The sequence below is a fragment of the Nocardia sp. NPDC051990 genome, assembly GCF_040680755.1.
Lineage (GTDB): Bacteria > Actinomycetota > Actinomycetes > Mycobacteriales > Mycobacteriaceae > Nocardia.
Genome location: NZ_JBFAXH010000031.1, coordinates 1 through 44,689, shown reverse-complemented (window position 1 = coordinate 44,689; position 44,689 = coordinate 1). Strand labels below are relative to the sequence as shown.

29 protein-coding genes and 1 pseudogene are annotated in these 44,689 nt (G+C 65.3%); 15 read left to right on the top strand and 15 right to left on the bottom strand.

The genetic code is table 11. The features are described from left to right. The coding region (locus AB0L63_RS32005) for a cbb3-type cytochrome c oxidase subunit I (protein WP_364508667.1) at positions 1-1,072 on the bottom strand (1,072 nt) is incomplete at its 3' end. Between the two features lie 283 nt (positions 1,073-1,355). On the opposite strand from AB0L63_RS32005, the gene AB0L63_RS32000 reads away from it, so the two are divergent. From AB0L63_RS32000 to AB0L63_RS31965, 8 genes are all read left to right on the top strand, one after another. Further along, the gene (locus AB0L63_RS32000; protein WP_364508665.1) at positions 1,356-2,153 is read left to right on the top strand and encodes a VOC family protein; all 798 of its coding nucleotides are present in this window, start codon (positions 1,356-1,358) and stop codon (positions 2,151-2,153) included. A 135-nt stretch (positions 2,154-2,288) separates the two neighbouring features. After that, positions 2,289-3,419, top strand: coding sequence for an ABC transporter substrate-binding protein (locus AB0L63_RS31995; RefSeq protein WP_364508663.1), 1,131 nt, complete (start codon positions 2,289-2,291; stop codon positions 3,417-3,419). 488 nt (positions 3,420-3,907) lie between these two features. Continuing rightward, entirely contained in the window at positions 3,908-4,366 is a 459-nt protein-coding gene (locus AB0L63_RS31990; protein ID WP_364508661.1) for a hypothetical protein, read from the top strand. Positions 4,367-4,599: 233 nt separating this feature from the next. Then, positions 4,600-17,982, top strand: coding sequence for an amino acid adenylation domain-containing protein (locus AB0L63_RS31985; RefSeq protein ID WP_364508658.1), 13,383 nt, complete (start codon positions 4,600-4,602; stop codon positions 17,980-17,982). Between the two features lie 234 nt (positions 17,983-18,216). Then, positions 18,217-18,408, top strand: coding sequence for a hypothetical protein (locus tag AB0L63_RS31980; RefSeq protein WP_364508656.1), 192 nt, complete (start codon positions 18,217-18,219; stop codon positions 18,406-18,408). Between the two features lie 270 nt (positions 18,409-18,678). Next, positions 18,679-19,080, top strand: a complete 402-nt coding sequence (locus tag AB0L63_RS31975) for a nuclear transport factor 2 family protein (protein WP_364508654.1) — start codon at positions 18,679-18,681, stop codon at positions 19,078-19,080. 201 nt (positions 19,081-19,281) lie between these two features. Next, on the top strand, positions 19,282-19,605 hold the full coding sequence (locus tag AB0L63_RS31970; protein ID WP_364508651.1) for a hypothetical protein: 324 nt from the start codon (positions 19,282-19,284) through the stop codon (positions 19,603-19,605). Next, positions 19,602-20,846 (top strand): M14 family metallopeptidase, encoded by a 1,245-nt coding sequence (locus tag AB0L63_RS31965; protein ID WP_364508649.1) that lies wholly within the window; start codon positions 19,602-19,604, stop codon positions 20,844-20,846. The genes AB0L63_RS31970 and AB0L63_RS31965 overlap by 4 nt, the downstream gene beginning before the upstream one ends. A 102-nt stretch (positions 20,847-20,948) precedes the next feature. Here the strand turns inward: AB0L63_RS31965 and AB0L63_RS31960 are convergent, their stop codons facing one another. From AB0L63_RS31960 to AB0L63_RS31950, 3 genes are all read right to left on the bottom strand, one after another. After that, positions 20,949-21,104: a hypothetical protein gene (locus tag AB0L63_RS31960; RefSeq protein ID WP_364508646.1), complete on the bottom strand. Its 156-nt coding sequence runs from the start codon at positions 21,102-21,104 to the stop codon at positions 20,949-20,951. A 189-nt stretch (positions 21,105-21,293) separates the two neighbouring features. After that, positions 21,294-21,707: a hypothetical protein gene (locus tag AB0L63_RS31955; RefSeq protein ID WP_364508644.1), complete on the bottom strand. Its 414-nt coding sequence runs from the start codon at positions 21,705-21,707 to the stop codon at positions 21,294-21,296. Between the two features lie 87 nt (positions 21,708-21,794). After that, positions 21,795-23,915 carry an MMPL family transporter gene (locus tag AB0L63_RS31950; RefSeq protein WP_364508641.1) on the bottom strand — a complete coding sequence of 707 codons (2,121 nt, stop codon included), beginning with the start codon at positions 23,913-23,915 and terminating at the stop codon, positions 21,795-21,797. A gap of 425 nt (positions 23,916-24,340) precedes the next feature. On the opposite strand from AB0L63_RS31950, the gene nrdF reads away from it, so the two are divergent. Beyond that, positions 24,341-25,303 carry a class 1b ribonucleoside-diphosphate reductase subunit beta gene (nrdF, locus tag AB0L63_RS31945; RefSeq protein ID WP_364508639.1) on the top strand — a complete coding sequence of 321 codons (963 nt, stop codon included), beginning with the start codon at positions 24,341-24,343 and terminating at the stop codon, positions 25,301-25,303. A gap of 64 nt (positions 25,304-25,367) precedes the next feature. Here the strand turns inward: nrdF and mgtE are convergent, their stop codons facing one another. Next, positions 25,368-26,732, bottom strand: coding sequence for a magnesium transporter (mgtE, locus tag AB0L63_RS31940; protein ID WP_364508636.1), 1,365 nt, complete (start codon positions 26,730-26,732; stop codon positions 25,368-25,370). 462 nt (positions 26,733-27,194) lie between these two features. On the opposite strand from mgtE, the gene AB0L63_RS31935 reads away from it, so the two are divergent. Then, the gene (locus AB0L63_RS31935; RefSeq protein ID WP_364508673.1) at positions 27,195-28,187 is read left to right on the top strand and encodes an LLM class F420-dependent oxidoreductase; all 993 of its coding nucleotides are present in this window, start codon (positions 27,195-27,197) and stop codon (positions 28,185-28,187) included. Positions 28,188-28,389: 202 nt separating this feature from the next. Here the strand turns inward: AB0L63_RS31935 and eccCb are convergent, their stop codons facing one another. From eccCb to AB0L63_RS31905, 6 genes and pseudogenes are all read right to left on the bottom strand, one after another. Next, positions 28,390-32,730 (bottom strand): type VII secretion protein EccCb, encoded by a 4,341-nt coding sequence (gene eccCb / locus AB0L63_RS31930; protein WP_364508633.1) that lies wholly within the window; start codon positions 32,728-32,730, stop codon positions 28,390-28,392. After that, positions 32,723-33,094 carry a hypothetical protein gene (locus AB0L63_RS31925; protein WP_364508630.1) on the bottom strand — a complete coding sequence of 124 codons (372 nt, stop codon included), beginning with the start codon at positions 33,092-33,094 and terminating at the stop codon, positions 32,723-32,725. Before AB0L63_RS31925 ends, eccCb begins: the two co-directional genes overlap by 8 nt. A 119-nt stretch (positions 33,095-33,213) precedes the next feature. Continuing rightward, positions 33,214-35,319 (bottom strand): annotated as a pseudogene (nrdE, locus tag AB0L63_RS31920) (class 1b ribonucleoside-diphosphate reductase subunit alpha); the annotation flags it as partial. 38 nt (positions 35,320-35,357) lie between these two features. After that, positions 35,358-35,819, bottom strand: coding sequence for a class Ib ribonucleoside-diphosphate reductase assembly flavoprotein NrdI (gene nrdI, locus AB0L63_RS31915; RefSeq protein ID WP_364508627.1), 462 nt, complete (start codon positions 35,817-35,819; stop codon positions 35,358-35,360). Between the two features lie 48 nt (positions 35,820-35,867). Further along, positions 35,868-36,101 (bottom strand): redoxin NrdH, encoded by a 234-nt coding sequence (locus tag AB0L63_RS31910; RefSeq protein WP_040693941.1) that lies wholly within the window; start codon positions 36,099-36,101, stop codon positions 35,868-35,870. 425 nt (positions 36,102-36,526) lie between these two features. Next, on the bottom strand, positions 36,527-37,093 hold the full coding sequence (locus AB0L63_RS31905; protein WP_364508623.1) for an NAD(P)H-dependent oxidoreductase: 567 nt from the start codon (positions 37,091-37,093) through the stop codon (positions 36,527-36,529). A 129-nt stretch (positions 37,094-37,222) separates the two neighbouring features. Between AB0L63_RS31905 and AB0L63_RS31900 the strand changes: the two genes are divergently transcribed. Both AB0L63_RS31900 and nadE read left to right on the top strand, forming a co-directional pair. Then, positions 37,223-37,849, top strand: coding sequence for a helix-turn-helix domain-containing protein (locus AB0L63_RS31900; RefSeq protein WP_364508670.1), 627 nt, complete (start codon positions 37,223-37,225; stop codon positions 37,847-37,849). A 6-nt stretch (positions 37,850-37,855) separates the two neighbouring features. Next, positions 37,856-38,722 (top strand): ammonia-dependent NAD(+) synthetase, encoded by an 867-nt coding sequence (gene nadE / locus AB0L63_RS31895; protein ID WP_364508620.1) that lies wholly within the window; start codon positions 37,856-37,858, stop codon positions 38,720-38,722. Between the two features lie 99 nt (positions 38,723-38,821). On the opposite strand, the gene AB0L63_RS31890 is transcribed toward nadE, so the two are convergent. Together AB0L63_RS31890 and moaA are read right to left on the bottom strand one after the other, a co-directional pair. Further along, entirely contained in the window at positions 38,822-39,064 is a 243-nt protein-coding gene (locus tag AB0L63_RS31890; protein WP_364508617.1) for a MoaD/ThiS family protein, read from the bottom strand. Next, complete coding sequence (moaA, locus tag AB0L63_RS31885; RefSeq protein ID WP_364508614.1) at positions 39,057-40,115, bottom strand: GTP 3',8-cyclase MoaA; 1,059 nt, start codon at positions 40,113-40,115, stop codon at positions 39,057-39,059. The genes AB0L63_RS31890 and moaA overlap by 8 nt, the downstream gene beginning before the upstream one ends. 141 nt (positions 40,116-40,256) lie before the next feature. Here moaA and glp point away from each other — a divergent pair, with 141 nt between their 5' ends. Genes glp through AB0L63_RS31870 form a run of 3 tightly spaced genes read left to right on the top strand, consistent with a single transcriptional unit; the run spans position 40,257 to position 42,989 of the window. Continuing rightward, entirely contained in the window at positions 40,257-41,525 is a 1,269-nt protein-coding gene (glp, locus tag AB0L63_RS31880; protein ID WP_364508611.1) for a gephyrin-like molybdotransferase Glp, read from the top strand. Further along, positions 41,522-42,565: a bifunctional molybdenum cofactor biosynthesis protein MoaC/MoaB gene (moaCB, locus tag AB0L63_RS31875; protein ID WP_364508608.1), complete on the top strand. Its 1,044-nt coding sequence runs from the start codon at positions 41,522-41,524 to the stop codon at positions 42,563-42,565. Before glp ends, moaCB begins: the two co-directional genes overlap by 4 nt. Further along, on the top strand, positions 42,552-42,989 hold the full coding sequence (locus AB0L63_RS31870) for a molybdenum cofactor biosynthesis protein MoaE (protein WP_364508605.1): 438 nt from the start codon (positions 42,552-42,554) through the stop codon (positions 42,987-42,989). The genes moaCB and AB0L63_RS31870 overlap by 14 nt, the downstream gene beginning before the upstream one ends. A 117-nt stretch (positions 42,990-43,106) precedes the next feature. On the opposite strand, the gene AB0L63_RS31865 is transcribed toward AB0L63_RS31870, so the two are convergent. Beyond that, positions 43,107-43,298, bottom strand: coding sequence for a hypothetical protein (locus tag AB0L63_RS31865; RefSeq protein WP_364508603.1), 192 nt, complete (start codon positions 43,296-43,298; stop codon positions 43,107-43,109). A 202-nt stretch (positions 43,299-43,500) separates the two neighbouring features. Next, a complete protein-coding gene (locus AB0L63_RS31860; protein WP_364508601.1) occupies positions 43,501-44,535 on the bottom strand; it encodes a CobW family GTP-binding protein in 1,035 nt (344 codons plus the stop codon). Between the last annotated feature and the right edge of the window lie 154 nt (positions 44,536-44,689).

The following is a 44,689-nucleotide window of genomic DNA, read 5'->3' as shown; positions in this document are numbered from 1 at the left end:
ATTCGAAGGTCAGCTGACCGCGCCACATGGTGCCGATCCAGTTGAAGAACTTCACACCCGTCGGCACCGCGATCAGGAAGGTCATGAACGAGAAGTACGGCAGCAACACGGCACCGGTGGCGTACATGTGGTGCGCCCACACCGCGATCGACAGCGCCGCGATGCCGAGGGTCGCGTAGACCAGCGTGGTGTAACCGAAGATCGGCTTGCGCGAGAAGACCGGGAAGATCTCCGAGACGATGCCGAAGAACGGCAACGCGATGATGTACACCTCAGGGTGGCCGAAGAACCAGAACAGGTGCTGGTAGAGCAGGATGCCACCGGTGGCCGGATCGTAGATGTGGCCGCCGAGGTGGCGGTCGTAGGCCAGGCCGAACAGCGCGGCGGTCAACAGCGGGAAGGCGAGCAGAATCAGAACGCTGGTGACGGCGATGTTCCAGGTGAAGATCGGCATCCGGAACATGGTCATGCCCGGTGCGCGCAGGCACACGACGGTGGTCAGCATGTTGACGCCACCGAGGATGGTGCCGAGGCCGGAGACGGCCAGGCCCAGGATCCACAGGTCGGTGCCGACGCCAGGCGAGTGCAGGATATCGGTCAGCGGCACATATGCCGTCCAGCCGAAGTCCGCCGCGCCGCCTGGGGTGATGAAACCGGCGGTCGCCATGGTGGCGCCGAACAGGTACAGCCAGTAGCTGAACGCGTTCAGTCGCGGGAAGGCGACGTCGGGTGCGCCGATCTGCAGCGGCAGGATGATATTGGCGAAGCCGAACACGATCGCGGTCGCGTAGAACAGCAGCATGATCGTGCCGTGCATGGTGAACAGCTGGTTGAACTGCTCCGGGGACAGGAACTGCAGACCCGGACGGGCCAGCTCACCACGCATCAGCAGAGCCATCAGACCACCGATGAGGAAGAACGCGATCGCGGTGGTCAGGTACATGACACCGAGGACCTTGGGGTCGGTGGTGGTGACCATCTTGTAGATGAACGAGCCCTTCGGCCCGGTCCGAGCCGGATACGGCCGAGTCGCTTCCAACTGAGGGACTGGCTTTGGCTCTACGGCAGTCACTGATCCTCCTGAAAGGTGCCTTTAGGTCGATCCGCAGGCTCCGCTGCTCGCATCCGCCCGACTACCGGGAACAGACGAGGAGTTCGCTTGCGCTCCTGAGATCGTAAACCGTGCGGCCGCAGCCATCCGCGCGGGTCCTACTCTGCGTCGTATTTCGTCGTTCGGGCCGCTGCGCCCGCACGCCCGGCGATCATGAAATCGGCCGCGTACTCGCGATGACTTTCCCAGGCAGCCGCCGTCTCTATCGGTGACAGTGATCCACTTCTCGGTTAGGAGACCGCTCATGACCGCACCCAAGACCGGCGATCCGTGCTGGGTCGACATCTACACCTCTGATCCGGAAGGTGCCATTGCCTTCTACGGCCAGTTGTTCGGCTGGACCGCCGACCACGCGGACGAGGAGTTCGGCGGCTACATCACCTTCCGCAAGGACGGTAAGGCCGTCGCGGGTGGCATCGGCAAGACGGCGGAGGGGGGCGATGGACCCGATCAATGGACGGTCTACCTCGCCGCACCCGACGCAAAGGCCACCGCCCACGCGGCCGTCGCACTCGGCGGCGCGGTCGTCGTGCCGCCCATGGATGTGGGCGATCTCGGCGCGATGGCCGTGCTCGGCGATGTCGGCGGTGCGGGTGTCGGCATCTGGCAGACCGGCACCTTCGGCGGTTTCGAGGCCATCGGCATCGCCTCGGGCGGCACCTGGAGCGACCACGTCGGCATCCCGTCCTGGTTCGAACTGCACACCCGCGACTACGCGCGCTCGCTCGACTTCTACCGCGACGTCTTCGGCTGGAGCGATACCTTGGCCATTTCCGACACCCCGGAGTTCCGCTACACGACCATCCACGCCACCACCCCGATGCTCGGCGGTGTCATGGATGACTCGGCCTTCCTGCCCGAGGGCGTACCGGCGGGCTGGAAGGTCTACTTCGGTGCCGAGGACGTCGACGCGGCTGTCGCGAAGGTCGTCGAACTGGGCGGCACTGTGCTGGCCCCGCCCGAGGACACCCCCTATGGCCGGCTCACGCAGGTCGCCGATCCGACCGGGGCACGCTTCAGCATCGGCGGCAACACCAAGTAGCCCATTCGTCGACCGCGCGGAATCCGCTGTGCGACAGTGGGATTCCGCGCGGTCACGGCTGTGCGCCGGAGGCGGCGTGCGCGCGGTGGTGGCCTTCGCGTCCCGACACCCACACCACCCGGTACCCTCACCCGCATGCCGGTGAGCGCCCTTGTTCGGACCCGAAACCGCACCGATAGCGATCGCACCCAGGTCGCTCGGGCTACGGACTCCCCCCGATACGGCACCGCCTGGAATCGCGCGGTCCGGCACGGGGGCAGCGCGGTCGCGCTGCTCTGCACCGCACTGCTCGTCGCGGGCTGCGGTCAGCAGGACGACGCCAGCTCGATCGTTCGCACCACGACGAATATCGCGGGCGCGGGTGTAGTCGGCCTGGAGCGCGACACCTCGCAGGCCTGTCCCCTGCCGAGCGCACCCGATCCGTCGAATGGCAAGACCCGCACCGTCACCCATGCCGCGGGTACCTCGGAGGTGCCCGCCGACCCGCAGCGGGTCGTAGTGCTGTCCACCTCCGCATTGGACGCCGCCTGTGCGGTCGGCCTGTGGGAGCGGGTTGTCGGCGCGGTTCCGATCGACGGACCCCGCTCGCAGCCCATGTATCTGGGTTACGGCGTACTGAAGATTCCCACGGTCGGTTCGGCGGCACAGCCCGATCTCGAGCAGATCGCCGCCCTACACCCCGATCTGATCATCGGCGATATTCCGGGCGGCCCAGGCGGTTTCGCCGCATTGCAGGCGATCGCGCCGACCGTGCTCGCCGATCCCGAGAGCGGTTGGCAGGCCGAATTCGGCACGCTCGCAGCGGGTCTCAGCCGCAGCAATGCCGCAGCGACAGCATTGGAGAATTACCACACCGAGGCTCGCGAGACCGGTAATGCGCTGGCAGCCAGCCAGACCCAGGCCTCGGTGATCCGCTTCACCGCCGAGCAGGACCAGGTCCAGGGCAGCAACAGCTTTGCGGGACAGATCCTCGCCGATGTGGGCGTGCAGCGGCCGACCGCACAGCGCGGCACCTCCTTCGACGTGACCGAGCAGGATCTGATCAAGGTCGAGGGCGACATCATCTACGTCATCTTCGCGGGCGAATCCGGCGAGGAGCACGGTAAGAAGGTGCTGCGCGGCGACGCGTGGAAGGATCTCGGCGGCGCCAGCGATAAGCGCGTCTTCGCGGTCGAGGACACCGTCTGGCACGGTGACGGGCTCACCGCTGCCCGGGCCCTACTCGCCGATCTGCACAGCAGCCTGAACGGTTTCGTCACCGACTGACCGTGTTTTTGGCCGCGCGGGCGCTGCGTGTTCGCGGCCCCCTGCTGTCTCGCGACTGCCCCTTTCGAGCGACCTGCAAGCAGTCGCCAGCGGCGCCGCCGAGACTCGCGACTTCGTCGTATGCGCTTCGACGACTCGGACCCGAGACGGGCCGCGAACTCCTCGCTCGTAAAACTCGCTCCGTTGTAGTCGCTGATTGAGAAGCGTTCGGCGCCTGATGTGCACGTACCAGGCCGTCGAGTTCCGTGCCTGCGCCGTATGCGCTTCCACGACTCGGACCCGAGACGGGCCGCGAACTCCTCGCTCGCAAAACTCGCTCCGTCGTCGTTGCGAGTGGCTTGATCGGTCCTGCCGAGCGCACACCTTGGGTGCGGATTCGCTCACCCTTGGAGTGCTCTCACCAGCATTTGGGTAGCTGTCGCCAACCCCTCCCGGCAGTGAGATTGGAAGGGCACCGAGAACCAAACGAAACCTGTGAGGGGATCACAATGAGCACACCGGCCGAATCGCCCGCCGACAACATCGTCCAGCTGCTGCCGCGCCTGCTGAATGCGGCCGCACTCGACAAGCGTGCGGTCCCCAGCAACTCCGGGACGCTCGCCAACGTCGAGCTGGATCGTTGGGCGAACCGGCTGGCCCGAGTGCTGATCGCCCGTGGCGCCGCCGTGAACGCGCGGATCGCGCTGGCGATCGACCCGCAGATCGAAGCAACAGTTGCCGCATCCGCCGTCGTCAAGCTCGGCGCGACTCCGGCATCGGTTTCCGAGGATGCGACCACCGTCCCCGGTGTCTACCTCGGCATCACCACCAAGGCTCGCCGTCCCGAACTCAGCGACACCATCGACTGGCTGCTTCTGGACGACCGCTCGACGCTGCAGCGCTACCTGGTCAGCTCCGACGCCCCGATCACCGATGCCGATCGGCTGACCGAGCGGAAGTCCGCCTGACCTGCTATTCAGCCTGCGCGCCCGAACCCGCGGAGTTCGGGCGCGCTGCGGCGCCGGATGCCGGGCCTGAAGGCGGCAGCGCCGCGAAACCACAAGGATGCCGCCCGATCGAACACGGTGTTGTCAATACGCCTTCGGTCGGCTCGGCGCCGATCCAAAATGAACTTGCTACTACGCGACGGTCGGGATCAGCGGTGCACAACCGCGCCAGACGTCAGAACACAGGTGTGCTTATGCAACAGCCATCGTCCTCGAACGGAAAAGTAGGCACCGCAGCGCCCGACAGCGCGTTCCCGCTGTCGGCAGCCCAGCGCGGCATCTGGTTCGCCCAGCACATCGCTGGCGATACGCCTATCTCGATCGCACAGTACGTCGAACTGATCGGCGAACTCGATCTCGACGCGCTCGCCGCGGCCGCCCGGCAGAGCGGGCGCGAATTCGGGACCGGATACGTCCGGCTACTCGATGTCGATGGTCAGCCGTACCAGCTCGTCGACACCACCTTTGTCGACCAGCTCGCCCGCATCGACCTGCGCGATAAGCCCGATCCCGAGGCGGCGGCACATGCCTGGATGCGCGCGGAGTACTCCGCGCCGCTGGATCTGATGCACGACCGATTGGTCGCGGTGGCCATGCTGCGGCTGGCCGATGACCGCTGGTTCTGGTACTCGCGCATGCACCACATCGTGCTGGACGGTATGGGTGCGCTCGCACTGGTACAACGCACCGGCGAGATCTACAACGCCGCCATCGAGAGCCGCGAGGCGCCGCCCGCCAAGGCCGAACCACTGCAGAAGATCGTCGACGCCGATCTGGCCTACCGCGGCTCGGACCGATTCGACGCCGACCGCGAGTACTGGCGCGAGCATCTGGCCGGGATGGCCGACCCGGTCAATCTCGCGGGTCGCGAGGCCGATGTCGACGCGCCTCCGAGCCGGGTCTCGGGCGCACTGCCCGCCGCGACGGCCGAATTGCTCGATACCGTCGCGAAGGCGGCGGGCTCGAACGCCGCGCCGACCATCGTCGCCGCCTTCGGCGCCTATCTCGCCGCGATGACCGGTGCGCCCGAAGTGGTGCTGAGCCTTCCGGTTTCGGGACGCACCACGGCGGCGCTGCGCCGCTCGGGCGGCATGGTCGCCAATGTCGTTCCGATGCGGGTGAAGTTGTCACCGGCCACCACGGTCGGTGACGTGATCCGCGCCGCGCAGAGCGAGCTGACCGGGGCGCTGCGTCGACAGCGTTACCGGCAGGAGGACATCGTCCGTGATCTCGGCTGGACTATGGACGAGGCGTCGTCGTTCGGTCCGGCGGTCAATTTGATGATGGTGGACACCAGGATTCAGCTCGGCTCGGTCACCGGACGACTGCACGTGCTGACATCCGGGTTGATCGATGACGTGTTTTTCAACCTGTATCCGGGCGTGGGCGGCGAGAGCACCCACATCGATCTGCAGGGCAACGGGAACCTGTACAGCACAGATGAATTGGCGGCACACCATGCCCGCTTCTCGAGGTTCCTGCACGCGTTCCTGGCCGCCGGACCGGATGCGCCGCTGTCAACCGTCCAGGTCGTCTCCCCGGAGGAGCAGGATCGGCTGGTGCCCGCGCGCGGACCCGATGCTGTCGCACCGCGCACCCTTCCCGAAATCATCGCGGCCGGCGCTGCACTCGACCCGGAGGCGGTGGCGCTGCGCAGCGGCGACACCAGCATGACCTACCGTCAGGTCGACGAGTACACCAACCGCCTGGCCCGCGTGCTTATCGCGGCGGGCGCCGGACCGGAACGCACCGTGGCGATTTCGATTCCGCGGTCGGCCGAATCCGTCCTCGCCACGCTCGCGGTGGCGAAATCCGGTGCGGCGTTCGTCCCCATCGACCCGACCTATCCCGCCGACCGGATCGAACATATGGTCGGCGACAGCGGTGTCGTCGCGGGCCTGACGGTGCACCCGTCGCGAAAGTCCTTGCCGGACCGGGTGAATTGGCTGCTGCTCGACGATGGCGCGACGGCCGAAACGGTGGACGCGCAGGATTCGGCGGCGATCACCAATGCACAACGCCGCGGGCCGGTGCACCTGGATCAGATCGCTTACATCATCTACACCTCCGGATCCACCGGACTGCCCAAGGGTGTGCTTGTGTCGCATCGCGGCCTGGCGAATTTGGTCACCGGTTCCGGTGCCGGATTCGATGTCACCGCCGATTCAGTAGTGGCACATGCGGTTTCGCCGAGCTTCGATATTTCCGTCGAGGAGATCCTGGTCACCCTGGCGGCGGGCGCGACGCTCGCCGTAGTGCCGCCGTCGGCGTATGCGGGCGAGGAGATGGCCGAAGTTCTGCGCGCGCACCGGGTCACCCATCTCAATGTCACCCCGACAGTGGTGGGTTCACTGGACCCGGCGACGCTGCCGGATCTGCACACGATCGTCGTCGGTGGTGACGCGTGTCCGCCGGAGCTGGTGACCACCTGGTCCGGGCGAACGCTGTTGAACGGTTACGGGCCCACCGAAACCACCGTCACGGTGACCTTGAGCGGGCCACTGCGCCCCGGCGGGCCAGTAACCATCGGCAGCATCGTGCTCGGAGTCACCGCTGTCGTGCTCGACCCGTGCTTGCGGCCGGTGGCCCGCGGCGCGGTCGGTGAGCTGTATCTGGCCGGCGCGGGCGTCGCGCGCGGCTATCACCAGCGCAACGGGCTGACCGCCAGCCGTTTCGTCGCCAACCCATACGCGCCGGGTGAGCGGATGTACCGCACCGGCGATCTCGTGCGGTGGACCACAGAGGACGAACTGGAGTACCAGGGCCGCAGCGACTTCCAGGTCAAGGTGCGCGGGTTCCGCATCGAACTCGGCGAGATCGATGCCGCGCTGCAACGGCATCCGGACGTCGACTTCGCACTCACCATCGGCACCGAGACCCCCACCGGAGCGACCGCGCTGGTGGCATACGTTCTCGGCAAGCCCGGCACCGAGATTCACCCTGCAGCGCTGAAAGCCGCTGCCGGTGAGACGCTTCCGGCCTATATGGTCCCCTCGGTTATCATGGTGCTCGACAGCATTCCGCTGACACCGCTCGGCAAGGTGGACCGCAGGGCCCTGCCCGCACCGGATTTCAGTGTCCGGGCCGTTGCGAGCCGGGCACCGTCGACGCCGCGCGAAGCGACACTGGCCGACTTGTTCGCCGATGTCCTCGGACTCGACACAGTCGGTGTCGACGACAGTTTCTTCGCACTCGGCGGTGACAGTATCGTCTCCATCCAGCTGGTATCGCGCGCGAAGGCCGCCGGGATCGGCTTCAGCGCACGAGATGTGTTCGAGCGCAAGACCGTTGCCGCGCTGGCCGCGATCGCGACGGACATGCGCGCGCAGACAGTTACCGAACTGCCCGGCGGCGGGGTCGGCACCGTGGAGCTCACGCCGATCGTGCACGCAATGGTGGAGCAGGGACCGACCTGGAACCGCTTCGGTCAGGCCGTCTTGATCGGTCTCCCGGAGGGTTTCGACCGCGACCAGCTCAGCGCCGCAGTCCAAGCGCTCATCGACCATCACGATGTGCTTCGCTCCACACTGCGGCACACCGAGCAAGGCTGGGAGTGGATTGTCGCCGAGCGTGATTCGGTAACTGCCGATGACCTGATCCAGGTAGTCGCGGCGGACGCGGACCCCGACGACGGCTACGAGCGCGAATTACGAGAGGCGGCGGATCTGCTCGATCCCGAAGCGGGTGTCGTCGCGCGCTTCGTGCTGATCGAGCGGCCGGGGGCAGATCCACTGTGCTGGCTGGCACTGCACCATCTGGTGACCGACGGTGTCTCCTGGCGAATCCTGCTGCCGGACCTGGCGATCGCGGCCGCGGGCGGCGCACTCGTGCCCATCGGCACCTCCTTCCGTCGGTGGGCATACGGTCAAACGGAGCAGGCCCCCGAACGGGTGGCCGAACTGCCACTGTGGCAACAGATGCTGGCCGCCCCGGATCCGGTCATCGGCTCGGCGGCACTGGATCCCGCGGTCGATGTCGTGGCCACCATGGGCCGGTGCCGGACCACCGTCGAACCGGATATCGCCAACACGGTACTGACCACTCTGACCGACCAATTCCATTGCGGCCCAGACGATGTGCTGCTCACCGGACTCGCCGTCGCGGTGAGCCGCTGGCGCGATCGCACTACCGCGCTGCTCACGATGGAAGGCCACGGCCGCTCGGAGACGCTCGTGCCCGGCGCGGATGTCGCCCGCACGGTCGGCTGGTTCACCAGCATCTATCCGGTGGCCATCGATGTGACCGGTATCGATCTCGACGACGCGTTCGCCGGTGGCGGCGCGGCGGGCACCGCGATCAAGACGGTCAAGGAACAGCTGCGTGTGGTGCCGGATAAGGGCATCGGCTACGGCATGCTGCGCTATCAGCATCCGGAGTCCGCCGCCGCCCTCGCGGACGCGCCGATCCCGCAGCTCAGCTTCAACTATCTCGGCCGTGCGCTCACCGGCGGGCACGCGGGAGCATGGCTGCCACAGCGTTTCGCGGCGACGCACAACGAGTCTGCGCCGCTGGCCGCGGTCGTCGATATCAATGCCGTGCTCACCGATGTCGGTCTGGAGGTCACCTGGGCCTACGCCTCGCGGCTGCTCGACGAGGCGGAAATCGGTCAACTCGCCGAGCTGTGGTCGCAGGCGCTGCGGGCGCTCGCGGCGCATGCCGGCGTGCCGGGCGTGGGCGGGCGCACCCCGTCCGACTTCGAACTGGTCCCGGTGCGGCAACAGCAGATCGAGAGCTGGGAACGCGCCTACCCCAGTCTTGTCGACGTCTGGCCGCTTTCGCCGCTGCAGTACGGTCTGCTCTTCCACGCGCGCTACGACACCGATACCGCCGACGGCTACACCGTCCAATCACTGCTCACCCTGGCGGGCACCGTCGATGCCGCCCGCTTGCGCAATGCGGCGCGGGTCTTGCTGGAGCGGCACGAGAACCTGCGCGTCGCCTTCGCCGAGACCGACGACGGTCCGTGCCAGCTCGTCCTCGCCGATGCCGAAATCCGCTGGCACGATATCGATCTCACCGATATCGCCGACGCCGACGAACGTGACCGCGAACTCGACCGCCTCATCGCCCTCGATGCCCGTACCCGATTCGAACTCGACCGCCCCCCGCTGATCCGCTTCACCCTCATCCGCACCGGGACCGATATCTATCGGCTGGTCATGACCAATCACCACTTGGTGCTGGACGGCTGGTCGACGCCGCTGCTGGTCCGCGAGCTGCTGACGCTCTACGTCACGAGGGGCGACACCTCCGCACTGCCGCCCGCGCACTCGTACCGGGAGTTCCTGGCGTGGCTCGATGAGCAGGACAACGAGGCCTCGCTCGCGGCCTGGACGCAAGCGCTTGCCGGCGTGGATACGCCAACGCGCGTGGTCCCGTCGCTGGCCGGGATCGAATCGACCGAGGCCGGAATGATCACGCACGACCTGACCCGTGCGACGGTCGAGCGGCTGGAGACCACCGCCCGCGAATCCGGCGCGACGGTCAATACGATGGTGCAGGCCGCATGGGCGATGCTGCTCGCCATGTCGACCGGGCGCACGGATGTGGTGTTCGGCGGCACCGTATCCGGTAGGCCACCGGAGCTGCCCGGTGTCGAAGAGATGGTCGGGCTGTTCATCAATACACTCCCGGTACGGGTCCAGCTCGATCCCGCGGAGAAGGTCGCCGACCTGCTGACCCGCATCCAGGCCGAGCAGGCGCGCCTGCTGGACCATCAGCACGTTGGGCTGGCCGCCATTCACCGGGCCGTCGGCCTCGCCGAACTCTTCGACACGCTCACCGTATTCGAGTCGTATCCGATCGACCGGGAGGCGCTGTCGCAGGCACTCGATATCGCGGGTATGCGGGTGCTCGATGTCGAGGGCACCGACGCGACGCCGTACCCGTTGGGCCTCATGGTGATTCCGCTGCGCGGCGAAGACGGGCACGACACGCTCCGCATCAACCTGAAATTCATGGCCGACCAGCTCGATCTCACGGTGGCACAACCACTGCTCGATCGCTTCGTCCGGCTACTGACCCAACTCGCCGACAACCCGAATGCCCTGGTCTCCCAATTGCAATACTGCGACGACGCCGAACTGACCACCCTGCTGCCGGTGCGCGGCGCAGAATCGGTTCCGCCGCAGACACTTCCGGACATCCTGTCGGCAGCCGCCCGCATCGATCCCGATGCCATCGCGATCACCGCAGGCGATCTCACCATGAGCTATGGCGAACTCGACGCCTGGTCCAACCGCTTCGCCCGGGTACTGCTCGGCCGCGGTGTCGGTCGGGAGATCTTCGTCATACTCGCACTCACCCGATCACTGGAATCCGTGGTGGCCGTCTGGGCGCTCGCCAAAACCGGTGCGGCCTTCCTACCGCTGGATCCGAGCTATCCGGTGGAGCGGATCGAACACATGCTCACCGATTCGAAGGCACCGATCGGAGTGACTGTCACGGCGACCGGTGAGACACTGCCCGGCACCATCGACTGGCTGCTGCTCGACGACCTGAACACGATTCGACGGGTCATGCTCGTCTCCGACGCACCTATCACCGACGAAGAGCGTGGCGGCCCCATCAATATCGACCAGACCGCCTACCTGATCTACACCTCGGGCTCCACCGGTAAGCCCAAGGCGGTTCTGGTGAGCCATCGCGGCATCGCGAATGTGGCCACCGCACAACGAGAGGCCCTCGAACTCGACCCCGCTATCAGTTCGCTACAGGTCGCTTCGCCGAGTTTCGACGCATCGGTCTACGAGCTGCTGATAGCGCATTCGACGGGTGGCCGCCTGGTGGTTTCACCACCGGATGTCTACGGCGGCAGCGATCTCGAACATCTGCTGCGTGCCGAGCGGATCACCCACGCCATGATCACGCCGTCGGCGCTGGCCACGATGAAACCGACCGACCTGGCCGACCTGCGGGTACTCGGGGTCGGGGGCGAGGCCGTCTCACCCGAACTGATCGACCGCTGGGCGGTCGGGCGGCGGATGGTGAATCTGTACGGCCCCACCGAATTCAGCATCTGCGCGACCAGCCCCGCCGAACTGCTGCCGGGACGACCGGCCAGCATCGGCGGGCCGATCCGCGGCGCGTCGAATCTGGTGCTCGATACCTGGCTGCGCCCGGTACCGGTGGGCAGCGCGGGTGAGCTGTACCTGGCCGGTCCGGCGCTGGCACGTGGCTACTTCAATCGGTTCGGGATGACCGCGGCGCGCTTCATCGCGAATCCTTATGGCGCGACCGGGGAAAGGATGTATCGAACCGGCGATATGGTCCGATGGGTCATCGGAGCCGACGACGCACTCGAACTGGAGTACTTGGGCCGCAGCGACTTCCAGGTCAAGATCCGCGGGTTGCGCATCGAACTCGGCGAGATCGATGCCGTGCTCTCCCGTGATGCGCAGGTCGAATACGCGGTGACCATCGGCCAGCCGGGACCGGCTGGCGCGACCGTGCTCGTCTCCTATGTGCTACCCACCGCGGGCACCGAATTGGACGCCGAGCGGCTACGTGACCGGGTGGCGGCCGAACTGCCGGGTTATATGGTGCCCAGCCATCTCGTCGTCCTCGATGAGATCCCGATCACCCCGGTCGGCAAGCTCGATCGCAAAGCCCTTCCGGTGCCAGACTTCTCGGTCACGCAACGGCCGTATCTCGCTCCGCGCACACCCGTCGAACAGGCCGTCGCCGAGGTGTTCGGCGATGTACTCGGCAGTGAACAGGTCAGCGTCGACCAGTCGTTCTTCGAACTCGGCGGCAACTCGCTCAGCGCCACCAAGGTTGTCGCACGGATCAATTCGACCCTCGGCTCGACCATCGCGCTGCGCGATCTGTTCGATGCGCCCACCGTCGCGCAACTGTCGGCGCGGGTGATCCCGGCCACCGACGGCAAACCGGGCCGGTTCGCCCTCGCACCACGAATCAGACCGGACCGAATTCCCTTGTCCCCGGCTCAGCAACGCATGTGGGTGCTCAATCGGCTGGATCCGACCTCATCGGCGTACAACATCGCGGTCGCGTTGCGGCTCACCGGCCACCTGGATATCGACGCGATGCGCCGGGCGATGGCCGATGTGCTCGGCAGGCACGAGAGTTTGCGCACGCTGTATCCCGTCGACGCCGAGGGACCACGTCAGGTGGTCGTCGGTGCGGAGGTGGCCGCGCCGCCCATGCCCGTGCTCGATACCGAAGACGGCGCACCGCTGCGCGCTCGGATCAATGAGCTTGCCGATACCGGATTCGATCTCGCCAGCGAGCCGCCGCTGCGGGCCGGGCTGTTCCGGATCGTGGATCCGAGTTATTTCGCCAGCAATGTGCCGGGGGCGGAGGAGGGCTCCTCCGGCATCGCACCGGTCAGCTCGAGCCCGTCCGCTGGCGTCCCACCGGTGTCATCGGGTCCCTCCTCGGGCCTGGCTCCGGTGTCCTCGAACTACACCGCGACGGATGCCGCGGTCTCGGATTCCACCGGTGCCGTGCCGGCCGACGTACACGTCGTCGTGCTCGTCGTACACCACATCAGCGCCGATGGCGCATCGATGGCACCGCTGGCGGCCGATCTGGTCGCCGCTTACTCCGAGCGGGCCAGCGGGATCGAGACCGCCAGAATGCCGCTCACGGTGCAATACGCCGACTTCGCCCTCTGGCATCGGGAATTGCTCGGCAGTGAGTCGGATCCGGAATCGCTGGCGGCACGACAGATCCGGTATTGGACCGACACCCTCGCCGGAGCGCCGGATCTGCTGGACCTGCCTGCCGACCGCCCGCGCCCCGCCGTGCAATCGATGCGCAGCGCCGACCTCGATTTCGCCCTCGACGCCCCATTGCACCGCGCCATTGTCGAATTCGCGGCCGCGAACAATGTCAGCGTCTTCATGGTCGTACACGCCGCGCTCGCGGTACTGCTCGCGCGGCTCGGCGGCACCGACGACGTAGTGATCGGAACGCCGGTCGCCGGTCGCGGTGCAGCGGCACTCGACGAACTCGTCGGCATGTTCGTCAATACGCTCGCGCTGCGCACCCCGGTCGATCCGGGGATCGGGTTCCGCCAGTTCCTGGCCACCGTGCGGGCCGCGGATCTGGATGCGTTCGGCAATACCGATGTGCCCTTCGAGCGACTCGTCCAGGTACTCAACCCCACCCGATCGACCGCACACCACCCGATATTCCAGGTGTCGCTGTCACTGCAGAACTTCGTCGAACCGGTTCTGGAACTGCCCGGTTTGCGATTCGAGGTAGAGGATTTCGATCGCGCTGCTTCACAGTTCGACCTGACGCTCGATTTGCGCGAGCGCTTCGGCGCCGATGGCCCGGACGGTGTCGAGGGCGTAGTGACCTACGCGACAGATCTCTACGATGCGAGCACGATGGCGACCTTCGCCGCGCGGTGGCGCTGCGTACTCGCCGCAGTCGTCTCGGATATCGATGTGCGTCTCACCGATATCGATATCCTCGACGAATCCGAAGGCACACAGCTGGTTCCGGTACGTGGCCCGCAGACCGCGGGGACGACGACACTGGCCGAGGCACTCGCCACGTCCGCCACGTCGTACCCGGACCGCCCAGCAGTAGTCGCCGACGGCCGAACGACGACCTACCGGGAGCTCGATGCCCAGTCGAATCAGCTGGCCCGGCTTCTCCTCGAATCGGACATCGGACCAGAAACCGTAGTGGCGCTCGGTCTTCCGCGCTCCGCCGAACTGCTCACCGGCATGTGGGCCGCCGCGAAGGTCGGCGCGGCCTTCCTGCCGGTCGATCCGAAACATCCGGTGGACCGCATCGAGCACATGCTCACCGACTCCGGTGCGCGGGTCGGGCTCACCCGCACCGCCTATCGGCCACTGCTGCCCGACAGCACCGAATGGCTCGTCCTCGACGACACCGCGTTCAGCGCACGCCAGCAGGCGGCGAGCGATGCTGCCCTTGCACCGAACTCGATCCATCCCGACCATCCGGCCTGGATGATCTACACCTCAGGGTCGACCGGAACACCGAAGGGAGTCTCTGTCTCACATCGCGGTATCGCCGATCTCATTGCCGCACAACGGCAATCGCTCGGCGTCGACGCGAACTCCCGGGTATTGCAGGTGGCCTCGCCGAGTTTCGACGCATCGGTGTTCGAGGCAGTGATGGCATTCGGGTCCGGTGGCGCGGCGGTGGTCACACCGCCCGAAGTCTTCGGCGGCAGCGCACTCGCCGAACTGATCGCCGCCGAACAGGTCACGCATATGGTGATCACTCCATTGGCCTTGGCCACGATCGATCCCACCGAGGTTTCGAGTGTACGGATGCTCGCGGTGGCGGGCGAGGCGATCGGTGCCGAACTCGTCGAGCGCTGGTGCACCGACCGGACCATGGTGAACCTGTACGGTCCGACCGAATTCACCATCTGGGCAACGGGTTCCGCACCACTGGTCGCGGACGCACCGATCACCATCGGTGCGCCCATTCGGGGTGCCGCCGTGTTGGTCCTCGACGATCGGCTGCGCCCGGTGCCCATCGGCGTCGCGGGCGAGTTGTACCTCGCCGGACCCGCTCTGGCCCGCTGCTATCACGCCCGGCCGAGCCTGACCGCGTCGCGGTTCACCGCCAACCCCTTCGGCGAGGCCGGCGAACTCATGTACCGCACCGGCGACCTGGTGCGCTGGACCCGCGCCACAGGGGAGGCCCTGGAGCTGGAGTACATCGGCCGCACCGACTTCCAGGTCAAGGTGCGCGGCCAGCGCATCGAACTGGGTGAGATCGACGCGGTACTCGGCCGCGCGGATGGAGTCGATTTCGCCGTGACGCTCGGCGTTCCCGGCCCCACCGGATCGACCGCGCTGGCGGCCTATCTCGTTCGCAAGCCCGGTGTCGAACTCGATATCGCGCAGGTGCGCGCGGTCGCCGCCGCTGCCCTGCCCGCGTATATGGTGCCCGCCGCCTTCGTCATCCTGGATGCCATCCCGCGCAACGCCGTCGGCAAACTCGACCGAAAGGCCCTGCCGGAACCCGAGTTCGTTGTCGAGGAGACCGAATACCGGGCCCCCTCGACCGCGACCGAGCAGATCCTGGCACAGATCTACGCCGAACTTCTCCACCGCGACAGGGTCGGCGTCGATGATTCGTTCTTCGCGCTCGGCGGCGACAGCCTTCTCGCGATCCAGCTGGTATCCCGTGCGAAATTGCGCGGCCTCCAATGCACGCCGCTGCAACTATTCGAACATCGCACCGTGGCCGCGCTGGCTGCCGCAGTCGACGCCGGCGGAGCGGTCGTCCGGCTCGACGAACTGCCCGGTGGTGGTATCGGTGAACTGCCGCTCACCCCGAATATGCGCTCCCTGGTCGAGCGCGGCGGTAACTTCGATCGCTGCGCGCAGGCCGCGGTGCTGGAACTTCCGGTCGGCATCGAACGCGGCCAGCTGGTCGCCACCCTCACCGCCGTAGTCGACCGGCACGACATGCTGCGCTCGCGGCTGTGGCGGGCCGAGGACGGCTGGCAACTACGGGTCGATGAGCCCGGATCGGTCGATGTCGACGTGCTGGTGCACCGCATCGAATTCGATGCCGCCGCCGACTCGCTCGATCTGCGTGAATACGCCGTAACCGAACTGAATACCGCGGCGGATCGACTCTCTCCAGCGAATGGCATTGTGCTGCAATGCGTCTGGCTTGATCCAGTCGGCGACGCCGGAGCCAGGACGCGATCGGGCCGATTGCTGGTTGTAGTGCACACCATCGCCGTCGACACCCCGTCGTTGCGAATTCTGGTGCAGGACTTGATCGCCGCTTGGGCACAGGTATCGGTCGGGAATACACCGGTGCTGGCCGAGACCGGTACGTCGATGCGCCGGTGGTCGTATGCCCTCATCGAGGATGCGCACACCGACCGCCGTATCGCCGAACTCGACCATTGGCGCGACGTGCTCACCGGTCCCGATCCGCTGGTCGGCTCCCGCGAGCTCGATCCGGCGATCGATCAGGCGCACACAGTGCGCACGGTGGAACTCGAGGTCTCCGAGGAAGTAACCGACACGCTGGTCACCACTCTGCCTCGGCTGCTGCACAGCACCGGCACCGAAACCTTGGTCGCCACACTGGCCCTGGCGTTGAATCGCTGGCGCGCACGCCACGATGTCGACGGACCAACGGCCCTGCTGCGCCTGACATCCGATGGTCGACCGGGGCATGCGATTCCGGGCGCTGACCTGAGTCGGACTCTGGGCTGGATCACCCCTACCTATCCGGTCCGGTTCGATCTGACCGAGATCGATATCGATGACGCTTGTGCAGGTGGCGACGCCATGGGTGCGGCACTGCGAGCGATCAAACATCAGCTGCTGGCCGTGCCGGACCAGGGCATCGGATTCGGTGCGCTGCGCTACCTCAACAACGTTGCGGCAGAACAGCTTCCGTCCAGGTTACCGGGCCGGATCGGGTTCGAATACCTGGGTCGGCGCTCGGCCGACGACATTCCGGCCGGACTCGAAGGGCTCGGCTGGTCGCCCACCGACGAATTCGGTGAGCTGCGCGCCGACAAGTACCCCGATGTCCCGGTCACATCCGCGATCGACGTGACCGCGGTCGTCATCGACGATCGGTTGCACGCGAATCTCCGCTTCCCCGAAACACTCCTGGACCGTGCCGAGGTCGCCGAGCTGGCAACCATATGGTCCGATGTGCTCACCGCGGCTATGGATTTCGCGCAGACCCCCGCGGCGCGGCAGGCCGCCGCGGACGAAACGGCCGCCTCGGCCGCGCAGCCAGCGGCACGCGAAACCACCTCCGCGCCAGCCGGACTCGGCCTCGGCGTACTCCTGCCGATCCGGCTCGGCGGCACCGAACCCGCGCTGTTCTGCATCCACTCCTCGTCCGGAATGTCGTGGAGCTACCTGGGATTCGCGGAGCGGCTGCGACCAGGTCGCCCGATCTACGGTCTGCAAGCACCGGATCTCGGTGGCGAACCGTCGGCGCGTTCCATCGAGGAGGCCGCCGACCGGTACATTCGCGAAATCCGCGCCGTTCAGCCGAGCGGGCCGTACCACCTGCTCGGCTGGTCCTTCGGCGGTCTCATCGCGCACGCGATTGCGACGAAACTGCAGGCGGCGGGCGAAGCTGTCGGCGTTGTCGCGCTCTTGGACAGCGATCACGCCGATATCGATGGCGACACCATCGAACGGCTCTCCGCGGGCGCGTTCGTCAATACCTTCGGCTCGATCTTCGGCATCGACGACGTTCCCACCGAGGCCACCGCCCACGAAGCGGCCGACCTCATCAAGGCGCGGCTGGGCATGGAAGTCATCGATGCCGAGATCATCGAGCGAATGGCCAACTCCTACAACGCATCCGCACGCACCCGCACCGGCTACCGCCGCCCGGTCTACCACGGCGACCTGCTCTATTTCAGCGCCACCGTGGACAGCTCCGATATCGTCGGGCCGGACGGCTGGCGGGCCTACGCCTCCGGCCGGGTCGTCAACCACGATATCGATGTCGCCCACAACGATCTGACCTCATCGCACGCGCTCTCGATCATCGCGCCGGTGCTCGATAAGCATCTCGCGGCGACGTACACGAGCACGATCTCGGACTCGCCCACGATATGAAGCTGATGTCGCGCCGCCGCGTCCTGGTCTTCTTCGGCGTCGCCGGGGCGGCAGGAGGAAGGAACGCGAGGCCACCGGCGTGTCCACACCTCCCGAGAATGGCCGGAAGCTCAACAGCGAAAGACGCGCCTACCGGCGCAAAACCGGATAAACGGCGTCGAGCGTGCCCCCATGGTTGACGGGTGCACGCTCGAAATCAGATTTCTGTTGGTCGGTCGTGCGAAAATCCGCGGTATGCCTCTTCAGCGCACTCCCATCCAGGAAGCGTGGCTGACCCTGGACATCGTGGCATCGCGACTGGACCGCACCGCCTACCGCCGAACCCACATGCCGTGGGCCGAAATGAACCTCCTGGCAACGAAGGTGCGCGAAGCCCGCGAGACCTTCATGGAAGCACTGACCGGCGACTGCAAGCCTCCTACTTAGCGGGGCGGCAACGGCCTACACTGACCGTGCCCGATCCGGTCCCCTTCCAGATTGGGCTCTCGCATGCTCGTGCCCGCCCTTCCTGGTGGGGTTCTCTCATGTCCAAGCACTGCGCCACGCCCGCGTAGCTTCCGCGCTGATGGCGCTGATCTGGCGAAGGGCGACAACTACCGGCTCGAGGGCCGCGACCTCGGCCGTGTTCCCGCCGGCAAAACCAACGACTGACCCATCCAATATGGTTGCGCCACAGCATGTTATGCTCCGATAGCCATGACAATCGATCATGACGACTCGACCGACCCAACGCGCGCCGAACTTTCCGATTTTGTGACGCGCTGGGCTCAGCTGTTCAACGACGGCGATCTGGCCGCGCTGGACCAACTCTACGAACCCGGCGCAATCTCCGTGCCGACTGCGGGACAACCAATGCAGGGGCTCGCCCGCTCCGCGGCCACCGCCCACCTTCGCAGTTACGGGCTGCCGCTCCAGGTCGATCTCCGACACTGCTACGCCGTCGGCGATATCGCCCTGCTCATCCTCGACTGGTCCATGACCGGAACGACCGCGCAAGGCTACCCGCTAGACCTGCACGGATCGGCAACCGACATCGTCCGCCGCAACGAGCAAAACCGATGGCGATACGTCATCGACAATCCCTTCGGCACCGCCTAATACTGCAACACTGCACTCGCGTGGCTCGTCGCCCCCGCCCGGTCGCGAGCGCTCACAGTGCGCGGCTAGTTCTCTCGGGCGATGCCTGCGGGTGTGCGGTTTCGCGGCGTTGTGGTGGGTTCTGGGCGATTCTTTCTCCGCGTGGGGTGTGGGGGCGGATAATAATCGCGTCGGATCTACTGGGTGGGCAGGAGGTCAGATATGGCTTCATCGCAGGTACGGACGGGCGCGCGGATTACCGTGCGGGATGAGGGGCTGCTCCGGGAATTATTGACCAGGCCATTGGATTTCGGTTGTATGCCGGGACCGTCGCGGACGGAGTCGGGGGGGTTTCTGGTCATGGCGATCGGAGACGAGGCCGAGTTGCGGGCGCTGGCGGGCGACGGGGTCGAGGTCGTCGTGGACGCGGTCGGCGAAGTGGCGGCCGAGGTCGGTGTCGGTGATCGGTTTGACGGGGGGCGCGTCGTGCCGCGCGGGTTCGGGGTGAAGGCTCCCGCGTCCGGGGACGGCGGGGCGGGCCGATGAGCTACCTGAACATCGAGGAGGTCGAGTCGGCGCTGGTCGGGCTGTCCACGGCGTATCCGGAGATCACCGAGTTGATCGAACTCCCGTACCGAACCTACGAGGGCCGGGTCACGCACGCGCTGCGCATTGGGCCGGACTCGGTTCACGACGGCGTGTTATTCACCGCGTGCGCGCACGCGCGGGAATGGGGTGGTGCGGAGATATGTGTCTACCTCGCGGCGGATCTGCTCGAGGCGTATACGACACGGACCGGGCTGACCTACGGGGGTACCAGCTTCTCGCCGACCACCGTTCGAATGATCGTCGCGAACCTGAGTGTATTCGTCCTGCCATGTGTCAACCCGGACGGGCGCAAATACGACCAGGAGAACGACGCGCTGTGGCGGAAGAATCGCAATCCGGCCGACAGCGGGGGAAACCCGAAGCGGATCGGGGTCGATCTGAATCGAAACCAGCGGTGGCTGTGGGACTTTCGGCGGGCATTCGCGCCAGCAGCGCTGAACAGCGGGACGTTGGCGTCCGACGATCCGGGCAACGACCTCTACCACGGTTCCGCACCCGGGTCGGAGCCGGAGGGCCACAACATCCGGTGGATGCTGGACACCTACCGATTCATCGGCCACTACATCGATATTCACAGCTACACTGGAGACCTGCTGTATCCCTGGGGCGATGACCGAGACCAATCCGACGACCCGGGAATGAATTTCACCAATCCAGCCTATGACGGCCAGCGTGGTGTGGGCGTCTACGGCGAGTACATTCCGCAGGCCGACCTCACCGAGTTTCAGGGTCTCGCGGCCCGGGTGGTCGGCGCGATGAACGGTGTGCGCGGGCAGCAGTACGTCGCGAAGCAGTCGGCGTACTTGTGGGGCGGGAGCGGGAACTCGGTGAGTTACCCGACCTCCGGCGCTGTCGACGACTACGCCTACGGCAGGCATTTCGTCAGCCGCGTCGACCGCAAGGTACTGGCGTTTACGCTGGAATTCGGCTTCATCCAGGACGATGCGCGCCTGTCGTTCCATCCGCTCTGGCCGCAGATGCAGCAGATCGTGACCGATGTGGATGCCGGGCTGGTCGAATTCTGCGCGGCGGTCGCGCGACGGATACCACCCTGGATCATTGCGTGGCGGCGGCTGTTCCCGTGGGAGATCTACGGCCCGCTCGCCAAGATCGTTGCGCCCCTCGTGGAAGGGGTCGTCGGCATCGTCGTATCCGGGGTGAGGTCCGCGCGCGGGTAGAAGGTGCCGGTGACGGACGTGCTCTGTGGCCGGGTGCGGGAGACGCGGTCCGCAGATGCCCGGCTCGGAAAGAGCCGGACGCCTGCGGGTTTCGGGTTTGGATCAGTTGTGCGGGGCGAAGGCGATGCCGCGCAGCGCTTCCCGCTTCCGGTCCGCAGTGGTGCGGACGGTGGTGAACGACTCGCCCTTCGGCGAGGTCGCGGACAGGGTGTCGGTCACCGCGACGAGGCGGTTCGAGTCGGCGCCCCGGGCCCGCACCCGGGCGACGGCTCCAACCGGCCCAACTCGATCGCCATCGGTGTCGCCGAGAAATCCCAGAACACCCAGTCCGGCTTGGTGGCACGCCGCCGGGACCGGGCGGCCAGGGCGGATCGCCGCCGTGCACCGATTAAGCAAACAACTCGGCCCCGACCCGTACTCGACGAGCGAGGGCCGATAATGCGAAAGCTATTGCGCGGCTCCGCTTTCGCCGCTGATCTGCCGCGCCAGCGCCCAGATGATGAGCACATCGAGCGCGATTATTATCACCGACCAGACCGGGTACATCGGCGCGAACAGGAAGTTGTCCACGAGGCTGATCGAGGCCATTACGATACCCGCCAGATAACCCCAGGTCTGTCCGGTGACAATGCCGATGCCCGCGATAATGATCAGCACCGCGATCACCAGGTGGACCCAGCCCCAGACCGAGACATTCACCTGGAAGACCTGATCCTCGGTCAAGACGAAGAAGTCGCGCTTGGCGATGGCGGCTATGGCGGCGAGCAGATGCAACACACCGTTGATCAGGATCAATACGCCCGCGAAGATCGTCATGTCATTGAGCGCGGGTCCGGTCTTGGTCGGGGCGGGACTGGTCATAACACACCTTCCTTGGCGAAACGCGTGGTAATCGACGGCCACAACGTAACCCTCGCCGCGCCCGAAATGCGGCAGCGCGGCGGCGGGTCACTTGCTGAGACTGACCTGCGGCTCACGTTCCGCCGCCGGACGCGGCCGGGCCAGCGCACTCGGCCACCAGATCCGGTCGCCGATATCCAGCGTCAGGGCGGTGACCAGGATCGAACGCACGATCACGGTATCCAGCAGTACGCCGACCGCGATGACAATGCCCAATTCGGCGAAGGCGACGAACGGCATGGTCGCGAATACCGCGAATGTGCCCGCCAGGACAAGCCCGGCCGAGGTGATCACGCCGCCCGTCGCGGCCAGACCGATGAGCGCGCCGGCCTTCGTGCGATGTTTGATCGCCTCCTCGTGCACCCGCGACATCAGGAAGATGTTGTAGTCGATGCCGAGTGCGACCAGGAAGACGAAGGTCAGCAGCGGCAGTCCGGCGTCGGCCCCCTGGAAACCAGCCAGATCGAAGATCCAACGGCTCAGTCCGAGCGCGGCGAAATAGGACAGCACCACCGTCGCCGTGAGCAGCAGCGGCGCGGCCACCGCGCGCAGCAGCACCATCAGGATCACCATCACAATGGCGAGCACCACCGGCACAATGACCCGATTGTCATGTGCCACAGCGCGTTTGATGTCCAGCACGACGGCTGTCTGCCCGCCGACCCTGGCCGATGGATCCACCACGTGCACTGCCGCGCGCACTCGGTCGATGGTGGCCTCGGCGGCCCGACTGTCCGGCGGATCCGTCAGCATGCCCTCCATATAGGCCTGATCACCCTTGACGACCGGTCGCGACGGCGCGGTAATTCCGGATGTCGATTTCACGGCGGTGGCGACCGCATCGACGCGAGCGGATGCGGCGACGACCATTACCGGCTGACCGGTGCCCGCCTCGAAATGCCTTTCCAGCACCTCGGTTCCGGTGACCGCGGCCGATGAGCCGACGAAGGCGTCCTTATTCGCGATGCCCTCGGCCTCCAGTCCGCCGGCACCGAGCGCGAGTGCGCCGAGCGCCAGCGCGGTGCCGATCCAGACGGTGCGCGGTCGCCGGGCGATAGCGAAGCCGACGCGCGCCCACATGCCGGAATCGGTCTCGTTGACAGTGCCGAAATTCGGATGCCGCGGCCAGAAGATCCACCGTCCGACGATCACCAGCAACGCGGGCAGCAGCGTCAACATCGCCAGCAGCGCCACCGCAATGCCGATGGCGCAGACCGGCCCGGTGCCCTTGGTGGAGTTCAATTCCGCTACCAGCAGCGCCAACATCGAAACGATTACCGTGGAACCGCTGGCCAGCACCGCCGGTCCGGCACGATGCAACGCGACCGCCATCGCCTCGTGTTTATCGGCATGGCGGCGCAGTTCCTCGCGATAGCGCGCAACCAGCAGCAGCGCGTAGTCGGTGCCCGCACCGAAGACCAGGACCGTGAGAACGGCCTGGCTCTGCGCGTTGACGGTCAGCCCCACCTTGGTCGCCCCGAATACCGCGGCCTGCGATATCACCAGCGCGAAAGCGACGGCGACCAGCGGCAACACCCACAGCATCGGGCCATATGTGATCAGCAGAATGACGATGACGACCGCGGCGGCCGAGTAGAGCAGCAGACCGTCGATGCTCTGGAACACCTTGCCGAATTCGGCCGCGTACCCGGCCGGTCCGGTGGCATAGAAGGATAATCCGTCGGGTCGGTCCCCGGCCGCGTCATTGATCGCATCGACCACATTCGTCAGGCGGTTCCAGCCCTCGGATCCCATCGAGATCGGCACCAGAATCTGGAGCGCCTGACCGTCGCCGGACTGGATCGGGCCGAGCACCTTATCGGACACCACGTGTTCGACCTGCCGGAACCGATTGGCGTCGGCGCCGACCGCGAGTCGATCGGCGGCGGTGATCCCGTCGCGGCGCTCGTACACCAGCACCACCGGAACCTGATCGCTATTGCCGAATTTCTCGGCCAGCTTGAATGCCTGGGTGGATTCGGCACTGTCCGGCAGCCAGGTGACATTGTCGTTCTGCTGTGCGCCGGTGAGTTTTCCGGCGAAGGCGCCCAGTGCCAGCAAGGCGATGATCCAGACACCGAGCACGACCCATTTGCTGCGGCGACCACTCGGCACACGCGAGAGTCGGCCGAGCAGATCGGACATTTCCGGATCGGTCGGTGCGGACATCGGGCCCTCTCGGTCGCTGCCACAGTCCGACCGATGCTACTGCCGGGCTCCGACATCCGCGAGTGAAAATGTGACGCTGCCCCCACTTCGGTGCCGCCGACCGGGCCCGGCGCACCATCGGTTGTCGCCCGGCAATCGCAGCAATCTCGGCACCGACACCGGAACCACGCACCGGGCCCGCGACCGATCGGTCCGCAAACTGCGGGCGACCGCAATGACAGCGTCGGCATCGATGCGCGGATTTCGCGATGCGTGCCGCACAATGGGTGCCGCATGCGGTGGTCACCGGCGCACCTGCGCCATCACGAAAGACACCGCTGCGACACAAGGTGTTGTGCTGCACGGACTTGTCACCCCCAAGGAGTAGTGTCCAGGGTGTAGCAATTCCGCGGCAGCAGTGTGCTCGGGAAGGGTGTGGAAGCAGGATGAAACTGATCGATCGGGTGTCGGCCATCAATTGGAATCGGGTGCCCGACGAGAAAGATGCCGAGGTCTGGGATCGCCTGACCGGCAACTTCTGGCTGCCCGAGAAGGTCCCGGTGTCCAACGACATCCCGTCGTGGAACACCCTCACCGCCGACGAGAAGCAGTTGACCATGCGGGTCTTCACCGGCCTGACACTGCTGGACACGATCCAGGGCACGGTCGGCGCGGTGAGCCTGATCCCGGACGCCGTGACACCGCACGAGGAGGCGGTGCTCACCAATATCGCGTTCATGGAGTCGGTACACGCCAAGAGCTACAGCTCGATCTTCTCCACCCTGTGCTCCACCCGCGAGATCGACGACGCGTTCCGCTGGTCGGAGGAGAACCGAAACCTGCAGCGCAAGGCCGAGATCGTGCTGGAGTACTACCGCGGCGACGATCCGCTCAAGCGCAAGGTGGCCTCCACACTGCTGGAGAGCTTCCTGTTCTACTCCGGCTTCTACCTGCCGATGTACTGGTCCTCGCGGGCCAAGCTCACCAATACCGCCGACCTGATCCGTTTGATCATCCGTGACGAGGCGGTGCACGGCTACTACATCGGCTACAAGTACCAGAAGGGTCTGGAACTGCTCGGGCAGGCCGAACGCGACGACCTCAAGAACTACACCTTCGAGCTGCTGTTCGAGCTCTACGACAACGAGGTCGAATACACCCAGGATCTCTACGACGAGGTCGGCCTCACCGAGGATGTCAAGAAGTTCCTGCGCTACAACGCCAACAAGGCGCTGATGAACCTCGGCTACGAGGGCCTGTTCCCCAAGGACGAAACCGACGTCAATCCGGCCATCCTCTCGGCACTGTCCCCCAATGCCGACGAGAACCACGACTTCTTCTCCGGCTCCGGCTCCAGCTACGTCATCGGCAAGGCCGTCAATACCGAAGACGAAGACTGGGAGTTCTGACACCTCCACGCCCACAAGGAAATCCGGCTCGGTCCGCGACCGAGCCGGATTTCTGGTCTTCGCCTCAGATGCCGAGAACCAGTTTGGCGGTGGTGAAGTAGATGATGAGGCCGGTGGCGTCGACCAGGGTGGTGACCATCGGGGCCGAGACGACCGCCGGATCGATGCGCAATCGCCTGGCGAGCAATGGCATGGTGCCGCCGATGGTCGCGGCCCAGCCGCAGATGATGATCAGGGTGACGCCGACAACCAAGGCGGTCCCGGGGTCGACGAACAGCGCGCCGATGGCGACGCCCGCGGTGGCCAGCATGGTGCCGAGGACCAGGCCGACGCGGCATTCGCGCCAGATTACTTTGAACAGGTCGGAGCCGCGCACCTCGCCGACGGCGAGTGCACGCACACAGGCGGTCGCAGCCTGGGCACCCGCGTTCCCGCCCGCGCCGATGAGCAGCGGAATGAACAACGCCAGGTGCGTCGCCTGCTGCAGGGTGCCCTCGAAGAAATCGGTGACGCTGACCGTCAGCGTGGCCGCGAACAGCAACAGCAGCAACCACAGCGCGCGGTAGCGGGCCAGCTGGAATACCTTGGCGGCCATGTAGTGGCCCTCCCACGGCGCGGAACCCGCCTGCTTGGCGACGTCCTCACTGTCGGCGGCCTCAATGACCTCGACGGCGTCATCGATGGTGAGCAGGCCGACCAGCCGGTCCTCGCTGTCGACCACCGGCAGGTTGATGACATTGGTTTCGCGCATCAACCGCGCCGCCTTCTCGGCGGAATCGGTCGCGCGCACGAATGTCGGTTCGGTGACGACCAGATCCGACACCATGGTGTCGGAACGGCTCAATACCAGCTCACGCAATTCGACAATGCCGGTCACGCGGCGACCGGCGTCGACGACGGGCAGCGTGTACACCGTTTCAGCATTGATGCCCTTGATCCGCACCGTCTGCAATGCGTCCGGCACGCTCAGATTGCGCGGCAGCGCAACGACTTCCGGCGTCATATACACCCCGACCGAACCCTCCGGATAACCGAGCAATGCGGCGGTCATCCGGCGTTCGCGCGCGCTCAGTCCGGCCAGCACCTTCTTGGCGACCTTGGCCGGCGCCTCGCGAAGCATCCTGGCACGGTCGTCGGGATCCATGGCCTCGACCAGATCGCGGAAGCTCTGATCGCGCAGACCCTCCAGAATCTGTTGCTGGTCAACCGGTTCGAGCTCTTCGAAGACCGCGAGCGCGAGATCCTTATCGAGCAGACGGAACGCAACGCCCGCTTGGACAGCGTCCATGCGTGCGAGTTCGTCCGCTATGACATGCGGCTGCTGGTTGTCGAGCCAGTCGAGCGCGGCGTCGACACGATGGGTATCCACGATGTCCTGCAGGGATGCGGACAGCGTCGGACGTGCTTCGATGAGATCGGTCTGCAACATGGGAGGTCCTCGGCACAGGGCGAGTAAGCGAGTGAATCAAACGAAGTCACACCGCGGGCACCAACCCCGGGACCGACTACAGGACGGTTTACGAAGGGGCGGCGCCGCGCGGCCTTCGACTGGGAGGTTCGCTGCGCATCGTAACCCCACCTCCTCAACGCCGCCGCAGGACTGTCACACTGCGGATTTCTCGAATGCACCGCCCGGATCGGGTAGAGCGCACAGCTACCGGTCGAAGGATACATGCGGCGACGCCGGTGTTCACACTCGAGTCAGATAAAGATCAGCGATATCTCGCTCGACTATGAGCCGATCCACATCCCGGCCCGCACCCGCCGCGCCAGCGGTTTCCCCATCGGTAGGTGATTCAACGCAGGCCGAGCCGAACTCTGCGCCGATCACGGGAGGCCCGCGAGGATCGTTGCGGATAGGGTTCGGTGAAAACACATGAAGGAGAGATCTGTGCGCTTCGGCATCTTCATTCCACAGGGGTGGCGGCTGGATTTGGTCGATATCGACCCGGCGGCGCAGTGGGGGGTGATGCGCGATCTCGCCCAGCGGGCGGATGCCGGAGATACCTGGGAGTCGCTATGGGTGTACGACCACTTCCACACCGTGCCGGTCCCGACCGAGGAGGCGACGCATGAGGCATGGACGCTGATGTCGGCGTTCGCCGCCTCCACATCGCGAATTCGGTTGGGACAGATGTGTACCGCGATCAGTTACCGCAACCCGGCGTATCTGGCCAAGGTCGCCGCGACCATCGATCTGATCTCCGGCGGCCGGGTCGAGATGGGCATCGGCGGCGGCTGGTACGAACACGAGTGGCGCGCTTACGGTTACGGATTCCCGTCGGCAGGTGAGCGGCTCGGGCGGCTCGACGAGGGCGTGCAGATCTTCCGACAGGCCTGGACCGCGGGCAAGGCTACGCTGGACGGTAAGTACTACCAGGTCAGCGAGGCGATCGTACGGCCGCTCCCCTTGCAGGAGGGCGGTATTCCGATCTGGGTCGCGGGCGGTGGCGAGAAGAAGACGCTGCGAATCGCAGCAAAATACGCCCAGTACACCAACTTCAGCGGCGCACCCGAGGAATTCACCCATAAATCCGAAATCCTGCGCGCGCACTGTGCCGATATCGGCACCGATTTCGATGCCATCGTGCGCTCCTCGAACTTCAATGCCGTCATCGGATCCACCGAAGCCGAAGTCGAGCAACGCCTTTCGGCCCTGCAGGCCCGTTTGGCCACCGTAATCAGCGAAGACCAGGCCAAATCCTTCATCGACGGCATGCTCCGCACCTCCCCGGCCGTCGGCACCCCGGAACAGATCATCGAGCGACTGTCCGCGGTCGGCCACCTCGGCCTCGCCTACGCCATCTTCAACTTCCCCGAATCCGCTTACGAAACCAGCGGAATCGACCTTTTCGAGCGCGAAATAGCCCCCGCCCTGCGCTGACACCATCGCTGAAGCGGCGGTCACCCAACGGCGTCCGCCGCTTTCAGCACCATACTGCTGGCACAATGTTCGTCGAATACGACTCGCCTCTGGCGATTGATCGATCAAACACTGGTTCGCAGGCGTCTGCACCTCCGTGGTAACTCCCCGCCAGTTCTTCGGCTGAGCCGCTTCTTGAAAAATAGGCAAGGTGCGAGCGCACTCAGTCTTCGGGCGGAATGTGACAGATCTGCACCAACTCCGGTGCGCGGGAACGTGACACAAACACACCTCGGCCCGGTGGCAATGGCGACGCTCGCACATCAGCGATCAGCTTGCCCTCCTCGCGTGACCCGCTCATTACCAATCCTTCGGTACCGATATCGCGCAAGCTGCTGATCACCGGATCGTAGTAAGCGCGTCCGGCGCCACCGGTGCGCCTGGCCAGGATCAGATGGAATCCGAGTTCTCTTGCGAACGGGAGATGTTCGACCAGCGGTAGCAGCGGATTGCCCGTACTGGTGGACACAAGGTCGTAGTCGTCGACAATGACGAAAATCTCGGGTCCACTCCACCAATTGCGCTCACGCAGTTGCTGCGCCGTGACGTCCGGCCCGGGGGCGCGGCGAGAGAGGTGCTCGGCAAGGTCGGTAATCAACTGTGACACAGTCTGCGAGCTGGCCGAGTAACCCGCAAGGTACCCCTCCTCGACTGCACCGAGCATCGTCCGCCGAAAATCGATCAGCACAATCTTGGCTTGCTGTGGCGTGACGTTCTCGGCCAACCCCGCGACGATATTCCGGAGCAGCGTCGTCTTACCCGATTCGGCATCGGCGAAAGCCACAAAGTGTGGCTGGCTATGAAAATCCAGTACCAACGGCTCGAGATCGGATTCCCGTACACCCACAACGACGCGATTCCAACTCGGTTCGATTCCCAGTGCCTCGGCGGCCCCGAGAACTTCGGTGCGCGCGATGTGGCCCGGAAGCATGCGAATCTCCGGCGCATGGCGATCGGGATATTCCTGATTCAGCTGCCGCACCGCGGCTTGGACACCAGCGGGTAATGTGTCGACATCGCTATTCGAGTCCAGCCGCGGCAGCGCCATCATGATGTGCAGGACCCCATTCGGTCGGAGAATCAGTCCACGACCCGGCAGTCCGGGCACGAGGGCCGCGGCCTGCCTGCTGAGCTCGGAATCATTCGGATCGTCGATCCGCAGTTCCACTCGCAGTCCGGATCGCTCCCGGATCGCGGGCCGAAGATGCTGCCATCCGGTTACCGAGATAATCACATGGATACCGAACTGGCTGCCCTGCACAGCAAGGGCATACAGGTCGCTGTCCAGCGATTCGAACTGCCGCAACAATTCTCGCCAGCCGTCGACGACGAGGAATACCTGGCCGAACCGATCCGCACGCCAGGGATCCGCATCACGGCGTGTGTCGGACCGAACAAGGGCCGCCAACCGCCAACTAGGGGTTCCCGGCGCCGGTCCGTTGATCTCCATTTCGAACTGCACCGAACGCTGACGCAGCAATGCCGTCAACTCGGCCACGGTGCGCCGCACTCGATCCGGATCCGACCTGTCCGCGACCGAGCCCACATGCGGCATGCCGGCGAAGTCCGCCAACAATCCACCACCGAAGTCGAGTATGTAGAACTGAACCGCCTCCGGTGGACACGTCGCCGCGATCGACAGAACCATGGTCGCCAACGCGCTGGACTTGCCGGACTTTCGGCCGCCCACCACTGTGATATTTCCTCGACCACCCGTCGTCGGCATCATCGTCAGCACATCTTGACGCTGGTAGTAAGGATCGTCGATGACGCCGATCGGTGCCTGCGACCACTCCGATGAGCTCAGCGGTGATATCAGCATGTCGATCGTCCTCGACACGGTCAACGGTGGCAACCACACCGGATGCGCAGGTAGTGCACCCGCCTGTAGTTGCGCCACCAATGCCTCGAGCAGGGTCCGCTGGACCGCCGCTCCGGCATCGTTTCCAGATGCACTCCGCTCGGGTCGCGAGACGTAAGCGGATCGGAAGCGAACCAACTCGGTGTGCTCATATCTCAGATAGCCGTGCCCAGGTGTGCTCGGCAGGTGATATGCATCCGGCACGCCGAGTACCGCACGCGATTCATTGGCTGAAAACGTCTTCAACGCGATCCGATAGGCCAGATACGCCTCGAGCCCACCGATCCGGTTTCCGTCCAATCGTTGCGTCGCCAGCAACAGATGCAACCCCAACGATCGACCGAGTCGTCCGATCATGGCCAACGCGTCCGCGAATGCCGGTCGCCGGGAAAGGAGTTCGATGAACTCATCCACGATAATGAGCAATGCAGGCAGGGGATCGAGTTGAACGCCCGCGGCACGCGCTGACTCGTAATCGTCGATGTTCGCGAAGTTTCCCGTCGACCGCAGCAACTCCATTCGCCGGTTGGCCTCCCCCGCGATCGACTGGGCAAGTCGATCGACCAGCGGAAGATCGGCCTCCAGATCGGGGACGATCGCCGAAACATGCGGCAGCCCGGCAAATCCGTCGAATGCGACACCACCCTTGCCAGAGACCAACAGGAAGTTGAGCGCATCGGGCGGGTGGTTCAGCGCCAGACCCGCGACAATATTCCGTAGGAACGTCGATTTGCCCGATCCCGTGGCACCGACCACCAGGCCGTGTGGCCCCATACCCGCCTCTGCGGCTTGCTTCAGATCCAGCTCAACGGTTTCACCCGTAGGTGTTACACCGATCGCAACTCGCAGCCGCTCGAGCCCCTTCCTCCGCCGCCATGCGACATCGAGATCGACCCGGTCGTTCGCATCCAGCCCGAACAGTTCGGCGAAATCGACCTCACCTTCGAATGGCGAACGCCGCACCTGCGGACCTCGCGCCGCGGACGATGCTCCGACTACCCGGCTCACCAATTCGCCCGCGCCATCGGTCATCTCCACAATGCTCATCGAATCCGATTGCAACGCACGCAGATCCGGCATGGCGACGCGAAAAGGCCGCTGCCCGTATAGCGCCCACCCCGGCCCCTGCGGCAGACGTGCCGCGCGCTCCGGATTGAGCCGCGACTCCAGCGGTCGGTGCAGCCGCAGTTCGATATGCGCGGGCAGCAGATCGGCCAGCCAGTCCGGTATTTCGGTCCAGTCGCGAGCCGTCGCGACCACATGCACGCCGTACTCCGGGCCCGCGCTCGCCACTTGTCTGATCCTGCTGTCGAGTTCGGCGATGTGCTCCCGGAAGTCACCCCACCGGTCGATCAGCAGGAAGACATCGGCGACCGGCCCGTCGGTCAGCAAGGGCCGAGCGGCCCGCAAGCTGGCGGGCGAGTCGATATTGTTGTCGCGGTAGAGCTTCTTGCGCGTGCGGATCTCGGTGGTGATCTTCTCCAGTAGCATCAGCACCTGCTCGGGTTCGTCATCGCTTGCCACATCGGCGAAATGCGGCAGTGCGCTCATCGAACCCAAGCGGTTACTGGACTCGAGCACATAGATCTGCACTTCGTCCGGGGTATGGGTGAGCGCGAGTGATCCGGCGAGCGTACGCAGCAGTGTGCTCTTCCCGGCTCCGGCGCGACCGATGACGAGCAGGTTCCCATCAGTCCCCGCCAGATCCAGCCAGACCGTCTCCCCCTCGGCCCCCTCCGCTCGCCGCTCCTGACCAATCGGCACCTTCAGTCTTCCAGTCCCCCACCAGTTCTCGGCGCGAAGACCCACCACCGGATCGTTTTCGAGGCGACCGAGCAGTTCACCGAGTTGGACTCGATCGCCTGCTTCGAGGACGCTGGAATACTTCCGTCGGACCCGGGCGATGTACACCTCGTCCTTGAATACCCCGTAGTGATTCGGGGTCTGCCTGCTCGTGCGGCTGCGCACATCGGCGCTGACATAGGTCCACAGATCGTGCGCGCCGATAAGTCCGCTGCCGCTATCGGCGAGGCCCGTACCGATGCCCTTCACCAACGCCGAGGTGAAGACCGACAGCGGCGCGGACTGATCCGCACTCGCCCGTCCGTCCTCGGCGGTCTCGATCGCGCTGGACGCGGTCAGCACGCAAATACCGTCTCCCGCGGAGAGTTCACGGCCGATATCGTCGATATTCGGCGCGGACTTGACCACATCCGGGCCGAGGAACGCGCCGCTGTAACAGCAGTCGAGCAGAATGATCTTCGCCGCCGCGGCCGATTCCCTGATCAACTCCCGGATGAAGGTCGAGGACACCGCCGTACTGCTGATCAGCTGTGGGTCGGTGTTGCTGGTCGCCAGATACAGGTTCTGCCTGGTTCGCAGGCCGTGCCCGGAGAAGTAGAAGAGGATGACATCCTCCGGCTCGGCCCCGCGGAACAACCGCTCGATGCTGCGTTCTATCTCGGCCTTGGACTCGTTGATCAATAGCTCGGTCGGCCGGAAACCACCGATCTCCGGATCGCGCAGCAACTCTCGTAACTGATCGGCATCGGTGACCGGCGCATAGAGCCGAGGCAGGCCCGCGAAGTGGTAGGTGTCGTTGGCGACGAACAGCGCCAACCGACGCCCAGTCGGACTACTCATCGTCGAGTAGATCGCGCAGCTGATCGACGATCTTGTCGACCTGACCGTCGCTCGGCCTGGCGATGGTGACCTCCCGATCGCCATTTCGCACCGTGACAGAACGAGCCCTGGTGCGGTCGAGGAATCTGATCACGATGTCCCGTATCGCCCACGCCATGGTGCCGATCGCACCGCCGGAGGCCACCAGCTGGCCGACGTGCTCCAGCGCCCCGGATTTCATCCCATCGCCCGCGGCCGCCGTCGCATGTCGCACCACGAGACCTTTGATCTCGCGCAGATCGGCCTGTAGCTCATCGGTCAGTTCGTCGAGCCACTCGGCATCTCGTCGACCGCCGGAATTGATCACCAGCAAAACATCGGCCATGGTCGGTCGCCCCTCCTGTCGACTCACCCGCACGGTGGTCCGATAACTCTAGCCAGATATCCGACTGAAAAGCCGAAAGGGGCGGCCTCGCAACAGAGGCCGCCCCTTTCGGACAGCGACTACAGCATGCAGGAGACGCAACCCTCGACTTCGGTTCCCTCCAAGGCCATTTGGCGCAGACGGATGTAGTAGAGGGTTTTGATGCCCTTGCGCCAAGCGTAGATCTGGGCGCGGTTGAGATCGCGGGTGGTTGCGGTGTCCTTGAAGAAGAGGGTCAGCGACAGGCCCTGGTCCACGTGCTGGGTGGCCGCGGCGTAGGTATCGATGATCTTCTCGTAGCCGATTTCGTAGGCGTCCTCGTAGAACTCGAGGTTGTCGTTGGTGAGATAGGGGGCCGGGTAGTAGACGCGGCCGATCTTGCCTTCTTTGCGAATCTCGATCTTCGACGCCACCGGGTGGATCGAACTGGTGGAGTGGTTGATGTAGGAGATCGAGCCGGTCGGCGGGACGGCCTGCAGGTTCTGGTTGTAAATGCCGTGCGCCATGACCGAGGTCTTCAGCTCACGCCAATCATCCTGGGTCGGAATGTGCACGCCCGCATCGGCGAACAGCTGCGCGACCCTTTCGGTCCTCGGCTCCCAGACCTGATCGGTGTACTTGTCGAAGTACTCACCGGAGGCGTACTTGGATTCTGGGAAGCCACCGAAGTACGTGCCGCGCTCCTTCGCGATCAGATTCGAGGCCCGAATCGCGTGGTACACCACGATATAGAAGTAGATATTGGTGAAGTCGATGCCCTCTTCGGACCCGTAATGCACCCGCTCCCGAGCGAGATACCCGTGCAGATTCATCTGTCCGAGGCCGATCGCGTGGGATTCGTTGTTGCCCTGTTCGATCGAGGGCACCGAGTAGATATGCGTCTGATCCGATACCGCGGTCAGCGCCCGGATCGCGACCTCGATGGTCCGCGCGAAGTCGGGTGAATCCATCGTCTTGGCGATGTTCAACGAGCCGAGGTTGCACGAAATGTCCTTGCCCACCTTGGCATAGGTCAGATCGTCGTTGAACAGCGACGGCGTCGATACCTGCAGGATCTCCGAGCACAGATTCGAATGGGTGATCTTGCCCGCGATCGGATTGGCCCGGTTCACCGTGTCCTCGAACATGATGTACGGGTAGCCGGATTCGAACTGCAGCTCGGCAATGGTCTGGAAGAACTCGCGCGCCTTGATCTTCGACTTGCGGATGCGCTTGTCGTCGACCATCTCGTGGTACTTCTCGGTGACATCGATATCGGCGAACGGCACGCCGTAGATGCGCTCCACGTCGTACGGCGAGAAGAGGTACATATCCTCGTTCTTCTTCGCCAGTTCGAAGGTGATGTCCGGGATCACCACGCCCAACGACAGTGTCTTGATCCGGATCTTCTCGTCCGCATTCTCCCGCTTGGTATCCAGGAACCGGTAGATGTCCGGGTGGTGCGCATGCAGATACACCGCGCCCGCACCCTGCCGGGCACCGAGCTGGTTGGCGTAGGAGAACGAATCCTCGAGCAGCTTCATGATCGGGATGACACCCGAGCTCTGGTTCTCGATCTTCTTGATCGGCGCACCATGCTCACGAATATTGCTGAGCAGCAGAGCAACTCCGCCGCCGCGCTTGGACAGCTGCAGCGCCGAGTTGATCGAGCGCCCGATGGACTCCATGTTGTCCTCGATGCGCAGCAAAAAACAAGACACTGGCTCGCCGCGCTGCTTTTTGCCGGAGTTCAGGAAGGTCGGGGTGGCGGGTTGGAAGCGCCCGTCGATGATCTCGTCGACCAGCTTGCCCGCGAGCACCTCGTCACCCGCCGCAAGGGTCAGCGCAACCATGCAGACCCGGTCCTCGAATCGCTCCAGGTAGCGCTTACCGTCGAAGGTTTTCAGCGTGTAGGAGGTGTAGTACTTGAACGCGCCGAGGAAGGTGGGGAACCGAAACTTCTTGGCGTAGGCCTGCTGGAACAGCGTCTTGATGAACGCGCGGTTGTACTGCTCGAGAACCTCTGCCTCGTAATAGTTCTCTTCGACCAGATAGTCCAGCTTCTCGTCGAGATTGTGGAAGAAGACGGTGTTCTGGTTGACGTGCTGCCGGAAGTACTGGTGCGCGGCCTCGCGGTCCTTGTCGAACTGGATCTTGCCGTCAGCACCGTACAGGTTCAGCATCGCGTTGAGGGCGTGGTAGTCCATGACCTCGCCCGTCTCGGCGGTACGGACCGGGGCCTGCTCTAAGCGAGCCGTTTTGCCGGTCGGCGCTGTCGTTGCTGTTGCCAAAACAATCCCAATCCCTCTCGGACGCGCTCGACGTCCTCAGCGGTTCCCATGAGTTCGAAGCGATATAGGTAGGGCACCCCGCACTTACGCGAGATCACCTCGCCCGCATAGCAATACGTATCGCCGAAGTTCGTGTTTCCCGCCGCCACGACACCGCGCAGCAACGCGCGATTGTGCGGATCGTTGAGGAACTTGGCGACCTGCCGCGGCACGAAATCCTTATCGGATCTATTTCCCCCCAGTACGTGCCGACCGCCCCCGTAGGTGGGGACGATCAGCACGTATGGTTCGTCTACGCGCAGCGAGTCAGCGGTGTGCAGTGGTATGCGAGTCGCCGGGAGTCCCAGCTTCTCGACGAAGCGGTGCGTATTCTCCGAGGCGCTGGAGAAGTAGACCAGTGCTGTCCCTGTTGACATGGCTACCTCCTCCCCTTTCCATCGGATACACCGGAAAGCTGGATGCGATCAGGCCGCCACGGTCGCGAGCGACTTGATGCGGTCGGGCCGGAAGCCGGACCAGTGGTCCTCACCGGCGACGACGACCGGCGCCTGCAGGTAGCCCAGCGCCATGACGTAATCACGCGCCTCGTCGTTCTCGGAGATGTCGATGACTTCGTAGTCCACCCCAGCCTTGTCGAGCGCCTTGTAGGTGGCATTGCACTGGACGCAAGCGGGCTTGGTGTACACGGTGATGGTCATTGATGTCCCTCTCTCCTATGCCTGATCCATAGCCTGTGATCCGTATGCTGATCGTCGAGCGACCTGCAAGCAGTCGCTACCGGCGCTTGATCCGACGTACGCTGCGCAAACTCCTGGATCGGTTCCTGAAATCGCTGCTCAGCCGCTTGCCGCGGAAGCTGATCTCACTCCGTCTTCCAGTACCGAAGACACTACACCTAGTGGCCGACAGATTCATACAACACGACATGTTGCGAGTCACAGAGATGAAATTCCCGAGGCGTAAGTCCCTGGACGCTCGATTCGCAACCTGACACGACAGTGGCGCAGATCACAATTTCCTACCGTAGCGGCCTTCCAGCAAACTTCTTTCGGCGAACGAAAAGGGCCGCCCCCGGAACTCCATGGATGGAGCCGGGGGCGGCCCTGCTGGCGAGACTCGGCGCTTAGGCGGACACCAGTTCGCCGGTCGCCTGCACCAGTTCGCGCACGGTCGCGCCGAGCTGCGTCAGCGCCTCGGCATCCTCGCGCGGATGCGACTCGGCGAACCGCTCGCCGAATCCGGCGAAATGCAGGTGGGCGTTCTCGACAACCCGGGCGCCCGCGACGCCGAGCGCTTTGACCACATCGCCGTGCGCCCACTTGGCCGCATTCAGGCTGATCGAACCGCTGACCACCGCGACCGGCCGATCCTTGAGCGCGCCGCTACCGTACGGGCGCGAAACCCAGTCGATGGCGTTCTTCAGCACGGCGGGGATGCTGCCGTTGTATTCGGGTGTCACCAGGAGCAGGCCGCCGGATGCGGCGACGGCGTCCCGCAGCGCCTGCGCGGCGGCGGGCACGGAGCCGGGCACGTCGAGATCCTCGTTATAGAAGGGGATATCGGCGAGGCCCTCGTAGATGGCGATCTCGACACCCTCCGGTGCGGCCTGCACCGCGGCCTCGGCGAGCCTGCGGTTGATCGATGCGGCACGAAGGCTGCCAACAAGAGTAAGGATGCGGGTCTGACTCATGACGACTCCTGGTGTACTGGATGTGGTGTCCGAACTTCTGACTACACCAACCGGACCGCGGTCCGATTCCATTCCCGAAGAAACGGCGAGAGGCTTGTGAGCTACAGCACATCCATGTCAGACGGAATGATGCCCGAGCTGCCGCTGGTCGGCATCGGCGCGCCCGTGCCCAGAAATCACGAACGCGCCGATGCCGCACGCAACCGCCAGCTACTCCTGGACGCGGCGCAGGATATCGTGCGCGAACACGGTGTGGACAGCCTGACGATGGACGCACTCGCCAAGCGGGCCGGGGTCGGCAAGGGCACCGTCTTCCGACGATTCGGCAGCAGGTCGGGGCTGTTGCGCGCGCTCTTGGACCATGCCGAACGAAAGTTCCAGGAAGAGTTCATGTTCGGGCCGCCGCCGCTGGGGCCGGGCGCGGCGGCGGTAGAACGACTGGTCGCCTTCGGCCGGGCCCGGCTACTCGATATCGAGGTCGCGGGCGAACTGCATCGCGCCGCGGAAGTCGGCGAGGCGAGCGACCGCTATACCGGACCGCCCTACGGCCTGCTCCGCGCGCACGTGACGATGCTGCTGCGCCAAGCTCGGGTCGACGGCGACGTCGTGCTGATCGCCGATGGTCTGCTCGGCCTGCTCGGCGCCGCATTGGTGATGCATCAGATGCATGAACTCGGCTATGACCGCTGTCGGATCGGCGATAACTGGGAGGCATTCGTTCGGCGGGTTGCCATCCAAGCCCGGCCAGTAGAGTGATGCGTCATGGGGAACCTGCGTGAACAGATCATCGCCGAGTTGGGCGTCCAATCGAATATCGAACCGAAGGTCGAAGTGCGGCGGCGGGTCGATTTTCTCAAGGACTATCTGAGCGCAAGTCCGGCACGGGGTTTCGTACTCGGCATCAGCGGTGGTCAGGACAGCGCGTTGACCGGACGACTCTGCCAGCTCGCCGTCGAGGAACTGCGTGCCGACGGTGCGGATGCCGCCTTCATCGCGGTGCGCCTGCCCTACGGTGTGCAGGCCGATGAGGCCGATGCCAGGATCGCGCTGCGGTTCATCCAGCCCGACCGCTCGGTGGTGGTGAACATTCGCCCCAGTGCCAATGCCGTTGCCGCCGAGGTGGCCTCGGCGCTGAGCTCACCCACCCCGTCGGCTCCGCCGACTGCCATCCAACCGCGCGTCGACAAGCTGCGCGACTTCGTCCGCGGCAATATCAAGGCCCGCGAACGTATGGTGACCCAGTACGCCATCGCCGGTCAGGAAAATATGCTCGTCGTCGGCACCGATCACGCGGCCGAGGCGGTCACCGGCTTCTTCACCAAATTCGGTGACGGCGGCGTCGACATCACCCCGCTGACCGGCCTCACCAAACGCCAAGGCGCGGCACTGCTGCAAGAACTCGGCGCACCGTCGAGTATCTGGTCCAAGGTGCCGACCGCCGATCTCGAGGACGACCGCCCGGCGCTGCCCGATGAGGAGGCGCTCGGCCTGCGCTACAGCGAGATCGATGACTATCTGGAGGGCAATGACGTCACGGCCGAGGTCGCCCAGAAGCTCGAGACGATATTCCTGAACACCCGCCACAAGCGCACCGTCCCCGTCACGCCGTTCGACACCTGGTGGCGCTGACTACTTCGGCTCTCGACGCGACTTCTGATCCGGTCCGGCGAACTGCATTGGCGCAGCTGCTGACCCGCCGGACCAGCACCCCTGACGCCGTGCGCGGCGTCAGCCGCCCGCGAAGGGTGGGAGGACGTCGACGCGCGGCGTGAGCGCGACCGACGGGTCGCGGGTGAGTTCATCGCCGACGAGGTAGGCGCAGACAGCGAGCATCTTGTCGAGGTCGGGACCGTATGACTCAGCGAGGGTGGTGCGCAGGTCGGCGACGGTGGCATGGGCCGGGAAGTCCAGAATTTCCCGGTCCTTGCCGATGGCGTCGGCAATCGCGGCGAAGTAGCGGATCTCAACCACCGATGGCTCCCATCGTGCGTTCCGGCGGGACGAAATCCTCGGCATCAATCCCGTGTCCCGCCCATTTGTTCCACATGGCGCCGCGCCAGATGGTGGCGATCTCATCGTCATCGGCACCTGTGCGCAGCGCTTGGCGCACATCGAATTCCTGATCGCTGAACAAGCACGACCGCAGCATGCCGTCGGCGGTGAGCCGGGTCCGGTCGCAGGCATCGCAGAACTTGCGGGTCACCGTCGCGATGATGCCGACCGTGGGCGGGCCGCCGTCGATGAGCCATTTCTCCGCCGGGGCAGCGGGATCCGACCGTCCGACCTCGGTCAGTGCGAACCGGGTACCGAGCACGGCGAGCAACTCGGCCGCGGTCACCATATTGGCGCGGGCCCATTCGTGATCGGCGTCCAGCGGCATCTCCTCGATGAACCGCAGTTCACAGCCCTCGTCCAGACACCAGCGCAGCAGATCCGGCGCACCGGCGAGGGTGTCGCGCATCAGCACGGCATTGATCTTGATCGGCGCCAGCCCGGCGTCCCTGGCCGCGCGGATGCCCGCGAAGACCGAGTCGAGCCGGTCACGGCGGGTCAAGCGGGCGAAGCCGAGCCGATCCACCGTATCCAGCGAGATGTTCAACCGGCTCAGGCCGGCGGCCGCGAGACCGTGGGCCCGATGGGCGAGTCCGACACCATTGGTCGTCATGGACAGCGGAACCCCGGGCACCCGTTCGTGGCAGCCCGCGATGATCCGCTCCAGCTCGCGGCGCAGCAGCGGCTCACCGCCGGTGAACCTGACCTCGCGCACCCCCAATTCCCGCACCGCGAGTGCGACGAGCCGCACAATCTCCTCGACCGTCAGCAGTTCGTCCTGCGGGATGGCGGGCAGGCCCTCCGCGGGCATGCAGTAGGTACATCGCAGCGAACACTTTTCGGTGATCGATATGCGCAGATCGCGTGCGGTGCGCCCGAATCGATCAACCAGATACGGCGTGTCGGGCCGTCCAGCGAGCGAGGGCGGCTTGGACCGCACAGCGGGAATCCCCATCTCGACCAGCGTCACAAGTCCATTATGACCGCTCCGCGCGCTGTGCCCATGGGCGGACCGCACCATCGGCGAGCTCACAAACTCCGAGTTCAGCGGGCGAGCGTTCGTGCGATACGACAAGCGAACCCGCTACCGCTCGGCGATTAGGCTGACCGTATGACCTCGCGTGCCGACACCTCCGGTGGCCACCGACCCAGCCCGCCCGCCACCGCCCGGTCCGTCGACGCTCACCGGGACACCATCGAGGCGCTGCTGCGCCCGCTGGCCGCCCGCGCAGTCGAATCCGTCGCGGTGCCCGCCGCGCTGGGCCGACAGCTGGCCGACGATATTCACGCGCCGGTCGACCTGCCGGTGTTCCGCAACTCCGCGATGGACGGATACGCGGTGCGCGCCGAATCGGTGGTGGTCACTCCTGTGACGTTGCCGCTGGTCGGTGTGGTCGCGGCGGGCGCGGCCGGACAGACGCCATTGCCGCGTGGCGCCGCGATGAAGGTGATGACCGGTGCGCCGATTCCGCCCGGCGCCGATTGTGTGGTGCCGGTAGAGGATGTGCACAGCGATGACGCGGCGGTGACCATCGAGCGGGGACGCACCGCGGGTGAGTTCGTACGCGAACCGGGTACCGATGTGCGCTCAGGCGATCTGCTGGCCCGCGCGGGCACCACGCTGGCGCCCCGCCACATTGCCGCACTTGCAGCGGTCGGTCTGCCGAATGTGCCAGTATTCCAACCGATTCGGGCGGCGGTCATCACCACCGGTGACGAATTGGTTACCGCTGGAACAGCATTGCGCCCCGGCCAGATCTACAACTCCAACGGTATCGCCCTCGCCGCCGCGCTCAGCGCCAACGGTGTCGACGTGGTGTCGGTGGAGCACAGTACCGACGATCCGGCGAAGTTCCGCGCACTGCTTTCCGTCGCAACGAAATCCGCCGATATCGTCTTTACCTCCGGCGGGGTATCCAAGGGCGACTTCGAGGTGGTCAAGGACGTATTACAACCGCTGGGCGGCGAATTCGGCTCGGTCGCGGTGCAACCTGGTGGGCCGCAAGGACTTACCCTTCTCGATGGCGTTCCGGTGCTGAGTTTTCCCGGAAATCCGGTGAGCACCATGGTGTCCTTCGAAATATTCGCGCGGCCCATGCTACGCCGTATCGCGGGCCTGCCCGAAGTGGAGAGCTACGAGGTGCCACTGCGCAATGCGGTGCGCTCGCCGAGGGGACGGCGCCAATTCCTGCGCGGACAGTTGGTGCGCGACGACGCCGCGTCGCCCGGATTGCCTCGCAGGCCGATCGCCGTCGAGGTCACCTCCGGACCCGGTTCGCATCTCATCGCGGGCATGGCCTGGGCGGATGTATTGATCGATGTGCCCGCAGAGGTCACTTCGCTGGCGGTCGGCGCAGCTGTGCGAGTGTGGTCGCTATGAGTGAGTTGTCCCATGTCGACCGGGAAGGTCGCGCGCGCATGGTCGATGTGAGCGCGAAGTCCGACACCACTCGGATCGCGGTCGCGGCCGGTGAGCTGCGGACCACCGCCGAGGTGGTCGCGCTGGTCCGGGCCGACGATATGCCGAAGGCCGATGTGCTCTCGACCGCGCGGATCGCCGGAATCGCGGGCGCGAAGAAGACCTCGGAACTCATTCCGCTGTGCCATCAGCTGGCCCTGTCCTCGGTAAAGGTCGAATTCGGCTTCACCGAGGACACCATCACGATCGAGGCGAGCGCGAAAACCAAGGGCCCCACCGGCGTCGAGATGGAGGCACTGACCGCAGTCGCGGTCGCCGGACTCACCCTGCACGATATGGTCAAGGCGGTCGACCCGGCCGCGACGCTCAACGGCGTGCGGCTGCTTACCAAAAAAGGTGGCAAGCACGGACATTGGGAGCGGCCTGCGGAGCAGGAACCCGTGGACATTCCCACGCTCGCCGACGAACCACCGGAGCCCACCGCGGAAGACAATGTGCCAGAGCCGATCTCGGATGCCGATGAGCGCACCGCCGTCGTGCTGGTCGCCTCCACCGGCGCAGCGGTCGGCACCCGCGTGGACACGACCGGTCCGGTACTCGCGGATTGGCTTGGCAGACTCGGCTTCTCGGTACGCGGCCCGCTGATCTACGCCGACGCCGAGATCGATATCGGCTTGGCCGATGCCCTGCGGTTCGAACCGTCGCTGGTGATCAGTACCGGCGGCACCGGCGCCTCGCCCACCGATGCGACACCCGAGGCGACGCTCGCGGTACTGGATCGTGAATTGCCCGGCGTCGCCGAGGCGATTCGGCAGCGCGGCACCGCGAAATTCCCGCTAGCAGCGCTCAGTCGCGGTGTGGCCGGACTGGCGGGCCGATCGGTGGTGGTGAATCTGCCCGGCTCCCCCGGTGGGGTCAAAGACGGTATGGCGGTGCTCGAGCCGCTGCTGGATCATCTACTCGCGCAAGTAGCCGGAGGCGGCAACCATGGCAACAAGTGAATTCGCGACCGTATGCCTGGCCGGTATCAGCGAGCAGCCGCTGGATCCGGCGGTGGTCGAGGCGGCAGTGACCGGGCCGGAGCACGGCGCCGTCGTGGTCTTCACCGGCAAGGTGCGCAATCACGATGGCGGACAAGCGGTTTCCGCTCTGGAATATTCGGCGCATCCGGAAGCCGAGCGGTTTCTGCGACATTGCTGCACCGAACTGGCCGAGCAATCCGGACTCCCGGTCGCGGCCGTGCACCGGATCGGGCAGCTGGCCGTCGGTGATCTGGCGATCGTCGTCGCGGTCGCCGCGCCGCACCGCAGCGCAGCCTTCAGCACCTGTGCGGAATTGGTGGATCGGATCAAACACGAAGTTCCGATCTGGAAGCGCCAACTCTTCGCCGACGGGTTGTCGGAATGGGTGAACGCCTGCGGGTAGCGGCCCATTGCCGGTGAATCCGCGAACCGGTCATTCCGCTGCGGGTGGCGGATGCGGCGGCAGGCACCGGCCATCCGCCGCATCCCCACGCACCGCACCCCGTCCCGCCGGGTCCGGTCAGACCCTCAGGAAGGTCGCCGCGATCCGCCAGAAGGTCGCATCCTCGATGGCGCGAAAATCCCAGCTGTCGGCGATGTCTCGGGATGCGGCGACGATGGCGGGTACGTCGAAATCGTCACGGGTCGCGGTGCCCTTGGCCTCCAGCGCGGCGACCACGTACGCGGTGGCACTCTCCCAGGTCTCTGACACGGAACTCTCCAATCGGTCGTAGAGACAAATACGGTCGATCACGGTTCTTGGGCCGAACCGACACCGCACGCGCCAGATTCGCCCCGTTGCGCACATGCCGCGCACTGCGGGCCATGTGTCATTTCTATGTCCGCGCGCTCGGTCGCCGTGCCAAGTACCGAACCCGCCAGTTTCGAGCAGAACGCGCCAACGTTTCGAGGCGTCAGTGTCGGGTGTAGCGCCAGATGCCGAGCATAGCCTGCTCATCCAGCGGTTCGGCGGCATTGTGCACGGTGTCGTGCAGCCGCGCCAGTGCAGCGTCGGTGGGCAACCCCGCGCCGATCAGCACCAATTGGGTCGTGCGAGATTCGCCGCGCGACCAGGAGTCCGGTTCGAAGGCAATGTGGCGACCGACCATATGCAGCACGAACTTCCGGCGTTCGGCCGCAACCCCGAAGGCGGCGAATCCCTTGGCGCGGAACAGGCCGGGCGGCGGATCCTCGAGGAATTCGACCAAGCGGCGCGGATCCAATTCCCTGTCGCTGGTGAAGGACACGCTGGTGTAGTAGTCGTGCAGATGACGGTGCTCGGCATGGTCGTCGTGGTCGTGGTCGTGCAGCAGTTCGTCGAAGCTCAATTGTTCGGCGACGCGCGGGATTTCCCGCAGCGGCTCGTCGAAGAGCAGGCCGAGGTCGATGCGGCCACGGGTGGTCGCGTACACCGGCACCTGCCCGATCAGGTCGGTAATCTCCTGCCGCAATCCGGCCAGCCGTTCCGGCACCACCCGATCGGCCTTGTTGAGCACCACCAGATCCGCCAGCCGCAGATGAGTGGCGAGTTCGGGATGACGCTCGCGACTATCCGGAAACTGCTCGGCGTCGACCACCTCGACCAAACCGCCGTAGCGGATGCGCGGATTCTCGCTGCCCACCACCATCCGAATCAGATTGCGTGGTTCGGCCAGCCCACTGGCCTCGACCACGATCACGTCGATCTTGGCGCGCGGCTGCGCGAGCCTGCTGAACAGGTCATCGAGTTCGCCGACATCCACCGCACAGCAGACGCACCCGTTGCCCAGGGAGACCATCGCGTCGACCTGTCCGGCCACCAGCATGGAATCGATATTTATGGCCCCGAAGTCGTTGACCACCACCCCGATCCGCGTGCCCCGATTGTTGCGCAGCAGATGATTGAGCAACGTCGTCTTCCCGGATCCCAGAAACCCGGCAACAATCAGAACAGGAATCCGCGGGGCCACCGGCTGAGTCTATTGGCTGTGTTGTTGGCCGCGCGGGCGCGGCGTGTTCGCGTGCCGTCCGCGGTCAGGCGCAGGCAGTTCAGCGCTGTGAACCGGTGGGTAGCGTCATCGACAGTGTCGCGCCGCCACCGTCACGATTGCGGGCCGAAACCGT

What these genes read in the sequence shown, in the direction of transcription:
- AB0L63_RS32000 (WP_364508665.1), top strand. Translation starts at nt 1,356, where the DNA reads ATGACCGCACCCAAGACCGGCGATCCGTGCTGGGTCGACATCTACACC.
- AB0L63_RS31970 (WP_364508651.1), top strand. Translation starts at nt 19,282, where the DNA reads ATGGCTTCATCGCAGGTACGGACGGGCGCGCGGATTACCGTGCGGGAT.
- glp (WP_364508611.1), top strand. Translation starts at nt 40,257, where the DNA reads ATGACCTCGCGTGCCGACACCTCCGGTGGCCACCGACCCAGCCCGCCC.
- AB0L63_RS31975 (WP_364508654.1), top strand. Translation starts at nt 18,679, where the DNA reads ATGACAATCGATCATGACGACTCGACCGACCCAACGCGCGCCGAACTT.
- AB0L63_RS31900 (WP_364508670.1), top strand. Translation starts at nt 37,223, where the DNA reads ATGCCCGAGCTGCCGCTGGTCGGCATCGGCGCGCCCGTGCCCAGAAAT.
- AB0L63_RS31990 (WP_364508661.1), top strand. Translation starts at nt 3,908, where the DNA reads ATGAGCACACCGGCCGAATCGCCCGCCGACAACATCGTCCAGCTGCTG.
- AB0L63_RS31925 (WP_364508630.1), bottom strand. Translation starts at nt 33,094, where the DNA reads ATGGCCGATGTTTTGCTGGTGATCAATTCCGGCGGTCGACGAGATGCC.
- AB0L63_RS31955 (WP_364508644.1), bottom strand. Translation starts at nt 21,707, where the DNA reads ATGACCAGTCCCGCCCCGACCAAGACCGGACCCGCGCTCAATGACATG.
- AB0L63_RS31910 (WP_040693941.1), bottom strand. Translation starts at nt 36,101, where the DNA reads ATGACCATCACCGTGTACACCAAGCCCGCTTGCGTCCAGTGCAATGCC.
- AB0L63_RS31950 (WP_364508641.1), bottom strand. Translation starts at nt 23,915, where the DNA reads ATGTCCGCACCGACCGATCCGGAAATGTCCGATCTGCTCGGCCGACTC.
- AB0L63_RS31870 (WP_364508605.1), top strand. Translation starts at nt 42,552, where the DNA reads ATGGCAACAAGTGAATTCGCGACCGTATGCCTGGCCGGTATCAGCGAG.
- mgtE (WP_364508636.1), bottom strand. Translation starts at nt 26,732, where the DNA reads ATGTTGCAGACCGATCTCATCGAAGCACGTCCGACGCTGTCCGCATCC.
- nadE (WP_364508620.1), top strand. Translation starts at nt 37,856, where the DNA reads ATGGGGAACCTGCGTGAACAGATCATCGCCGAGTTGGGCGTCCAATCG.
- nrdI (WP_364508627.1), bottom strand. Translation starts at nt 35,819, where the DNA reads ATGTCAACAGGGACAGCACTGGTCTACTTCTCCAGCGCCTCGGAGAAT.
- AB0L63_RS31995 (WP_364508663.1), top strand. Translation starts at nt 2,289, where the DNA reads ATGCCGGTGAGCGCCCTTGTTCGGACCCGAAACCGCACCGATAGCGAT.
- AB0L63_RS31905 (WP_364508623.1), bottom strand. Translation starts at nt 37,093, where the DNA reads ATGAGTCAGACCCGCATCCTTACTCTTGTTGGCAGCCTTCGTGCCGCA.
- eccCb (WP_364508633.1), bottom strand. Translation starts at nt 32,730, where the DNA reads ATGAGTAGTCCGACTGGGCGTCGGTTGGCGCTGTTCGTCGCCAACGAC.
- nrdF (WP_364508639.1), top strand. Translation starts at nt 24,341, where the DNA reads ATGAAACTGATCGATCGGGTGTCGGCCATCAATTGGAATCGGGTGCCC.
- AB0L63_RS31980 (WP_364508656.1), top strand. Translation starts at nt 18,217, where the DNA reads ATGCCTCTTCAGCGCACTCCCATCCAGGAAGCGTGGCTGACCCTGGAC.
- moaCB (WP_364508608.1), top strand. Translation starts at nt 41,522, where the DNA reads ATGAGTGAGTTGTCCCATGTCGACCGGGAAGGTCGCGCGCGCATGGTC.
- AB0L63_RS31985 (WP_364508658.1), top strand. Translation starts at nt 4,600, where the DNA reads ATGCAACAGCCATCGTCCTCGAACGGAAAAGTAGGCACCGCAGCGCCC.
- AB0L63_RS31965 (WP_364508649.1), top strand. Translation starts at nt 19,602, where the DNA reads ATGAGCTACCTGAACATCGAGGAGGTCGAGTCGGCGCTGGTCGGGCTG.